The sequence below is a fragment of the Candidatus Glomeribacter gigasporarum BEG34 genome, assembly GCF_000227585.1.
In the GTDB taxonomy this organism is placed as follows: Bacteria; Pseudomonadota; Gammaproteobacteria; order Burkholderiales; family Burkholderiaceae; genus Glomeribacter; species Glomeribacter gigasporarum_B.
On record NZ_CAFB01000037.1, the window covers coordinates 55,980 to 113,650 of the forward strand.

At 54.2% G+C, this 57,671-nt stretch carries 53 protein-coding genes and 2 pseudogenes (1 of these 55 only partly in view); 36 read left to right on the forward strand and 19 right to left on the reverse strand.

Features of this window, described 5'->3' with window-relative positions:
* Positions 1-245, reverse strand: the start of a protein-coding gene (locus tag CAGGBEG34_RS02470; protein ID WP_238984937.1) for an SLC13 family permease. The gene continues 1,111 nt to the left of window position 1, outside the view; only the first 245 of its 1,356 coding nucleotides appear in the window; its start codon is at positions 243-245; its stop codon lies beyond the left edge, outside the window.
* A gap of 44 nt (positions 246-289) precedes the next feature.
* The gene (locus CAGGBEG34_RS02475; protein WP_006682301.1) at positions 290-1,513 is read right to left on the reverse strand and encodes an aromatic ring-hydroxylating dioxygenase subunit alpha; all 1,224 of its coding nucleotides are present in this window, start codon (positions 1,511-1,513) and stop codon (positions 290-292) included.
* Between CAGGBEG34_RS02475 and CAGGBEG34_RS11295 the strand changes: the two genes are divergently transcribed.
* A complete protein-coding gene (locus tag CAGGBEG34_RS11295; RefSeq protein WP_203224831.1) occupies positions 1,414-1,689 on the forward strand; it encodes a hypothetical protein in 276 nt (91 codons plus the stop codon). The genes CAGGBEG34_RS02475 and CAGGBEG34_RS11295 overlap by 100 nt on opposite strands.
* Positions 1,690-2,093: 404 nt before the next feature.
* On the opposite strand, the gene CAGGBEG34_RS10010 is transcribed toward CAGGBEG34_RS11295, so the two are convergent.
* From CAGGBEG34_RS10010 to CAGGBEG34_RS02515, 9 genes are all read right to left on the reverse strand, one after another.
* The gene (locus tag CAGGBEG34_RS10010; RefSeq protein WP_203224825.1) at positions 2,094-2,234 is read right to left on the reverse strand and encodes a transposase; all 141 of its coding nucleotides are present in this window, start codon (positions 2,232-2,234) and stop codon (positions 2,094-2,096) included.
* Positions 2,235-2,284: 50 nt separating this feature from the next.
* Entirely contained in the window at positions 2,285-3,436 is a 1,152-nt protein-coding gene (locus CAGGBEG34_RS02485; protein ID WP_006682302.1) for an MFS transporter, read from the reverse strand.
* Between the two features lie 7 nt (positions 3,437-3,443).
* Positions 3,444-4,637, reverse strand: coding sequence for a citrate/2-methylcitrate synthase (locus CAGGBEG34_RS02490; protein WP_203224826.1), 1,194 nt, complete (start codon positions 4,635-4,637; stop codon positions 3,444-3,446).
* Between the two features lie 11 nt (positions 4,638-4,648).
* Positions 4,649-5,095, reverse strand: a complete 447-nt coding sequence (locus CAGGBEG34_RS12300; protein WP_275226116.1) for an isocitrate lyase/phosphoenolpyruvate mutase family protein — start codon at positions 5,093-5,095, stop codon at positions 4,649-4,651.
* Between the two features lie 26 nt (positions 5,096-5,121).
* Positions 5,122-5,586 (reverse strand): isocitrate lyase/phosphoenolpyruvate mutase family protein, encoded by a 465-nt coding sequence (locus tag CAGGBEG34_RS12305; RefSeq protein ID WP_275226117.1) that lies wholly within the window; start codon positions 5,584-5,586, stop codon positions 5,122-5,124.
* Between the two features lie 163 nt (positions 5,587-5,749).
* Positions 5,750-5,989, reverse strand: coding sequence for a transposase (locus CAGGBEG34_RS11300; RefSeq protein WP_203224827.1), 240 nt, complete (start codon positions 5,987-5,989; stop codon positions 5,750-5,752).
* Positions 5,990-6,546: 557 nt separating this feature from the next.
* Positions 6,547-7,926 (reverse strand): alpha,alpha-trehalose-phosphate synthase (UDP-forming), encoded by a 1,380-nt coding sequence (otsA, locus tag CAGGBEG34_RS02505; RefSeq protein WP_006682304.1) that lies wholly within the window; start codon positions 7,924-7,926, stop codon positions 6,547-6,549.
* 136 nt (positions 7,927-8,062) lie between these two features.
* Positions 8,063-9,352: an ABC transporter ATP-binding protein gene (locus CAGGBEG34_RS02510; protein ID WP_006682305.1), complete on the reverse strand. Its 1,290-nt coding sequence runs from the start codon at positions 9,350-9,352 to the stop codon at positions 8,063-8,065.
* Between the two features lie 218 nt (positions 9,353-9,570).
* Positions 9,571-11,343, reverse strand: coding sequence for an ABC transporter permease (locus CAGGBEG34_RS02515; RefSeq protein WP_006682306.1), 1,773 nt, complete (start codon positions 11,341-11,343; stop codon positions 9,571-9,573).
* A gap of 294 nt (positions 11,344-11,637) precedes the next feature.
* On the opposite strand from CAGGBEG34_RS02515, the gene CAGGBEG34_RS02520 reads away from it, so the two are divergent.
* From CAGGBEG34_RS02520 to CAGGBEG34_RS10970, 7 genes and pseudogenes are all read left to right on the forward strand, one after another.
* On the forward strand, positions 11,638-14,487 hold the full coding sequence (locus tag CAGGBEG34_RS02520) for a 2-oxoglutarate dehydrogenase E1 component (protein ID WP_006682307.1): 2,850 nt from the start codon (positions 11,638-11,640) through the stop codon (positions 14,485-14,487).
* A 120-nt stretch (positions 14,488-14,607) separates the two neighbouring features.
* Positions 14,608-16,026 carry a 2-oxoglutarate dehydrogenase complex dihydrolipoyllysine-residue succinyltransferase gene (odhB, locus tag CAGGBEG34_RS02525; protein WP_006682308.1) on the forward strand — a complete coding sequence of 473 codons (1,419 nt, stop codon included), beginning with the start codon at positions 14,608-14,610 and terminating at the stop codon, positions 16,024-16,026.
* A gap of 53 nt (positions 16,027-16,079) precedes the next feature.
* On the forward strand, positions 16,080-17,003 hold the full coding sequence (locus CAGGBEG34_RS02530; protein ID WP_006682309.1) for a DNA-methyltransferase: 924 nt from the start codon (positions 16,080-16,082) through the stop codon (positions 17,001-17,003).
* Positions 17,004-17,097: 94 nt separating this feature from the next.
* A pseudogene (locus CAGGBEG34_RS12100) lies at positions 17,098-17,184 on the forward strand (SfiI family type II restriction endonuclease); the annotation flags it as partial.
* A 144-nt stretch (positions 17,185-17,328) separates the two neighbouring features.
* Positions 17,329-18,759 (forward strand): dihydrolipoyl dehydrogenase, encoded by a 1,431-nt coding sequence (gene lpdA, locus CAGGBEG34_RS02535; RefSeq protein ID WP_006682310.1) that lies wholly within the window; start codon positions 17,329-17,331, stop codon positions 18,757-18,759.
* A 78-nt stretch (positions 18,760-18,837) separates the two neighbouring features.
* The gene (gene zapE / locus CAGGBEG34_RS02540) at positions 18,838-19,923 is read left to right on the forward strand and encodes a cell division protein ZapE (RefSeq protein ID WP_006682311.1); all 1,086 of its coding nucleotides are present in this window, start codon (positions 18,838-18,840) and stop codon (positions 19,921-19,923) included.
* A 19-nt stretch (positions 19,924-19,942) separates the two neighbouring features.
* Positions 19,943-20,059: pseudogene (locus CAGGBEG34_RS10970) on the forward strand (glycine cleavage system aminomethyltransferase GcvT); the annotation flags it as partial.
* Between the two features lie 49 nt (positions 20,060-20,108).
* On the opposite strand, the gene CAGGBEG34_RS09575 reads toward CAGGBEG34_RS10970, so the two are convergent.
* Positions 20,109-21,092, reverse strand: coding sequence for a restriction endonuclease subunit S (locus tag CAGGBEG34_RS09575; protein WP_006682312.1), 984 nt, complete (start codon positions 21,090-21,092; stop codon positions 20,109-20,111).
* Positions 21,079-23,001, reverse strand: a complete 1,923-nt coding sequence (locus CAGGBEG34_RS02555; protein ID WP_158641780.1) for an HsdM family class I SAM-dependent methyltransferase — start codon at positions 22,999-23,001, stop codon at positions 21,079-21,081. The genes CAGGBEG34_RS09575 and CAGGBEG34_RS02555 overlap by 14 nt, the downstream gene beginning before the upstream one ends.
* Before the next feature lie 631 nt (positions 23,002-23,632).
* Here CAGGBEG34_RS02555 and CAGGBEG34_RS02560 point away from each other — a divergent pair.
* The 15 genes from CAGGBEG34_RS02560 (at position 23,633) to CAGGBEG34_RS02630 (ending at position 40,350) form a co-directional block, all read left to right on the forward strand.
* Complete coding sequence (locus CAGGBEG34_RS02560; protein ID WP_006682314.1) at positions 23,633-24,094, forward strand: hypothetical protein; 462 nt, start codon at positions 23,633-23,635, stop codon at positions 24,092-24,094.
* Between the two features lie 49 nt (positions 24,095-24,143).
* Entirely contained in the window at positions 24,144-25,730 is a 1,587-nt protein-coding gene (locus tag CAGGBEG34_RS02565; protein ID WP_006682315.1) for an APC family permease, read from the forward strand.
* 1,343 nt (positions 25,731-27,073) lie between these two features.
* Positions 27,074-27,871 (forward strand): YadA C-terminal domain-containing protein, encoded by a 798-nt coding sequence (locus CAGGBEG34_RS12310; protein ID WP_478210141.1) that lies wholly within the window; start codon positions 27,074-27,076, stop codon positions 27,869-27,871.
* Positions 27,872-28,243: 372 nt separating this feature from the next.
* Positions 28,244-29,662: a metallophosphoesterase family protein gene (locus CAGGBEG34_RS02575; RefSeq protein ID WP_006682317.1), complete on the forward strand. Its 1,419-nt coding sequence runs from the start codon at positions 28,244-28,246 to the stop codon at positions 29,660-29,662.
* A gap of 11 nt (positions 29,663-29,673) precedes the next feature.
* Positions 29,674-30,264: an oligoribonuclease gene (gene orn, locus CAGGBEG34_RS02580; protein ID WP_102033266.1), complete on the forward strand. Its 591-nt coding sequence runs from the start codon at positions 29,674-29,676 to the stop codon at positions 30,262-30,264.
* Positions 30,261-31,616 (forward strand): metalloprotease PmbA, encoded by a 1,356-nt coding sequence (gene pmbA, locus CAGGBEG34_RS02585; protein WP_006682319.1) that lies wholly within the window; start codon positions 30,261-30,263, stop codon positions 31,614-31,616. The genes orn and pmbA overlap by 4 nt, the downstream gene beginning before the upstream one ends.
* Before the next feature lie 87 nt (positions 31,617-31,703).
* A complete protein-coding gene (locus tag CAGGBEG34_RS02590; RefSeq protein WP_006682320.1) occupies positions 31,704-31,964 on the forward strand; it encodes a type II toxin-antitoxin system Phd/YefM family antitoxin in 261 nt (86 codons plus the stop codon).
* Positions 31,961-32,257: a hypothetical protein gene (locus CAGGBEG34_RS02595; RefSeq protein ID WP_006682321.1), complete on the forward strand. Its 297-nt coding sequence runs from the start codon at positions 31,961-31,963 to the stop codon at positions 32,255-32,257. The genes CAGGBEG34_RS02590 and CAGGBEG34_RS02595 overlap by 4 nt, the downstream gene beginning before the upstream one ends.
* An 8-nt stretch (positions 32,258-32,265) precedes the next feature.
* Positions 32,266-35,742, forward strand: coding sequence for a DNA polymerase III subunit alpha (gene dnaE, locus CAGGBEG34_RS02600; RefSeq protein WP_006682322.1), 3,477 nt, complete (start codon positions 32,266-32,268; stop codon positions 35,740-35,742).
* Between the two features lie 98 nt (positions 35,743-35,840).
* On the forward strand, positions 35,841-36,017 hold the full coding sequence (locus CAGGBEG34_RS02605; RefSeq protein WP_006682323.1) for a rubredoxin: 177 nt from the start codon (positions 35,841-35,843) through the stop codon (positions 36,015-36,017).
* A gap of 38 nt (positions 36,018-36,055) precedes the next feature.
* Positions 36,056-36,631, forward strand: coding sequence for a YqgE/AlgH family protein (locus tag CAGGBEG34_RS02610; RefSeq protein ID WP_006682324.1), 576 nt, complete (start codon positions 36,056-36,058; stop codon positions 36,629-36,631).
* Between the two features lie 32 nt (positions 36,632-36,663).
* Complete coding sequence (gene ruvX / locus CAGGBEG34_RS02615) at positions 36,664-37,098, forward strand: Holliday junction resolvase RuvX (protein ID WP_006682325.1); 435 nt, start codon at positions 36,664-36,666, stop codon at positions 37,096-37,098.
* Positions 36,983-38,023, forward strand: a complete 1,041-nt coding sequence (locus CAGGBEG34_RS02620; protein ID WP_006682326.1) for an aspartate carbamoyltransferase catalytic subunit — start codon at positions 36,983-36,985, stop codon at positions 38,021-38,023. Before ruvX ends, CAGGBEG34_RS02620 begins: the two co-directional genes overlap by 116 nt.
* A gap of 12 nt (positions 38,024-38,035) precedes the next feature.
* Positions 38,036-39,064, forward strand: a complete 1,029-nt coding sequence (locus CAGGBEG34_RS02625) for a polysaccharide deacetylase family protein (protein ID WP_081463721.1) — start codon at positions 38,036-38,038, stop codon at positions 39,062-39,064.
* Positions 39,061-40,350, forward strand: a complete 1,290-nt coding sequence (locus CAGGBEG34_RS02630; RefSeq protein ID WP_006682328.1) for a dihydroorotase — start codon at positions 39,061-39,063, stop codon at positions 40,348-40,350. Before CAGGBEG34_RS02625 ends, CAGGBEG34_RS02630 begins: the two co-directional genes overlap by 4 nt.
* Here the strand turns inward: CAGGBEG34_RS02630 and CAGGBEG34_RS02635 are convergent.
* Positions 40,281-41,168 (reverse strand): symmetrical bis(5'-nucleosyl)-tetraphosphatase, encoded by an 888-nt coding sequence (locus CAGGBEG34_RS02635; protein WP_006682329.1) that lies wholly within the window; start codon positions 41,166-41,168, stop codon positions 40,281-40,283. The genes CAGGBEG34_RS02630 and CAGGBEG34_RS02635 overlap by 70 nt on opposite strands.
* A gap of 64 nt (positions 41,169-41,232) precedes the next feature.
* On the opposite strand from CAGGBEG34_RS02635, the gene rfbB reads away from it, so the two are divergent.
* The 5 genes from rfbB to CAGGBEG34_RS02660 are packed head-to-tail and all read left to right on the forward strand — an operon-like array spanning position 41,233 to position 45,587.
* Positions 41,233-42,360 (forward strand): dTDP-glucose 4,6-dehydratase, encoded by a 1,128-nt coding sequence (gene rfbB / locus CAGGBEG34_RS02640; protein WP_006682330.1) that lies wholly within the window; start codon positions 41,233-41,235, stop codon positions 42,358-42,360.
* A gap of 22 nt (positions 42,361-42,382) precedes the next feature.
* Positions 42,383-43,264 (forward strand): glucose-1-phosphate thymidylyltransferase RfbA, encoded by an 882-nt coding sequence (rfbA, locus tag CAGGBEG34_RS02645; protein ID WP_006682331.1) that lies wholly within the window; start codon positions 42,383-42,385, stop codon positions 43,262-43,264.
* Positions 43,261-43,812 (forward strand): dTDP-4-dehydrorhamnose 3,5-epimerase, encoded by a 552-nt coding sequence (gene rfbC, locus CAGGBEG34_RS02650; protein ID WP_006682332.1) that lies wholly within the window; start codon positions 43,261-43,263, stop codon positions 43,810-43,812. Before rfbA ends, rfbC begins: the two co-directional genes overlap by 4 nt.
* Positions 43,809-44,702, forward strand: coding sequence for a dTDP-4-dehydrorhamnose reductase (gene rfbD, locus CAGGBEG34_RS02655; RefSeq protein ID WP_006682333.1), 894 nt, complete (start codon positions 43,809-43,811; stop codon positions 44,700-44,702). The genes rfbC and rfbD overlap by 4 nt, the downstream gene beginning before the upstream one ends.
* Before the next feature lie 24 nt (positions 44,703-44,726).
* The gene (locus tag CAGGBEG34_RS02660) at positions 44,727-45,587 is read left to right on the forward strand and encodes a glycosyltransferase family 2 protein (RefSeq protein WP_006682334.1); all 861 of its coding nucleotides are present in this window, start codon (positions 44,727-44,729) and stop codon (positions 45,585-45,587) included.
* 15 nt (positions 45,588-45,602) lie between these two features.
* On the opposite strand, the gene CAGGBEG34_RS10565 is transcribed toward CAGGBEG34_RS02660, so the two are convergent.
* On the reverse strand, positions 45,603-46,193 hold the full coding sequence (locus tag CAGGBEG34_RS10565; protein WP_102033259.1) for a copper chaperone PCu(A)C: 591 nt from the start codon (positions 46,191-46,193) through the stop codon (positions 45,603-45,605).
* 8 nt (positions 46,194-46,201) lie between these two features.
* A complete protein-coding gene (locus tag CAGGBEG34_RS02670) occupies positions 46,202-46,771 on the reverse strand; it encodes an SCO family protein (RefSeq protein WP_006682336.1) in 570 nt (189 codons plus the stop codon).
* A gap of 110 nt (positions 46,772-46,881) precedes the next feature.
* Here CAGGBEG34_RS02670 and otsB point away from each other — a divergent pair, with 110 nt between their 5' ends.
* Positions 46,882-47,667, forward strand: a complete 786-nt coding sequence (gene otsB / locus CAGGBEG34_RS02675; RefSeq protein ID WP_006682337.1) for a trehalose-phosphatase — start codon at positions 46,882-46,884, stop codon at positions 47,665-47,667.
* On the opposite strand, the gene ychF is transcribed toward otsB, so the two are convergent.
* Positions 47,653-48,747 (reverse strand): redox-regulated ATPase YchF, encoded by a 1,095-nt coding sequence (gene ychF / locus CAGGBEG34_RS02680; protein ID WP_006682338.1) that lies wholly within the window; start codon positions 48,745-48,747, stop codon positions 47,653-47,655. The genes otsB and ychF overlap by 15 nt on opposite strands.
* Positions 48,748-48,826: 79 nt before the next feature.
* Here ychF and CAGGBEG34_RS02685 point away from each other — a divergent pair, with 79 nt between their 5' ends.
* From CAGGBEG34_RS02685 to CAGGBEG34_RS02705, 5 genes are all read left to right on the forward strand, one after another.
* Positions 48,827-50,011 carry a UbiH/UbiF family hydroxylase gene (locus CAGGBEG34_RS02685; protein WP_006682339.1) on the forward strand — a complete coding sequence of 395 codons (1,185 nt, stop codon included), beginning with the start codon at positions 48,827-48,829 and terminating at the stop codon, positions 50,009-50,011.
* A 3-nt stretch (positions 50,012-50,014) separates the two neighbouring features.
* On the forward strand, positions 50,015-50,725 hold the full coding sequence (locus CAGGBEG34_RS02690) for a DsbC family protein (protein ID WP_006682340.1): 711 nt from the start codon (positions 50,015-50,017) through the stop codon (positions 50,723-50,725).
* Positions 50,726-50,880: 155 nt separating this feature from the next.
* On the forward strand, positions 50,881-51,666 hold the full coding sequence (locus tag CAGGBEG34_RS02695; RefSeq protein WP_042687791.1) for a LuxR C-terminal-related transcriptional regulator: 786 nt from the start codon (positions 50,881-50,883) through the stop codon (positions 51,664-51,666).
* 31 nt (positions 51,667-51,697) lie between these two features.
* The gene (locus tag CAGGBEG34_RS02700; protein WP_238984938.1) at positions 51,698-53,266 is read left to right on the forward strand and encodes an ABC transporter substrate-binding protein; all 1,569 of its coding nucleotides are present in this window, start codon (positions 51,698-51,700) and stop codon (positions 53,264-53,266) included.
* 313 nt (positions 53,267-53,579) lie between these two features.
* Positions 53,580-54,143 (forward strand): Smr/MutS family protein, encoded by a 564-nt coding sequence (locus tag CAGGBEG34_RS02705; RefSeq protein WP_238984939.1) that lies wholly within the window; start codon positions 53,580-53,582, stop codon positions 54,141-54,143.
* On the opposite strand, the gene CAGGBEG34_RS02710 is transcribed toward CAGGBEG34_RS02705, so the two are convergent.
* On the reverse strand, positions 54,106-55,800 hold the full coding sequence (locus CAGGBEG34_RS02710; RefSeq protein WP_006682344.1) for an NAD+ synthase: 1,695 nt from the start codon (positions 55,798-55,800) through the stop codon (positions 54,106-54,108). The genes CAGGBEG34_RS02705 and CAGGBEG34_RS02710 overlap by 38 nt on opposite strands.
* On the reverse strand, positions 55,800-56,150 hold the full coding sequence (secG, locus tag CAGGBEG34_RS02715; protein ID WP_006682345.1) for a preprotein translocase subunit SecG: 351 nt from the start codon (positions 56,148-56,150) through the stop codon (positions 55,800-55,802). Before secG ends, CAGGBEG34_RS02710 begins: the two co-directional genes overlap by 1 nt.
* Positions 56,151-56,244: 94 nt before the next feature.
* Here secG and CAGGBEG34_RS02720 point away from each other — a divergent pair, with 94 nt between their 5' ends.
* Together CAGGBEG34_RS02720 and CAGGBEG34_RS02725 are read left to right on the forward strand one after the other, a co-directional pair.
* Positions 56,245-56,943, forward strand: coding sequence for a hypothetical protein (locus CAGGBEG34_RS02720; RefSeq protein ID WP_006682346.1), 699 nt, complete (start codon positions 56,245-56,247; stop codon positions 56,941-56,943).
* A 349-nt stretch (positions 56,944-57,292) separates the two neighbouring features.
* On the forward strand, positions 57,293-57,613 hold the full coding sequence (locus CAGGBEG34_RS02725) for a hypothetical protein (RefSeq protein WP_203224830.1): 321 nt from the start codon (positions 57,293-57,295) through the stop codon (positions 57,611-57,613).
* Positions 57,614-57,671: the final 58 nt, after the last annotated feature.

Below are 57,671 nucleotides of genomic sequence, written 5' to 3' on the forward strand. Positions count from 1 at the left end.
CTCGATGCGAAGCCGGAGAATATTTGCGCAGTCGGTACGGGCGTTAGAAGCGTCGACAGAAAAAAAAACAGCAACGATACAAGGAGTCCAGGTATGACTGCCGTTGCCCACAACAGGATGCATGAAAATACAATCGCAATAATCCGTGCGTTTGCTGCCGACATCTTGCCACCCATCACCAGAAGCAGGATCGCAGACAAACCTGCCACGAGTAATATCAGCGTGGCGAGATTTTTTTTCTCCAACCTCGTTTCTCTCTGTCTGATAACAGGCCACTCTGTGCCAGTCATCAGCGCATTACGGACGAGCTTGCGGGAATTTCATACTCCTTATGTGTATCGTCAAAGATGTCCTTGAACTCGCGCGTCTGGTGAAAAGTCGGATCTGGCTGGCAACTCATCGGAAGATAGCCCCCCATCCATTGCCTCAGATCGGTCATTTCCGGTTCCGCGCCATATACGTTCGCGATAGGCCGCCCACCCGCCTGAACGACTTTGATCTGTTCCAGAAGCATCTGGCGGAGCATGACAACGCCTCGATCCGATACGCCAAGATTTTCTTTGGAGCGGTCTAGAATTAGCCCCTGCGTTTCGACAGCCATCGCGTCCTGGCTCATGAACGTATCCATCAGATAGCGGTCAGTTTCGTCTTTGCGCTTCGGCTGTTGCACGATCTTTGGCTCTTCGTTTGCCAGCATAGGTTTGCCATCGGTCGATGGCGTGAAGGATACCCACACGATACGTGTTGTCGTATCGTCGATTGGCACCCGCCAATGCATTTCTGTCATGATGCGCAGCATGTTCGGGAAGACCATCAGGTTACCCCAGCCACGCCCCATTTCCTCGTATTCCCAACTCTTGACAATCCCCCAATCAAACCGCTGAAATCCGAAGCGCTTAAACGGCTTACCAAAACCTGATCCGTCATTCAAGCCAAGCTGCTCGAAATACTTCGAGTGCAGGTAGTACGTATGGGTGACGTCCACCGCGTTTTCTTGCATCTGTAACCAGTTGCACGCTAGGTCGTCCTGCACTTCGAAGTGCCGCACGCCATCCTGACGGATCAAGATGTCCCAATTCGGAAATGCTGGCTGATCCACGGCAGGACCAAGATAAGCAAAAATGAGGCCGCCGCATTCGTGCGTCGGGTAACTCTCGATCATTTTCTTACAGATGCGATTCGCCTTTTCAGATTCGAAGGGCCGCTCGATACATTCACCCGCCTGGTTATAAAGCCAGCCGTGGTAAGCACACCGTATGTTCGTTCCTTCGACAAATCCGTAAAGAAGCGATGCACCTCGATGGGGACAACGTTCCTGCACTAGCAACAGAGCTCCGCTTCCGATACGAGCTAGCACAAGATCTTCCCCAAGAATACGAACCCGCTTTGTTCGACCCAGCCCCGTCAATTCCGATGAATAGCCCACTGGATGCCAGTAACGGCGCAACAGGTTTCCGCACGGAGTATTGGGACCAACATGCGTTAGCAGGTCGTTCGTGGTTTGGTCAAGCATTTCATTTTCTTCCTCAGGTTCCCCTCTTGGGTTCAACGGATAGCGATTTTTTTCAATCCGGTCATTCGAAAGCGTTGCGGCTGGCTGAGGCGGACGTGCGTCCGATCAAAATGTCACCCTGTCTATTTTTCAGATTAAAAGCCATCCGTAAAAAAATCAACCTTTTTTCACCTTGACATTTTCACTCTGATGGGATAGGCACGGTTGTGCCAGCCACGATCTATAATCAAAGGATGGTGTAACGGCTCTCTTGCGCCGTGTTCCAGTTGCTGAAGTTGAGTGGACGGCGAGAGGTAGAGCGCAAGAGAGCCTGCTCCGCCGCGCGCTTTAACAGCGGACAAGAACAGAGGAAAGTATTCTTTGGATTGCCCCAAAAATGCGCCGACTCCGCATAGAACTTGAGTGTGAGTGAAATGGAAATGCCCTAATTTAACGTCAATTCGGGATAAGCGCGCTTGTTAAAAAGCCAGACGAGCAGCATTCAAATGCAAAGTGGGGTTTTTGAGGCTTCAGGGTATAAGCGGTCAATGCGCCTAAGATATTGGCCACAACATTCCAGACACTTCGATGCCGCGTATGCTCAATCTAGCTGATGTTTTTTTAGTTGATCATTGACCGATTCTATGAAGCCACATTTATATAACAACAGCTTGTCGACAAGCGGCATGCGCTTATTTTTCATGTTCTTTTTGATGCGTGTGATAAGTTGCAGCCCTTGCAAGGGCTGCTCGTTTGGCTTTCTGATGGGAGCTTATCCCGAACTGACGCTTCTTATTTCTTCAACTCGAAATAACAGGCAATGACACTGACGGCAATCATGGCCGCTGCACCAGTGTAGAGGATCAAATTGGAGCCGATTGGTAACAGTGCACCAGCGAGCATAGGCCCGATACCGGCGCCGAGGTCCCTCCATACGGTGCAGGCCGCTAAGGCCTCCACACGAGCGGGACCAGGATTTTGCATGGCAACGATAGGCGATACCATAGGAATCACGAGTGAGCGCAAAATCACAACGGCAACAGCGCTGATCCAAAGCCACTCCAACCCTATCCCCAACATGGCAATGGCGGCTGCAAACGACAGCCCCAGCAACTGATTTTCAGCCCCCCAACGACCCGCCATATACCCGCCCAGCGGGCTCAGTACAATGTCTGCCAAATATCGCAAGGCCATAACAGCGCCTGCCGCCAAGGCTGCATTCTCAGGCAGCGCCTGCGCGCTCAGTACTGAAAGGCTTGTGGTAAAAAATCCGTCTAAGGCCAAACCTTGCACAAAAGACCAGAGATGCAAGGGCTTAGGCCATCTGAATTTCTTGGGTGACTTTGGATAAGGGCCGACAGCTCCCGCAGGCAGTTGCAGCGCGAATAAAAGACCGAGTAGAGCAACCGCTGTTAATAGAAAAAACACAGCACGCGGCCCAAGCCATTGCGACAAAAAAGCGCCGCCCAATAAGCCTAGCAAGGGCCCAACTGCAACGATGGACTGGGAGCGTCCACTGCGGCGGCTGGCCCCCGCGGGCTCAGCTGTAATCAGCGCTTGACGGGAGATATTCAGGGCTGCGAACGATACTCCCCATAGCAGGCGCGCCATCAGCAAGCCCCAAAAACCCGCGAGCGTGGCATACCCCAGCGTGCAGAGGCTGGCAGCCGTTACAGCAAGCCCACAGGTTAGACGGCTGCCTTTTCGCATATACAACTTGGCTATCCAGCCATAACCTAAGAGCCTGATGAGCCGATTGGCGGCAAGTAAAAGGCCCGCTTGTGCCAGTGTGGCGCCGAAAACTGCGTGATGCATTGGCAACAGGAGATAAAGCACAGTATCTCCAGGCAATGCCATCGCTACTGCGATGGCTATGTTGCGCGAATGGAAGTCGGTGGATGAGTGTCGATGTGCGCCATAGCTGCGGTTCGCGCTAGCTGCCATACATCCCTTACCTATTTGTTTCGGCGCTTGGCACGGGGCGGTAGGGCAATCCCACATATTTCGCCTTGGGACGCAGCAGCCGGTTGTCCCGCCATTGCTCCAGGATGTGCGCGCTCCAGCCAATTACCCGGCTGCATGCAAACAAGGGGGTAAACAGGTCCTTCGGTATACCGAGATTGTATAGAATCGACGCGGAATAAAAGTCCACATTGGGCCAGATGTCCCGGCGCTTGCGCATCGCGGTATCTAATGCAAACAGGATATCCAGGATACGGCGATCGTTTTTGCGCGTAGCGAGTTCTTCGGCAATTCCACGCAGGATCACCGCCCGTGGATCTTCCGCTTTGCAGCCACGCTGCCCAAAGCCGTGTATTTTGCTTTTACGAGCCAGCACCTCCGCAACAAAATCGTCCGCCCGGCTAGGTTCTCCCACCTTTTCAGCATTCTCCAGAACACGCTCGTTTGCTCCCCCATGCAAAGCTCCGGAGAGCGTTCCTATGGCGGAGGTTATCGCGGCATAGGGATCAGAAAGCGTAGAGGCCGTAACGCGCGCTGAAAAGCAGGAAGCGTTAAGCTCGTGCTCCGCGTGGATAACAAGGAGTTTGTCCATGATGACAACGTCTTGCGCCTCAGGTTCAGGATTGCCGGTCAATTGAGAAAGCACCCTGTGCGCGTGAGGGGTGTCACGGCAAGGAAGCGGTGCTGGCTGACTTTTCCGATGCGCCTCAAACGCGCCTAGGATGAGGGGAAACTGTGCAACCAAACCTAAAGCGGCCTGGCGGCACTCATCTTCTGTAGGTAGCGTTTGACTTGTTTCGCAACCTAATACCGAGACGGCGGTTCGCAACACCGCCATGGGTTCCGCTGACTGGGGTAAAAGTTCGATGATCTGGCGGAGCTGCTGCGGTAGCGTTGTGTAAAGTGCAAGCTGGTCTGCTGTAAGTACACGTTCCATTGCATTGGGAAGCTCCCCATAAAGCAGTAGGTGCACAACCTCCTCGAAACTCTTTAGCTGCACCAGTTCGGCGATGTCGTAGCCGCGATAGCGCAGTTTATGGGTGTCATTATCGATTTCGCAGATCGTTGTGTGGTCAATATAGACACCTGCTAGGCCGCGGTGGACTTGAACGTCATCCGTTATTTCACTTGCCGTTGTGGACATGCGATCATGCATCTTAAACTCCTCATCTAAAAAACGCACCGCTTATCGTGTCACTTATCAACCGCCGCAGGCCGACGCTCAGGGAGATATTTCCTTTCTGCGGCAGCCAGCTCGTTATAGCGTAACAGCCCAAACACCTCTTCAAGGCTTGCTACCTCGTGCTCGATACCGGCAATACTTTCTTCATGGAGAATCCGGTTGCACACTTTACGCATAGAGGCAACGGCTGCACGCAGGTTGTGATTTGCCCAAATCACTGTGGAAATTTGGGCTCGCCGATAGGCCTCGACCGGCGTTCGGTAATACTTAGTTGGCACAACAAGTACAGGGAGCTGCTGGCCCCAGGCCTCCGCAAAGCTCAGGACTTCGTCCGCATGGGACTGTCTTGAATGAATCAGGATGGCGTCTGCACCCGCGGCAGCATATGCGTGCGCGCGTTCCGAGGCTTCTGCTTGACCGTGACCTGCAATCAAGGCTTCGATACGGGCTACCAGCATGAAATTCGGATCGGGGACTGCATCCTTTATGCCTTTAGGCGGCCACAAAATTCGCAGGTATCCGCCAAGGGGTGCCTGTCACCGATGAACGAGTTCATCTTGGGAAAGCCCTTGTCTTCCAAACAGATTCCCGATGCGCCGCGCTGCCACAATTTATAAGCAAGGAGACGTGCATTATTGAAGTTTCCGAAGCCTGAATCGCCATCGACGAGAATCGGTGCACCGGTCAGGTCAGCTATTCTGTCGACGACGTCGACCACCTGGGTCCAGGACGCTTCATTGGCATCGCGAAAACCAAGGCTGGTGGATATTGAAAGTCCCGATGCCCACAAGCCTTTAAATCCAGCCTGAATCGCAATGGCTGCTGAGAGAGGATCGTGGCATTCCATTAAAAAGTACAGCTTCTCCGAGTAGATGATGTCTCGTAGATCTGGTAAAGATTCCCGGATGGCAGGGTGCGTAACTTGCATCTGAATATCGGTAGAAGTCATGATTACCCCCAAGCAAATGCTTATTCATGTTGCTGGCTCTATAACAAACCGAAAATTTCTCTGTTGAATGGCAGTAGACTTCTTTTAAGATAATGTCAGTGTGGGATAAGCTCCCCATCAGAAAGCCGATTTTTGGGTTGCAGAATATAAGCCGCCAATGCCCCTAGGATATTGGCTGCAAAATTCCAGAGCTTCGATGCCGTGTATGTTCGGTCTGGCTGATGTTTTTCAGCTGATCATCGACCGACTCGATGATGCCACGTTTGTATAACAGCAGCTTGTCGACAAGTGGCATGCGCTTATTTTTCATGTTCTTTTTGAGGCGTGTGAGAAGGTGCAACCCCCGCTCAAGCAGTGAATCAAAAAGCGGCTGTGATACGTACCCCTTATCTATGAAATACACACCTATCTCCTGTCGTGTAGAGCGTTGCATAAAGCAAAAAAGCGGGACGAGAACGGACTTCAGGAGTGCTACAAGCCGGTTGTAGCTGATGCGCCTTAGAAAATAAGGCAGCAAAAAATGCTGCACGAACTGGCAGTAGTAAGTCTTGAAATCCCGAACACTGCATCTGACGAAAGAGGATAAAAATCGTCATGATTTCGCTGGCCGTCATACAGCCTGGGCGCTTTCGCTTCTTGAGGCCCGTGCTTAACAGGTGCTGCTCCCATTGCGGCATGCATAGCTGGCACAAATCATCGACAAGACAGAAAAGTTCTTCTAAATTCTCGATCTCATAAGAATCTCCTCAAGTCCAAGGAACTTAAAAATTAAAGCGAGACTCACCTGACTGAACCAGTCGCGGTCATTATTAAACAAGGTGAGATAGATATCAACTATTCTGTTGAATGCACCAACGGACAAAAAAAGAAGAACGTCTGCCGCGCCATCCGAACGAGAAAAATCTGAGTTTTCAGAAAGATTGAAATACGGATGTAGGTATCTCGGTCCAAATCCCTTACTTAATGTGCGGCGGTGCGCTGCAAGTCCCGCAAAAATGCATTCAGCCAGACGGAGAGGTTTTTTGAATGGAGCGCCCGCATCATTGCGCAGTGACGCGCCTGTCGCTGTTCAAGCGGCATCGAGAGCGCCGCTTGAAGCGCTTCGGCCATTTGTGCGGAATCAAAGGGATTGACGAGCAGCGCGTCTGTCAATTCGTCGGCGGCCCCTGAAAATTGCGAGAGCACTAAAACGCCTGGGTCATGCGGGGCCTGCGCGGCGACGTATTCCTTGGCCACCAGATTCATGCCATCGCGCAACGGTGTGACGTAGCCAACGTGCGCCGCCCGGAAGAGCGCCATCAGGACATTGCGCTCGTATTTGCGGTTCAGATAGCGGATCGGTGTCCAGTCGAGCTGCGCAAAGCGGCCATTGATGCGCCCCGCCTCGCCTTCGAGCGCGCCACGGATGCGCTGATATGCCTGCACATCGGTGCGCGTCGGCGGCGCGATCTGCACAAAAGTGACTTTGCCGTGCAGTTCCGGCGCATTCTGCAGCAGCCGCTCGAACGCGAGAAAACGCTCAATCAATCCTTTTGAATAATCGAGCCGGTCCACGCTGATGATCAGTTTTCGATGCTGAAGGTAGACGCGCAAACTGGTCACCGGACGGCGGTGTGAGTAGCGTTGCGCGGCGTTTGCAATCGCATCGGGATATATGCCAATCGGATAAACGGCCGCTTTCAGCGCATGGCCATGTAAACGGACGACGCCGTTACGGTCGACTGTGCCTGGCGCGTACCGCGTAATGTAATCGGTGAACGCTTGTAGATCGGTGCGCGTCTGAAAACCGACCACATCGTACTGGCAGAGCGCTTCGATCAGCGCGGCGTGCGGCGGAATCGTGCGCAGAATCTCCGGCATCGGAAAAGGGATATGCAGAAAGAAACCGACTGGATGGCGACTGCCGGCGTTGCGCAACGCGGCGGCGAATGGGATGAGGTGGTAGTCGTGGACCCAGATCAGGTCATCGGGCTGAAGAAGGGGAATCAGCTGCCGCGCGAGCCAGTCGTTGACGCGCAGATAGCCCGCGTATTCCTGCCGGTCGTAGCGCGCGAGATCGTTTCGATAGTGAAAGGTCGGCCATAAGATAGCGTTTGAAAAGCCCCGATAATATTGGTCGTAATCTTTTCTGGATAAAGTGACCGTTGCATAAGTGATGTTGCCGCGCGCCTCCAGCTTCGCCGCTTTGGCTTCGGGGGCAGTGTCGCCGTTCCAACCGAACCAGAGGCCGCCTGTTTCCCTGAGCGCATCGAAGACGCCCACCGCAAGTCCGCCGGCTGCTGAACGCCCTTCTTGGGGCGGCGCAACGCGATTTGATACTACAATTAATCTACTATTCAATCTTTCTAATCTCCTAGGCGTTTCGCACCGCCGCGCTGGTCGGCGCAGCGCCCCTTGCCGTACTCATTGTACTGGCAGCAAAGGCGCGCCTTGCCAGCGCGGCGGTGCGAAACGCCTGTTCTAAAGAGCGAAACGCCTAATCTCCTTCGACGTCTTCCAGACTGAAGGTCTCCGTCTGGTCGTTATAGGAAAAAATCTCCGCATAACGGCCCCAGTTAATCACGGCATCGAGCGTTTGTTGCGCGGCGCTATCAGATAAAAAATCTTCCAGCTCCTGCGCAAAGCGCACGCGCGGCGCGCGATGGCCGGGCCGTTCGTTCAGCACGCGCCGGATGCTCGCCGCGAGCGGTACGTGCGCGAGCAAATGTTCAGCGAACAGTTGTTTGCGTTCCTGTGTGCCGTATTCGGCGAACTGTCTGGCGGAAGGCGTGAGCAGAATATCGCCCTCGCGCATGTGAGCAAAATTCAGGTGTTGCATCATTTCAGCCACCGGAAATAGATCATCGACCTCAAGATGCAGCGTGCGCGCAATTTCAGGCAGATCGGCTTTTCCATTGTAGGGCGGCGCTGCGAGCGTCTCAATCAGACCCGCCATTAGATTGGTCGACACGTCGGGCAGCCAGCTGCCGAGTGCAAGTGTTTTGCGCGTTGCGTCAATGCTTTCTCTTGTAATCATTTTGGCGTAAATATCGTCAACAAGACGTTTGAACGTCGGATCGAGCCGGTCGCGCGGATGCGCAAACGGCACGCGGATTTCAGCCATCACCCGTCCCGGATTCGAGGAGAGCACCAGAATACGGTGACACATAAAGACCGCTTCTTCAATATTGTGCGTGACGATGAGGATCGATTTGATCGGCAGCCGTCTTTCGTTCCACAGATCGAGCAGATCGGTGCGTAGTGTCTCGGCTGTCAGCACATCGAGCGCAGAAAATGGCTCGTCCATCAATAGCAAAGTTGGATTGACCACGAGCGCGCGCGCAAAGCCGACGCGCTGGCGCATCCCGCCGGACAGTTCGCGCGGGTAGGCGTTTTCAAAACCGTCCAGACCAATCAGATCGATGGCGGCCAGCGCGCGCCGGCGGCGTTCGCGCGCGCCAACGCCAAGCGCTTCAAGTCCGGCTTCAACGTTTTGCAACACAGTGAGCCACGGAAACAGCGCGAAGGTTTGAAACACCATCGCCACGCCCTGCGCCGGCCCCGATAAGGGTTTTCCAAGATATTCGACGGCGCCGCCGCTCGGCTCGATCAGGCCGGCGATGATGCGCAATAAGGTCGATTTTCCTGAACCAGAGCGCCCCAGCAGGCCGACAATTTCGCCTTCAGCAAGCCTCAGGTTGACATCGTCGAGGACGCGCAACTCGCCATACGTTCTCTTGAATCCGCGCTGTACACGCGTAACGCGCAGAATTTCTGACAAGCTCACGGTATTTCAGCCAGACGGCAAAAATCCCCAATGTCTGGGTCCGAATCAGTATCAAGGTCTGGCGCTTGTTGCGCTTTTTTGTCGAGGAGCGCTGTGTTTATAACGGATTCCGCCATCAGATATAAATCAAAATTTGTTAAAAAAGTATATAGCTTATCCTGGAATATTTTCCATTGAATTTGCTATCAGGCCTTATGTGGGGCGGGCTGAAAAAGGCTCTAATCCAGCCGCAGCCTGTTTTCCGCATAAAGATACAGCGGACGCCATAATAGGCGGTTAAACGCCGTCACAAATACAGACATCACGGCAATGCCGAGCATCATATGCGGCATATCGCCCGCGTCGGTCATTTCCGCGATATACGCGCCTAGGCCATGCGCGCTCAGTTTTGTATCGCCCCAGGAGACGGCTTCGGACACAATACTCGCGTTCCATGCGCCGCCGGACGCGGTCATCGCGCCGGTCACGTAATAGGGAAAAATACCCGGCAGCATGACTTTCTTCCACCATTGCCAGCCGCGAATATGCAGGCTCGCAGCCGCTTCCCGGTAATCATTCGGATAGGCGCTGGCGCCAGCAATCACATTAAATAGAATGTACCACTGCGTGCCGAGCACAATCAGCGGCGAGAGCCAAAGATCGGGATTAAGCTGGAATCGCACAATCGCGACGACAAAGAGTGGAAAAAGCAGATTCGCCGGAAATGCGGCCAGAAATTGCGCGAGCGGCTGTACTCTTTGCGCAAGCGCGGGCCTTAAACCGATCCACATGCCCACCGGCACCCAAATCACCGAGGCGAGAAGTATCAGCAGCAGCACGCGCGCGAGCGTGATCGCGCCCAGCGTCAACACGTACGCCGCCTCATTCCAGTCGATGTGAGCGCGAGCATAGACAAAGGCATGCCAGCCGAGAGCGGCGGTGACGGAAATCATCGCCAATATCCAGAGCGCATCGCCCGTTCTGGATATCCAGCGCTGCATCTGGATAGAACCGGCTGCTGGGAATCTGGACCATGCGGGCCTTTTTATGCCCCGGCCAATGGGACGGATGCGCATCCGCGCAATCCGCGCGAACAGGCGGCTGGCCGGAACGAGCGCGCGCCGAATCAGCCGCGTGCGCTGAATCAGATCAAGTAGCCAGGAGGAGGGCGCACTGCCTGTGTCCGTGTTTTCAAGCCGGAACTTGTCCGCCCACGCGACGAGCGGGCGGAATAAGCATTGATCATAGATCAGAATGACCGCGATCATCGTCACAATGACCCAGCCGACCGCCGCCAGATTGCGCGCCTCAATCGCCTGCGCCAGATAGGCGCCAATGCCCGGCAGCCGGAAGGTGTGATGTCCAACCGTCATCGCTTCGGAGGCGACAATAAAGAACCAGCCGCCCGACATCGACATCATCATGTTCCAGATGAGGCCCGGCATTGAGAACGGGACTTCCAGTTTCCAGAAACGCTGCCAGACGCTGAGCTGGAAGTTGCGCGAGACTTCAAGCAAATCGCGCGGCACCGTGCGCAGCGACTGGTAGAAGCTGAAGCTCATATTCCACGCCTGACTGGTGAAAATGGCGAAAATCGCCGCGCATTCGACGCCAAGGATGCGGCCGGGAAACAGGGCGATAAAAAAAGTCACCGTAAACGACAGATAACCCAGCACCGGTACGGACTGGGCAATATCGAGCAACGGCACGAGCACTTTTTCGGCGCGGCGGTTTTTGGCGGCCAGCGCGCTGTAGATGAACGTAAATAGAAGAGAGAGCGCCATCGCAGCAAGCATGCGTAGCGTTGTGCGCAGCGCATACTCGGGAAGACAGGCGGGGTTCAGCGAGACCGCTTGCGCTTCAAGCTCAGAGAGCGGCGCCATCGCCTGCTGAAAGCCGCTCGCCGTCAGCGCGGCAGCGCCCAGTATCAGCGGAAACGCGGCAAAGTCCCAGCGATTCGGCAAAATCCGCCGTACAAAAGCATGAGATCTGGGAAGGAATGCATCAAACATGAATTCAATCACTCTTTCATCGAACGCTAGGGTTTGTTCATGATCTTACTGCGCGCCCGTGAGTTTGCGTCGGGCGGCGCCTGGAATGCTCACATGTCATATTTTCCGCCGCGGATTTTCCTCCATCTTGCCAGGCCCGCCTGACGCAAGTTCAGGAAAAAGAAAATGTGAGCAGCATCACGCGATCATGCTATGCTGCATTTCTTGATCCGCATCCGCGCAATGGTCAGGCCATCGCGCGGAGGGTGATGAATCCGCTGCTTTTCGGAACACTCGTGGAATAGTAAGCGCAGGATGTTGAAACACTTTCAGTCAAACTCGTATTTATTCGGCGGTAATGCGGCGTATATTGAAGAACTGTACGAAACCTACCTCGACAATCCCGCCTCGGTGGCCGAGTATTGGCGCGATTATTTTGACGCTCTGCAAAATATCTATGCAGCGAATGGCGCTCGCGTCAACGATATCGCGCATGCGCCGATCATCGAATCCTTCGCGCAGCGCGCGAAACATCCTGCGCAGCCGGTGCGCGCCGGCGGGTTGGCAACCGCGCACAAACAGGTTCATGTTCAAACGCTGATTGGCGCCTACCGTATTCTGGGCGCGCGCTGGGCGAATCTCGATCCGCTCAGACTTCAGGAACGTCCGGCGATTCCCGATCTGGACCCCGCGTTTTACGGTTTAACCGAAGCGGATATGGAACAGAGCTTTCATGCAGCCAATCTGTATTTTGGCGTTGAGCAGGCCACGCTGCGTGAAATCATTCAGGCGCTGCGCGATACGTACTGCGGAACAATCGGCGCCGAATTTATGCACTTGACCGCGCCGGAACAAAGGCGCTGGTGGCAGGAAGGCCTTGAATCGATTCGCGCAACGCCGGATTTCTCAAGCGAGCGGCAGAAACGCATCCTTGAACAATTAACGGCTGCTGAAGGACTGGAACGCTATTTACATACCAAATTTGTCGGACAAAAGCGTTTTTCTCTGGAAGGCAGCGAGAGTTTTATCGTTGCGATGGATGCGCTCGTGCAACGCGCAGGCGCGATGGGGGTGCGGGAAATCGTGATTGGCATGGCGCACCGCGGCCGTTTGAATGTGCTGGTCAATACGCTCGGCAAAATGCCGGCCGATTTATTCGCCGAATTTGAAGGCAAGCCGGGCGGCGATTTGCCGTCTGGAGACGTGAAATACCACAAAGGTTTTTCCAGCGATGTCTCGATCGAAGGCGGGCCGGTGCATCTATCGCTGACATTCAATCCTTCACATCTTGAGATTGTTGATCCGGTGGTCGAAGGTTCGGTAAAAGCGCGGATGGTGCGCCGCGGTGATACCGATGGGCGGCAGGTGCTGCCGGTGCAGGTCCACGGCGACGCGGCGTTTGCCGCTCAGGGCGTGGTGATGGAGACGCTGAATCTTGCGCAGACGCGCGGCTACGGCACGCACGGCACGGTGCATCTGATCATCAATAATCAGATCGGCTTTACCACTTCCGATCCGCGCGATGCGCGCTCGACGCTCTACTGCTCGGATGTCGTCAAAATGATCGAAGCGCCGGTGCTGCACGTCAATGGCGATGATCCTGAAGCGGTGGTGTTCGCCGTGCAGTTGGCGGTGGATTTTCGCGCCGCTTTCCACAAGGATGTGGTGGTGGATATCATCTGTTTCCGCAGGCTCGGCCATAATGAACAGGATACGCCCGCGGTCACTCAACCCTTGATGTACAAAAAGATCGCGCAGCATCCTGGCGCGCGCGCGTTGTATGCGGAAAAACTGCGCGCGCAGAGCGTTATTCGCGCGGACGATGCAAATGAATACATGAAACGGTACCGCCAAGCGCTTGAGGAGGGGCGGCACACTAAAGATCTTGTATTGTCGAATTACAAAGGCCAGTATGCGATTGACTGGATGCCGTTCGTAAACCGCAAATGGATAGATGCCGCGGATACAGCAGTGCCGCTGGCTGAATTGAAACGTCTGGCTGAGCGCATTACAGCCATTCCCGAAAATTTCAAATTGCATCCGCTGGTTGCGCGGGTGATTCATGACCGTCAAGCGATGGGCCGCTTTGAGGCGCCGCTCGATTGGGGAATGGGCGAGCATTTGGCATTTGCATCGCTGGTCGCGTCGGGCTATGCGGTGCGGCTGACGGGCCAGGATACCGCGCGCGGCACCTTCACGCACCGGCATGCGGTTCTGCATGATCAGGATCGGGAGAGCTGGAACGGCGGCGCTTATATTCCATTGCAGAATGTCGCCGATCATCAGGCGCGTTTCGAGGTGATTGATTCGGTGCTCTCCGAAGAAGCGGTGCTCGCTTTCGAGTACGGCTATTCAACCGCCGATCCGAAGACGCTGGTCGTGTGGGAAGCGCAGTTCGGCGATTTTGCGAATGGCGCGCAGGTGGTCATCGATCAATTCATTTCATCCGGCGAAGTCAAGTGGGGCCGCGTGTCGGGCTTAACGATGCTGCTGCCGCACGGTTATGAAGGCCAGGGACCAGAGCATTCATCGGCGCGCATCGAGCGTTTCCTGCAACTGTGCGCCGATCACAATATGCAGGCGGTGCAACCGACTACGCCGGCGCAGATGTTCCATCTGCTGCGCCGGCAAATGATCCGCCTGCTTCGGAAACCTCTGGTTGTCTTCACGCCGAAGTCTCTGTTGCGCCATAAGGAAGCGGTAAGCCAATTGAGCGAACTGGCCGAAGCCGCATTCCAGACCGTGATTGGCGAGACGGATACCGCCGTCCATCCAAAAAAAGTCAAACGCATCCTGGTGTGCTCAGGCCGCGTGTACTATGACCTGATTGCGCATCGCCGCACCATCAAACGTCACGACATCGCCATTCTCCGGATCGAACAACTGTATCCGTTTCCGCATAAAGCCTTTGGCGCTGAACTAAAAAAATACGAGAACGCGACTGAAATTGTCTGGGTGCAGGATGAACCGCAAAATCAGGGCGCGTGGTTCTATATCGAACATCATTTATACGAGGGGATGAAGCCTGGCCAGAAACGGGCTTATAGCGGACGTCCAGCTTCCGCATCGCCCGCGGCCGGCTATTACGCGAAGCATCACGAGCAACAAAAAGCGCTCGTCGAAGGCGCGTTTGGACGTTTGAAAGGGTCCGTGCTTGTCAAGTAAAGCATTTTTTCAGTAAAAGTCTAATGAGCGCATTTTCAAATTGCGCTGCAACTGAGCCGCTTGCGCTCGCGCCAGTTGCCACACAATCTGAACGTGCTCTGGATATAAAGGCAGAAGTCAATGGCAATGGTAGATGTGAAGGTTCCGCAACTTTCTGAATCCGTTTCTGAAGCCACTTTGCTGCAGTGGAAGAAGAAGGCGGGCGATGCGGTTGCGGCGGACGAAATCGTCATCGAGATCGAAACGGATAAAGTGGTGCTCGAAGTCCCCGCGCCTGTGGCGGGCGTGATCAAAGATATTGTCCGGCAATCCGGCGATACAGTGACTGCGGACGAAGTGATGGCAACGATTGATACCGAAGCGCAGCCCGCCGCGCCGGCGGCGGAAGAAAAACCCGCCGAGATTGAACCGGCCAGCGCGAAATTGAGCGCCGCGCCGGAGAAACGCAGCACCCACACTCCGGCTGTGATGCCCGCAGCCGCAAAACTGATCGATGAAAAGGGCGTTGATACGTCCCAATTACAAGGCAGCGGACGCGGCGGACGGATGACCAAAGGGGATGTGCTAGAGCATTTTTCAGTCAATTTACCCAAGGAGCGAACGCGAAGACAGTATGGGGATCGATGCGGGCAGAGCAGGTCTCCATCGCGCAGCGATGGAGGCGACCCCGCAGCGATCCCGAATACACAGAACGGCGAAGCGACACAGGGAAAATCACTGAAAAATGCTCTAGCGGCTACGGAAGAAAGGACGAAAGCAGACATCGCTGCGCCCGCTGCCCCGCCATCTGCATTACCCGCTGTCAAAGCTCCGCTGGAGACAGATCAATGGAACACGGACCGCCCTGAGCAGCGCGTGCCGATGTCGCGTTTGCGCGCGCGCATTGCCGAGCGTTTGCTTGAATCGCAGCGCACGAATGCGATTCTGACCACCTTTAACGAAGTCAATATGCAGCCGGTCATCGATCTGCGCGCAAAATACAAAGAGAAATTTGAGAAGGCGCACGGCGTGCGCCTGGGGTTTATGTCTTTTTTCGTGAAGGCGGCGGTGTATGCGCTGAAAAAATACCCGATTGTCAATGCTTCTCTGGATGGCAGCGACATCATTTATCATGGCTATTTTGATATCGGCATTGCGGTCGGTTCGCCGCGCGGGCTGGTCGTGCCCATTCTGCGAGATGCCGATCAATTGAGCATTGCCGGGATTGAAAAGAAAATCGCCGAATTTGGCCAGAAAGCCAAGGATGGAAAACTGAGGCTGGAAGAATTAAGCGGGGGCACTTTTTCGATTTCAAACGGCGGCGTCTTCGGCTCAATGCTCTCGACACCGATTATCAATCCGCCGCAGTCCGCGATTTTGGGCGTGCACGCGACCAAAGAACGCGCCGTTGTCGAAAACGGCCACATTGTGATTCGTCCAATGAACTATCTGGCCCTTTCGTACGACCATCGTTTGATTGATGGCCGGGAAGCTGTACTTACCCTGGTTTCAATTAAAGAAGCGCTGGAGGAGCCGGCGCGCTTGTTGCTGAATGTGTGACCGCGCTTTGAGAGGGTTGTCTCACATTATCGCACCGTAGAGAAAAATGCAGAATGGAGAATGTTGATTGGTTAAATAGAGTGCATGTTGGCGACGCACGAGAAGTCATGGCGACATTTCCCAACAACTCGATAGACCTTAGTTTCTGGTCGCCGCCTTACTTTGTAGGCAAAAACTATGAATCACATTTGAACTTTCAGGACTGGAAAGACCTTCTTCGCGGGGTGATCTCTGAACATGCCAGAATCATGAAGGAGGGCGCGTTCATGGTCATCAACATAAACGATATTCTATGCTTTGCCGATCAGAATATGCCGCGCTTCATGGCAAATAATGTCAGTAATAAAAAAGTCAAAATTAGTCGTGAAGATATTCTAAAGGTAAAGCACGATTATCCTGATGCTGATAGGCGCACATTGGCCTCTATCGTTGGATGTAGTGAACAGACCATTCAGCGGCGTCTTGAACATAACAATGTGCGCGGCGGGAAATCATCTGCGGGCACAAAAGTATTGACGGTGGGAGGTTTGTTGCAGGAGTGGGCGGAAGCCGTTGGGTTGTATCTTTATGATCGCAGAATATGGCATAAAGATCCTTGTTGGGCGAATAGTCGTTGGCACAGCAATTCTTACAGGGCAGCCGATGAATTTGAGTATTTATATGTTTTTTGGAGAACGGGGATTGTCAAGGTTGATCGCGCGCGGTTGAAAAAAAACGAATGGGCCGAAAGGGGTTCACGGGCGGTGTGGAATATCCGATCAATTCAGCGTAATGGGCGGCATGAATGTGAATTTCCTGAAATGCTTGCTGAACGTGTCATTCGTCTGTTCACGGATAAAGACAATGTTATCCTAGACCCTTTTGTCGGTTCAGGAACAACGACCACTATTGCAAAGCGGTTAAATCGCAAATACGTTGGTATTGATCGCCTGAAGAAATATGCGCAACTTGCGGAAGAGCGAACAAATGCAGAATGAGATTGAAGAAGTCGAACAATCTTGTTTGCGCTTGGTGGTTAGAGCTATCCGCGATTATCACAGTAAGGCCGTTGAGATATAAGCCGGACGCAACGCTCCAACGAGAGGCGAGGAGTTTAGAGTTAGATTGTCCTTTTCAGAATTGGAGAAGAAGGCAGGATGGAGGGTTGTTACAATTTAGGGCGTAAAGCATATAAATCTCATTGATGGCACCTTCATATCTAAGTGTCGATATTCAATTTGCCTATATCCCCTCATCCCGCTGATATCAGCGCAGTCACGGCGTAAATGCACTGTAAAGTTTGATAGAAAAAAGTCAATCATCATGTCTAAATCATTCGACGTCATTGTGATTGGCGCGGGTCCAGGCGGCTATATCGCCGCGATCCGCGCCGCGCAACTGGGATATTCGGTTGCGTGTATCGAACAATGGCAAGACCCGCGCGGTGAGTTCAGATTGGGCGGGACGTGCCTGAATGTCGGCTGCATTCCATCCAAAGCGCTGCTCGCCTCCTCCGAATTATTTGAAAACACGGCGCATCATGTATCTGGACATGGCATTGCGGTTCAGAGCGTTGCGATGGACGTTGCCCGCATGATGGCGCGTAAAGACGGTATTGTGAACAAGATGACCAAAGGCATCGAGTTCCTGTTCCGTAAAAACAAAATCCATTGGCTCAAAGGGCATGGCAGATTTGTATCCGCCAGCGCTGAAGGCATTCAGATTGAAGTGAGCGGCGCGGGCGAAGCGCAAACGGTGACGGGGCGAAACGTGATTATTGCGACAGGCTCTAAAGCGCGGCATTTGCCGAACGTACAGGTCGATCAACGTCTCGTGGTCGATAACGAAGGCGCGTTGGCGTTTGAGTCCGTGCCGCGCCAGCTTGCGGTGATTGGCGCGGGCGTCATCGGTCTTGAGCTTGGCTCTGTCTGGCGGCGTCTCGGCGCGCAGGTCAAAGTACTGGAAGCATCGCCCGCTTTTCTGCCGGCTGCAGACGATAGCGTTTCTAAAGAAGCGTTTAAGTTATTCAGCAAACAGGGCTTGTCGATTGAATTGGGCGTTAAGATCGAAGCCGTCAACACTCGTGACCAGAGCGTTGCCGTTTCCTATGCCGATGCCTCTGGACAGTCATACACCTTTGAGGCCAACCGGCTCATCGTCGCCGTCGGTCGAGTGCCGAATACCGACGGCCTGGGCCTTGAAAACATCGGGCTAAACGTAAACGAACGCGGTTTTATCGATGTGGACGATCATTGCCGCACGCGCGCGCCCAATATCTATGCAATTGGCGATGTGGTGCGCGGCCCGATGCTCGCGCACAAAGCGGAAGACGAGGGCGTGATGGTCGCCGAGATCATCGACGGGCAAAAACCGCATCTCGATCTTAACTGTATTCCCTGGGTCATTTATACCGCGCCCGAAATTGCCTGGGTCGGCAATACCGAGCAGCAACTCAAACGGGAAGGGCGCGCCTACAAGACCGGGCAATTTCCATTCGCGGCCAATGGCCGCGCGCTGGGCATCGGACATGCGGACGGTTTTGTCAAAATGCTCGCCGATGCGCGCAGCGATGAAATTCTTGGCGTGCATATCGTCTCAAGCAACGCATCCGACTTAATCGCCGAAGCGGTGAGCGCGATGGAATTCAAGGCAGCGTCTGAAGATATTGCGCGCATCTGCCATCCGCATCCATCGCTTTCAGAAGCGATGCGCGAAGCGGCGCTGGCGGTTGAAGGGCGCGCGCTGAATATATAAAAGTATGACTGCAACTCTATCTGATCTGGAGAATACATATCTGCAGTCGCTTCTCTGGTTCTTAAGACATTTTTCTAATTGAACGTTGTTGATTATTGCGTCCGCGCATTGAGTCTGCACGGTTATTCACCAGATCAGGCGCAAATAGCGGCGTTGAATCGTTTGCAGCGCTGCGCGGATGAATGGCAACGCTTCGAAACGCGCCGTTTCAACGTTCTGGTCAAATGTCTGCCCGCATGGTTTTTGCAGTTAACGCCGAAAGGCGTGTATCTGTGGGGCGGCGTTGGACGCGGCAAAAGTTTTTTGATGGACGGTTTCTATGCCTGCGTTCCAGTCAAGTCCAAAACGCGCGTGCATTTCCATGCCTTTATGCGCGAGGCGCACCGGCAATTGCAAACGCTTAAGGGCATTGCCGATCCGCTCCACACCCTGGCCCGACGCATTGCACAGCGGCACCGTTTGATCTGCTTTGACGAATTCCATGTGTCGGATATCGCTGATGCAATGCTGCTATACCGGTTATTTGGCAGTCTGTTCAGGCAAGGCGTGCAATTCATCATGACGTCCAATGACGCGCCTGATGCTCTCTATCCGGATGGACTGCATCGCAGCCGCTTCTTGCCTGCAATTGCATTATTCAATGAAAAGCTCGACGTGCTGAATGTCGATGCCGGCATCGACTACCGGCAACGCGCGCTCGACTGGATGCCCGCGTATTACATTCCAATCGATGCATCGACCGATGCCGCATTGCACGACGCTTTTGAAACGCTGGCAACCGCGCCGGACAACCCTCCGGTATTGACCATCGAAGCGCGTGAAATTCGCGCGCGGCGGTGTGCAGGCGATGTCATCTGGTTTGATTTTGATGTGTTATGCGGCGACGGGCGCTCGCAAAATGACTATCTCGAAATTGCCAACTGTTTTCACGTCCTGATTTTATCGAATGTGCCGCGCTTGACGCCGCGCCTGGCGGACGCCGCGCGGCGCTTTACCTGGCTGATCGATATCCTGTACGATCATCACGTCAGGTTCTTGATGTCGGCGGCGGCGCCTATGACTGAGCTGTATCGGGAAGGCCCCTACGCGCATGAATTTGCGCGCACCGTTTCCAGGCTGACCGAGATGCAGTCGAAAGCGTATCGGGAGGCCGCACATCGTTAGCGCATTGCCATGACAATGCTTGAAAACGCCGCTATATGCAGTGTATTGCGCTTTAGGCGCGCGGATGGTCGATTTTGGCGGCTGGACGATACCACTGCATTACGGCTCGCAACTGGACGAGCGTCGGGCCGCGCGCATGGTGAAATTGCCTTTTGTGCGGCATGGAAAAATAGTGGCGTAGGTGATCACTCCGCTATCTGTAATAGATGTGTGAAATCAGTTGCTGCGCGCTTGATTGCACCATATACCCATTGAGGAATGGACTCATAGGCAGGAATAGGCAATTCTCTCAAAGTTTTATTGGCCTGTCTGCCATAGCTATATTTGTATTGATTGGCTTTTATACAAGTGGCGTAATACAACATTTCATCGATAGTCATGGGGCATTTTGGTTTCAAAACAAACAAATCATGTCCTGAATAAAAAGGGTCAATTTGTAAAAAAGTTTCCAGAACTGAACCGCCGCCAGCAACCGTTAAAACCATTCCCTCGGTTGGCTCTACATCATAGAGCCGCTGTACTCTGGCCGCTACTCCATTATTTTGAGAGGTTCTCGCAACAAAATTAATCCCTTGAGGATTTTTTATTAAATATATTAACCCAAGATCTGTCCCGTATTGAACTTCAAACAAATCAATTAGTGGAACTGTTTTTAAGTCTATGGGTTTGTTTAATTTCGTTTTTTTCCTAGCAAAACTGGTTGACACTGAGAATGAAAATGGTTTTATGTGATGGACTGTATGAGCAACCCAAGCAGGCGGATGGTCGGGTAATTTTATGGATTTAAGACGCTCCCCCTTGGGTTTTCTGCCATAAGAAAATTTTGAGCGGTTCAAAGAAATGGCTTTTGCGTAAAAAATCTTTTCTGCTAATGTCATTTTCTGCTTGGGTAACAGAATCGAAACATCGCTATTAGCCACAAACTCAAAATCGGAAACATAAGCGTAGGTGTGGCTCCCCTCACCATTCGTTGACACAAAGATCGTATGCTTTGGATGGCAATGTCTGGCTGGAACCGTATTTTTCTCAACCCAACCGGCAATGGTTCTTTGCTGATTTTTTGCGGGTCTGACGTAAGGTATCGTTCCCGCTTTGGGTTTCCCGAGCACCACAACATGGCTGCTTGCGATGCCATTTTTAACATCAAATAGCTGATCAAGCCTCACCATTACTTGCCTCGTCAGTACTGTTTCCCTGTATTTCCAGTATAAGCCTATAAAGCACAAATCGCTTTACATCCCGCTCAAAATCTTCTTTAGTAATGGTACTGTAATCCGTCTCCAGGTATGCTTCACAAAGCCACTCATCTTTCGCTCCGACAGATTGAAGTAAGCTAAAACCTGTTTCACAGGTTCTATTATGGAAACTGTCAATCCATTTTTCGCGGATAGCAGACCACTGATCTGCGCTGTCTTCCCGCTTGCGTTTGGATTTTATAAAGCCATCATCGCGCCAATAGCCAAACCAGGTTTTTCTTTTTGGATCATGCGGCAAATAGGCACGGAATGCCAATGCGCAAGTATTGACTCCTTTATCGTTAAAAAGCTGAGTTGGGAGAGACATAGAGGCTTCCAGAGAATGCTTTTCCAATAACCTGCGCTTGAGTTCTAGCCCTGCACCCCTCTCATACATGGCGCAACTCATCGGTACAATTGCAATGGCAATGCCATTAGGCTCTAAACAGCTTAGGGCTTGCTCAACAAATTCCAGTTCGTCAATACCGCTACCGTCATTGAATGGCGGATTTAATAGGGCTATCGTGGGTTTAAATGATTTAACAAGCTCGGTAGATTTGAAACAATCTTCGTGAAAAATATTCGATTTTCCATCGCCATGAATAATCATATTGGAAACAGCCAAGTTAAAAATATGGGGCTGGTATTCAACACCGACTAACTGGGACTTCTGAATATGCTCGATTTTCTTTCTATCGCCTTGGGCAGCGCTTATCATTTTTCCCATCGCCGCCACTAAAAACCCTCCAGTGCCACAACAATTGTCCAGCACAACGCTATCCTTGCTCACCCGTGCAAGCTCACAAAATAGTTCAGTGATATGCGATGGGGTCAGAACAATGCCTAAACTTCCATCATCATTGGCATATTTCAGAAACTCAATATAACAGCGACTAATAATATCGTGATATTCGTTATATTTTATGAATGAATGAACGCGCTCTTCAATTTCCTGAACCAACTCCTTGAAATAACCATCGCGAATAAGCGCTGGACTATGTTGAATGGTAGCAAATTCATCTTTTAGGCTCGCAAATTTATGCTTGTAGTTTGAATTTGCATCGTTGAGTTTTTTGGAAACGCGAGTAATCAGCGTATCCATTAAGTCAGCAGAATTGGCATGACCCTTATGCGTTTCTCTAAACGTGTCATCTTCCAGGCCAAGCAGAATGCCACTAAATAAAATAGCTCGTTGCTTCTCTGGAATACGCTTGCCATGCAATTGTTTATTCAAGCCTCCTATATATTCCAGCAAAGTAGAATAATCAACTCTAAAACGCTGATTTTTTAATTGCTCTACATAAGTAGGAAAATCTTGAAGTCCGCAGCCGCGTAATATCTCTTTATGTTCTTTTTTTCCGTGAAGTTTGATGTAGTGCGATATTCTGAGTCCTTTTTCAGTTTGCCCGCTTACCCCAATGTAGAGCACATCCAATTCTTTTGATAGATAATCCGCATACAGACGCGCGCCATCTACAGCATAGTCCTGGAAGTGATCAAGATTTTCGCTGATATGTTTTGTAATGTCAGCCTTACATTCAATGACAACCACTATATTTTCTTGCCGGGTATCTCGAATAATATAGTCAGGGAACCCTGCGCCTATGCCACCAAGCTTTTTTGTGGCATTAGAAAGTAGTTTTTGGATTTGCGGTTTTTCGGACTTTTTGGGTTCAACAATAAGCGTCTCATTTTTAAAATAACCCAAATCGTGCAGGGTATGATTCACCCATTGCTCTGTTAAACCCTCGTTTCTTTGGGTCTGCTTTCTTTTGTTCTTTCTTAAAGGTTGTGCCGCGTTGGACACAACGCTGTCAAAATCATCTTCAATGGGTTCAATCACCCTGTCCGGCCTAGGCATGAGTCAGCTCCTGGGGTCAGTGGGCGGGTAGCCATGCGTATTGCGGGTGCGCCCTCAAAGTACAGCCGCGCGGCAGCTTTATCAGGAAAGATGCTAAGAAGTTGTATAGACGTATTACTTCTGGTTCTGGCTGTTTTTGCTTTTCCAGGATCGCACTGTTTGACGAGTTAGGCACAGTGAACTATACAGTAAAGGCGGCCGGTTTAGGAGTCATTTCATAAATAGGCGAGGGGCCGTCAGGCAGGGGAGGGCCCGCCGGAACGCTGCCCGAGGGACCCGCGGAGCGGGATCGGGCCGCGAAATTTGAAATATACCGAATCGCACGAATGGGTGCGCGTTGAAACGCGCCTGGCTGTTCAAGCTCAAGCTATCTGAGCAGGCGGCGCTTAGGCCGAATACGCTTAAAGACGCCGCTGCCTATTGCCAGTTGATCGGCGCTTAATGCAAATTCCAGGTTCCAGCCACTAAAAACCCTCTCTATTCTGATGTTCATCGCGCGCGCAAAATCCTGCGCAGCGTTTCATGAATCTGGCGCCTGACGCGCCAGAGGGCGTTTTTGCGCCCCTTGAAATGCTGAACTTATTCAATAAAAATTATTTTAAGGAAATATATTATGTTGGCTGTTAATACTCCTCCTTCAATCGATTTGGCGAGGCAACAGGCGGGTACTCAGATCAAAAATACACAAACAATTTTAAATGAACTGAATCAGTGGACAGATACAAAAAGCGCAGGCTTGCTGAAAGAGCTGTTGGAACTTGAAAATGATCAGGCAGGTCAGGAGATTGTAGGCCGCATTGAATCCCGTCTGTCAGACATTACTGAAAATGATGCGGATAGCAGCAGCAAGCTTTACAATATTTGCATGAAGTTGATCGAAATCAGTGAAAATTTTTTGGAAAACGGGCTGAAGGAAAATACACAGGTGGAAATGTATAAGGTGACAAACGATTTTATGGGAACAATAGAATGGGAGCTGCATGACGCAGTCAGCGCTAGACACGGTCAGCTTGCAGAAAACATCGGCCAAAAGTCGCCCGCTCTTTTTGACAGGATTATTGAACAATTGTCATAGCTTTGAGTAAGGGATGCAAAATACTCCATTTTTAAATCAATAAAATCCCATGCCGCCCGACCAGAAACTGAAAAGAGAAATCTCCACCGCCAATGTGTTGATTGCCGCGGCTGGCGGGATGATTGGGTCGGGCTGGCTGTTCAGCCCTTTTGTCAGCGCGCAGATCGCCGGCAGCAATGCGTTAATCAGTTGGGTCATAGCAGCGGTTTTTATGGTTTTAATTGCACTGCCGCTATGCGAACTGGGCGCAATGCTGCCGCTATCGGGCGGCATGTCGAATTACCCGACCTATACCCACGGGCATGAGGTCGGGTTTTTATTTGCGTGGGTCTCATGGCTGTCGTATGTCGTGATGACGCCGATTGAAATTCAGGCGATTCTGCAATATGGCAGCACTTTCTTTCCCGCGCTGATCGTCAAAAATGCGGAGGGAATGGTGACCCTGTCTGTTTTAGGGTATGCGCTTGCGATCGCGATCATGCTGTTCGTTGCAGTACTGAACACCTATGGCGTCAAACTCCTCGCCGAATGCAATAAATACGCGAGCCTGATCAAATTTGGCGTGCCTTCGCTGGCCGTCGCCAGCCTGCTGTATACCTCCCCTTCTTTTGACAATATTCAGATTCATTTATCCACTCAAACCGATTGGCAACAGATTTTTTCGGCGCTCTCGGTCGGCGGGGTTGCATTTGCATTTACCGGTTTCCAGAATGGCCTGATGCTCGCGGGTGAAGTGAAAAATCCGCAGCGCAATATTCCGATTGCGATTCTGGGCGCGGTCGCGATCGGTTTTGTGTTGTATTTCATGCTGCAACTGGCGTTTATTGCGGCAGTGCCCCGTTCCAGTCTGGCGCAGGGTTGGCAACACTTGAGTTTCGCGGGCGATAGCGGCCCGCTGGTGGGGCTGACTTTGCTGCTGGGTTTGACAACCGTCGGCGCGTTATTGTTATTTGATGCGTGTTTTTCGCCTTTGGGCACAACACTCGTATATACGGCAGCGACCTCGCGCATTCTGTACGGCATGGCGTTGAACCAACATTTGCCCGGCGTTCTGCTCAAGCTGAACCGCCATAAAATCCCTTATGTGACCTTGTACGCAAATCTTCTGGTCGGAATGTTCGCGTTCCTGCCTTTTCCGGGCTGGCAGAAAATGGTCGCTTTTTTATCGTCCACCAGCATTCTGTCCTATGGAATCGGGCCAATTTGTCTGCTCGCGTTGCGCACATTGGAACCTCATCTCAAACGTCCGTTTCAGCTTGCCAAAAGTCGCGCCTTCTGTCATCTCGCTTTTTACGTGTGCAATCTGATGCTGTACTGGTGCGGATTGATCATTCTGTGGAAGTTATTCGCCGCCGTGTGCATTGGGCTGGCGGTCTATCTGATCTGTCAGCGCAAAAGCCTGTTTGCGTGCGGACGGGGCGTATCCTGGTTCTTTGCTTATCTCGCTTCTTTATTACTCTTCTCTTATGCGGGCGCATACGGCGGCGGAATGCAATGGATTGGATCCCCATTGGATATGATCTTGATCTTGCCTTTGAGTATGGGGATGCTTGCGCTCTCGCAGCGTTGCCTGCCCGCCGCCGCTCAAAATGAGCCATTATCTGCATTGGCTCAGAGGCTTCGCGTAGAAGTCTAACGTTTCCTAGAGCATTTTTTCAGCGGCTTGCCCTGTGTCGCTTCGCGCCCGCGCCGTCCGATTTACATTTCCATACATTTCCTCACATCTCTCTCAATCAGAAATAGGCAACATCCTAATCGCACTGAGTAAGCATTCTGAATTGAATTTTTGCGCTTACTTCTTTTTCCAAGTTACGGGAAAAAGTCAAAAATTGAGACGAGAGGGCAAATACTATGGAATTTATTCAGATGAAAGGTCTGACCTTGCCTATTGCCTGCGCGGCCATTCTAGGCGGGCTGCTGATGCCCAGTAGAACACAGGCAAGGGCACATGAAGAGGTGACTGTTGAAGACTTGGATTTACTCCATCAAAATATACGACAGGCTACACAGCGCATACTGCAATTGGGCCAAAGCATAAATGACGTAGGAGCGTACGCCGATCAAGTAGGTCGCCAGACGCGCCGGGATGCAAAAGCTGACGCCGATGCAGTGAGTGACCGGGCGCGCCAGGATGCGCAAGCATACGCGAATCGAAAAAGTAATCAGACGCTCCAGGCTGCAGACGCGCATGCTGATCGAGTGAGTCAGCACGCGCGCCAGGACGCAATCGCGCATGCTCATGCAGTAGGGCGCGATGCAAAGAAGAATGCTCTTGAAGGTGACGCGCACACATTACAGAACGCAAACGCATATACCAATCAAAAGAGTGATCGGGTGCAGCAAGCTGCAACTGCGTATGCCAATCAAGTCGGTTTTGACGCAAAAATATATGCTCTTGAAGGTGACATGGAGACGTTAGAGACCGCAAACGCGCATACCGATCAAGTGGGTCAGCACGTATTCAATGAGGCAACCAGATATACTCAACGAGTAGAGCAGAACTTATCCGGATATACCGATCAAAAGTTTAACGAGGTACGCCAGGATGCAATTGGGCATGCCAATGCAGTGAGTAACCAGGCGCGTCAGGAAGCAATCGAGCATGCCAATCACGTGAATCGGTACGCATTCAATGCGGCAACTGCGCATACCAATCAAGTGGGGCAGCAAACGTTAGCGGCTGCAGTCGCACTTGATGCGCACACGTTGGCGACCGCAAACGCGCTTGCCAATCGAGGCGACGCGCGAACGTTAGCGTTNGCAAACAGGCATGCTGATNTGGGCGCCGCGCAAACGCTGGTGANTGCAAACGAATATGCCACAGCGAATGGCGTGGCGGTATTAGCGGATGCAACTGAGCATGCCGATCAAGTGAACCAGCAATCATTACAGGTTGCAAATGCATATACCTATGCAGTGGGTACGCAGGCGCTGCAAGAGGCGAAAGCGCATGCCAATGAAGGTGATATATACACGTTAATGACTGCAAAGGCGCATGCGGATGAAGGCGACGCGCGGACACTAGCGGGTGCAAAAGCGCATGCTAATCAAGTGGGGCAGAACGTATTCGATGCGGCAACCGGGTATGCCGATAAAGGCGACGCGCGAACTTTGGCGGATGCAAATGCGTATACCAATCAAGTGGGTCAGAATACCCTGGGACAGGCTCATCGATATACGGATGAAGCGGCTGATCGTGCAGTGAATACAGCGGTCGCGCAATCGAGCGGATACACTGACCAAAGAGTGGATGACAGCTTAAAATTGTCTAAAGATTATGCTGATGCAGGCGACGCGCGAACTTTGGCGGATGCAAATGCGTATACCAATCAAGTGGGTCAGAATACCCTGGGACAGGCTTATCGATATACGGATGAAGCGGCTGATCGTGCAGTGAATACAGCGGTTGCGCAATCGAATGAATATACTGACCAAAGAGTGGATGACAGCTTAAAATTGTCTAAGGATTATGCTGATCAAGTGGGCCGCGGCACATTGGCGCAAGCCCAGCAATACGCGGACCAGAAATTTGAAGCCTCCGAGCGGAATGCGGATAGCAGCGCCGCAGCCGCAATCGCTGTTTCCAATCTGCCGCAGCCTACGGAAGCCGGCAAAAGCATGATGGCGGCGGCCAGTGGCGTCTATCAAGGACACAGCGCAGTCGCGATTGGCGCATCGACGGTAACCAAAGACAACCGATGGGTCCTCAAAGCTTCTTTAACCACCAATAATCGCGGAAAATGGGGCGGGGGAGTAGGGGTTGGATTCCAATGGTAGTCCCATTCGCTGTACCATGTGCGCCTTAGAACCTGTTCATGATTCTTTCTGCGCGCCCGTGAGCCTGCGTCGGGAGGTAGCAGGACTCCTCACATATTACGTATATGCTCCGGTTCCTGCGCTGCGCCGCGCAGGGCGGAGCAGGTCTGCCTCGCTTTGCGATGGGGGCGACCCCGGAGCGGCGCACTGCCCGCCGGGTTGCCGCGCGGCTTGTGGCCCGCTACAACAAACCGATCCCGCTTCGCGGGCCTCTCGGGCAGCGTTCCGGCGGGCCCTCCAAGGCTTCCAGGCGCTCGTCACAGATCGTGAACAGGTTCTTAGGCGTATGGTCCAGTCTGAAGGGGTGCTCCCACTACTGCAGCCTCAAGTCTGATGATCAAGATCAACCGTTGTGTATGGTCGTTTGCCGCGTTCAGCGTGATTTATATTTCGCTGAGCGCGTGCAGCCGCTCAAGTCTGACGCCGCCATCCGCTCAGCGGCCGTTCACGGCCTTCGTCGTGCTTGGGGAAGAAGGAGCGCAAACCGCGCGCGCGCTCACGGAAGAGCTTCAGTGCCCATTCATTGAGCTAGACGGCGTTTCTGAGCGTATGGAAGTGCGCGCGCCGGCGGGCGTCATGCCAGCGCGGCCGCGGCTGTCAGCCTCCGTTTCAGCAAAGCCCGCTGCCTTTCCAGTGTTGACTTGTGAAAAGCAGTTGCCGCCCAAAATACGCCATGCCTCGATTGATGGCCGTCCTTTGCCGTTAAAAAAAGAAGCGCCTGGACGCATTGTGGTCATTGGAGATACCGGCTGCCGCTTACAAAAGGGCGGGGCGGGATTTCAAGCATGTAATGATTCTGAGCAATTTACTTTTGTCAAAGTGGCGCAGTTAGCCGCGCGCTGGAAACCCGATTTGGTCATTCACGTAGGCGACTACCATTATCGCGAGACGCCCTGCCCGGATGGAAACACGGGCTGCGTCAACAGCCCGTGGGGATACGGTTACGATACATGGCGCGAAGACTTTTTCAGGCCGACGGCTCCGTTGCTGCGCGCGGCCCCTTGGGTGATGGCGCGCGGTAATCATGAAAGCTGTTCCCGCGCCGGACAAGGCTGGTGGCGATTTCTCGATCCGCGGCCGCTATTGCCGGGCCGGGATTGTAATGATCCGGCCAATGATCAAAAGGGCGACTACAGTCATCCGTATGCGATTCCCATCGGCGATGATACTCAGCTGATTGTCCTGGATACCTCAAATGCGCCAAATAAAGAGATCAAGCCCGGCGATATCCGCTTGAGTCAATACCGCACGCTCTATACACAATTGGAGACGCTGGCGCAGCGCGCACGGCGCAATATCGTGGTGTTGCATCATCCGCTGCTGGGTTTTGTGGGGAATTATCCAAATCCGGACGACTTGGCGCATCCGCTTCCTGAGAATCCCGGTCTTCAGTCGGTATTCAGAACGCTGAATCCGAACTTCTTGCCGTCCAATGTGGATCTGGTCCTGTCCGGACACATTCATTTATTTGAACAACTCAGTTTCTCTACCGCGCATCCAAGTCAGTTTGTAGTAGGCATATCCGGTACTCAACTGGAAACCGTGCCAGTGCCCGCAACGCTTGCGCCTGATATCACGCCAATGGCGGGGGCGCGCATTCAAAACTTTGATGTGTGGAATGGATTCGGTTATATGACCATGAAGCGGATCCGCCCATCCGAATGGGATGTCCGGGTATGGAACAGCGCAGGCCAGCCGGTCAGAAAATGCCATATTGCAGGCCGGGCCTCTCATTGCGAAGCGGTGAGATGATGCCCGATTGCATGCCTGTCGCGCCTGTTGAGGCCGATCTTGCGCTGAACGAATGCAATCTTGTCTGGCTGGACATGGAAATGAGCGGTCTGCGGCCTGAAGCGGATCGCATTCTTGAAATTGCCGTTGTTGTGACGGATTCCAGTCTTGACATCGCGATTGAAGGGCCGGCGCTGGCGCTCCATCAAAGCGATGAAGTGCTTGAAGGCATGGATTCGTGGAATCAGAAAATGCATGGCCGTTCGGGATTGATCGAACGGGTGCGCGCTTCCGCGCTGAATGAACAGGACGCCGCCGAACAACTGCTCGCCTTTCTGAATCGCTATGTACCGCCCGGAAAGTCGCCGCTCTGTGGCAACTCAGTTTGCCAGGACCGCCGCTTCATGGCGCGCTGGATGCCGGATTTTGAAGCCTTCTTCCATTACCGCAATCTAGATGTCAGCACTCTAAAGGAACTGTGCCGCCGCTGGCGGCCCGCGCTTTACCGGGGGTTTCACAAACACGGCCTGCATACGGCGCAGGCGGATATTCAGGAATCGATTGCTGAGCTGAAGTATTATCGAGAGCACTTTATCCGTCTGGATTCCGCTTTTGAAACATGACTTCAGCCGCGCCTCTTTTCCCGCATACACAAGACCAACTCAAAGAAATCGCCGCCGGCATTCTTCGCTGCGCTGCACAAGGGGGGGCTTCTTCCGCCGCCGTTGAAATCTCCGAAGGCAGCGGATTTTCAGTGACGGTGCGGCGCGGCGCGCTGGAAACGATAGAGCGCCATCGTGACCAGGCGGCTGGCGTCACGATATGGATAGGCACGCGGCGCGGCGATGCGAGTACCAATGATTTATCGCCGGACTCGATCCAGAGCACCGTTGCCGCCGCCATCGATTTCGCGCGGCATGCGGCTGAAGATGCCTGCGCCGGACTGGCGGACGCGCATTGTCTGGAAGGCGCGCCGCCCGCGCTCGACCTGTTTCATCCCTGGCGTATCGATACAGAAGCGGCGGCTGAATTGGCGCGCCGCGCCGAACAGGCCGCGTTCGATGCAGGCGCGCGGATTCGCAATTCGGAAGGCGCAACCGTCTGCGCACAGCACGGCCAGTTTGTACTCGCGACCAGTCACGGTTTTCTGGCCGGTTATCCATATTCGCGCCATAGCATTTCATGCGCTCCGATTGCGCAGCACGGCCAGCATATGCAGCGCGATGGCTGGTCATCGTCGAAACGCAACGCGACCGAGCTCGCCATGCCCGAAGCGGTTGGCCGCTACGCCGCCGAGCGCGCACTGGCGCGCCTGCAGCCACGCGCATTGAGCGCGCGCGCCTGTCCGGTTCTGTTTGAAGCGCCGCTTGCCGCCGGCCTGCTCGGCGCATTTGTGCGCGCCGTCAGCGGCGTCGCGCTCTACCGTCGCGCTTCGTTCTTGGTCGATCGTCTGGGAGAGCGCATTTTTGCGCCGCATATTCAAATCCACGAAGCGCCGCACCAGCCGCGTGCAATGGGCGCCGCGCCCTTCGACCAGGAGGGTGTGCGCACGCGCGCGCGTGATGTGGTGCGGGACGGCATCGTGCAGGGTTACTTTTTATCCACCTATTCCGCGCGCAAACTCGGTATGCAAACAACGGGTAATGCGGGCGGCGCGCATCAGTTGGCGCTGCGCAGCGCGCATACGCGGGACAAAGACGATCTGCGCGCGATGCTGAAAAAGCTGGATACCGGCCTGTTGCTGACCGAAGTGATGGGGCAAGGCGTGAATTATGTGACTGGCGACTATTCGCGCGGCGCGGTCGGCTTCTGGGTTGAGCGCGGCGAAATTCAGTATCCGGTTGAAGGCATCACCGTTGCCGGCAATCTGAAACAGATGTTTAAAGACATCGTTGCTGTTGGCGCGGATGTGTATGCGAACAGCGCCAAAGAAACGGGTTCGGTGCTGATTGAGAAAATGACGGTTGCGGGTTAGCCTTTTAGAGCATTTGCACTCTCACTGAAAAATGCTCAAAGTGCAAAAATAAACTAAACTAATGCGGTTTAGTTTATTGGAGGAATCATGCGTGCCGTTAACATCCACGAAGCAAAAACCAAATTATCGCGGCTGGTCAATCAAGCCGCTCAGGGTGAGCCATTTATCATTGCCAAAGCGGGCAAACCACTGGTGAAGGTCGTCCCTTTGGATGCTCCTCAAGCCATTCAAAGGCTGGGCTTTATGGAAGGTGAAATCCTTGTGCCGGAAGATTTCGGCCAGATGGGTAGCGCTGAGATCGAACAGCTATTTCAAATACGACCCTATTCAACGCTTATCAATTCATGACGACGCTGGAGCAATCTGGCCGGTTTTCCGTAGAGCAGGTCAAAGACCTGACGCGCGCATTGGAATCCTCTCAGACGACACAATGGGTTACAAACGAGCAATTGCGTGCCAGTCTGGCCGAAATTCGGGCTGAAATTGCTGACTTTAAGGCCGAAGTTAAGACGGAAATCGCTCAAGTTAGAACTGAGATCGCAGTAGCGGTTAACAAAATCGTTTTGTGGGTCGTCGGCATCGATCTCGCTTTTTTCACCGGCAAGTTTGGCTTATTCGCTAAAGCGCTGCACTGGTATTAACGGGAACGATGCCCGAACCCCGCTTCATTCATCTGCGCCTGCATTCCGAATATTCAATCACCGACGGCATTGTGCGTCTGGAAGACGCGGTGCGCGCGGCGGCGCGCGACGGGCAGGGCGCGCTGGCGCTGACCGATCTGGGCAATGTCTTCGGCTGGGTCAAGTTCTATCAGTACGCGCTCCGGCAGGGCGTGAAGCCCATCGCCGGATGCGATGTCTGGATTACGAATCCGGGCGAGCGCGATCAACCCTCGCGTCTGTTGCTCCTCGTGCGCAATGCGCGCGGCTATCTGAATTTATGCGAACTGCTGAGCCGCGCCTGGCTGACAAATGTCTATCAAGGCCGCGCCGAAATTGCATTTGAATGGCTGGAAAGCGGCCTTGCTGAAGGGCTGATTGCGTTATCGGGCGCGCAGCAGGGCGATATCGGACTCGCCATTGCCGCGGGCAATATGGAGGCGGCGCGGCAATGCGCGCAGCGCTGGGCGCGCCTGTTCCCGGACTGTTTCTATATCGAGGTGCAGCGCGCCGACCAGCCCGAAGAAGCGATCTATATCCAGCACGCCGTCCATTTGGCCGTGCAGCTTCAGATTCCGCTCGTCGCCGCGCAGCCGGTGCAGTTTATGACGCCGGACGACGCGGCCGCGCACGAAGCGCGCGTCTGCATTGCGCACGGCGAACGCCTTGCGTACGCGCAGCGCCGCCCGCGCTTTTCGCGCGCGCAATACTTCCGCACGCAGGCGGAAATGTGCGCGCTCTTCGCCGATCTGCCTTCAGCGCTTGCCAATAGCGTCGAGATTGCCAAGCGCTGCACGCTCACGCTCGAACTTGGCAAAGCCAAGCTGCCGCTGTTTCCAACGCCAGAGGCTTTGTCTCTGGATGCGTATTTGCGTCAGTTGGCCGGGCAGGGCTTGGAAGCGCGGCTTGAACAGTTATTTGCTGACGCGGACGAACGCGGGCGTCAGCGGCCCGTCTACGCGCAGCGCCTTGCATTCGAGTGCGACACGATTATCGAGATGGGTTTTGCCGGCTACTTCTTAATTGTGGCCGACTTCATCAACTGGGCGAAAAACAGCGATATTCCCGTCGGGCCTGGGCGCGGTTCGGGCGCGGGTTCGCTCGTTGCATTCGCGCTTGGCATCACCGATCTGGACCCACTGCGCTACAACCTGCTGTTCGAGCGCTTTTTGAATCCCGAACGGGTTTCGATGCCCGATTTCGACATCGACTTCTGCCCGCACGGACGCGACCGCGTGATTCAGTACGTGCGCGGCAAATACGGTCACGACGCCGTCTCGCAAATCGTCGCCTTCGGCACGATGGCCGCCAGGGCGGCGGTGCGCGATATTGGCCGCGTGCTTGATCTCGGCTATACATTTACCGACGGCATCGCCAAACTGATTCCGTTCAGACCCGGCCGCGCCATCACCATTGCTGATGCGCTGAAGGAAGAACCGCAGCTCGCCGAACGCTGTAAGAATGAAGAGGAAGTGCAGCAGTTACTCACGCTTGCGCAGCGCGTTGAAGGGTTGACGCGCAACGTCGGCATGCACGCGGGCGGAGTGCTCATTGCGCCGGGCAAACTAACCGATTTTTGTCCGCTTTACGCGCAGAGCGGCCAGAAAAATGCGAATGGCGAGATCGGCACCGTCAGCCAGTACGACAAGGACGATGTCGAAGCGATTGGCCTGGTGAAGTTCGACTTGCTCGGTTTGACAACGCTCACGATTTTAGATTGGGTCGAGCGCGATATTCGCCGCAGCATCCCGGAACGGGCCCGCTGGTCTTTAAAAGAAACGCCGCTTGACGATGCCTCGGCATTTGAAGTGCTGCAACAAGCCAATACCATTGCGGTGTTCCAGTTTGAAGGCCGCGGCATGCAGGCGCTCTTGAAAGACGCGCGGCCCGACCACTTTGAAGACATTATCGCGCTGGTTTCCCTCTATCGTCCGGGGCCGATGGAGCTGATTCCGAGCTTTTGCGCGCGCAAGCATGGGGACGAAAAAATCGATTATCCTGATCCGCGCGTCGAAAGTATCCTGTCCGAAACTTACGGCATCATGGTGTATCAGGAGCAGGTGATGCAGATGGCGCAGATCATCGGCGGTTATACGCTGGGCGGCGCTGATCTTCTGCGCCGCGCGATGGGCAAGAAAAAGCCCGAAGAAATGGCACAGCACCGCGCGCTGTTTCGTGACGGCGCCGCGGAGAATGGCCTTTCTCGCGCCAAGGCGGATGAAATTTTCAATTTGATGGAGAAATTCGCCGGCTACGGTTTCAACAAATCGCACGCCGCCGCCTATGCGCTGCTCGCGTATTACACCGCCTGGCTCAAGGCGCATTATCCGGTTGAATTTATGGCCGCCAACTTGAGCTTGTCGATGGACAATACCGACCGGGTCAAGATTCTGGTTGAGGATTGCGCGGCGAACAGGATAATGGTGTTGCCGCCGGATATCAATCAATCTCGGACGCGCTTTTTACCGCTTAAAGAAAAGATCCTCTACGGGCTTGGCGCGATCAAAGGCTCTGGACAGAGCGCGAGCGATGAAATCGTACGTGCGCGCGCGGATCAGCCATTTCAGGATATATTCGATTTCTGCCGGCGCGTGGATCGGCGCATCGTCAACCGGCGCGCGCTTGAGGCATTGATTCGCGCAGGCAGCTTTGATGCGCTGCACGCCAACCGCGCGCAATTGCTGGCGTCCGCGCCGCGCGCGCTGGAGACAGCGGAACAGACAAGCGCGCATGCGTCGCAGGGCGGACTATTTGACGATGCAGGACACGGCGGCATTGAGCATGCGTGCACGCTGGCGGATGTGTCCGCCTGGCCGGAAAAACAAAGGCTACAGGAAGAAAAAGCGGCGCTTGGCTTTTATCTGTCGGGGCATCCGTTTGATCTCTACAAGAATGAAGCGCGCCGCTTTGTGCCGAACGCGCTGAATCAGTTGACAGAAGGGGCGGGTACGCGTGCCGCTGGCATCATCCGCAGCCTGCGCGCGGCGACAACCCAGCGCGGCAAAATGTGGATTGTAATGCTCGACGATGGCGCGGGTCAGTGTGAAATCACATTGTTTGATGAACTCGCCGCAGCGCACCGCAATCTGCTGACCGAAGACGCACTCTTGATTGTGGCCGGCAGCGCGCGTCATGATGCGTTTAGCGGTGGCATTCGCATCATCGCAGAGTCCGTGATGGACCTCAAAACCGCGCGCAGCCGCTTTGCGCGCGCGCTGAGAATCACGTTCGACCAACCCGCGCCCGCGGATACCGTTCAACTGCGCGAATGGCTGAGTCCATACCGGACGGAGGAAGCGCCTGGCGCCGAACGCCCAACGGGTTTGCCGGTGCAAGTGCATCTTCGCGGCAAAACCGCGCGCGCAACCTTCCTGCTTGGCGCGTCCTGGCGCGTGATTCCATGTGATGAACTGCTGCGGATATTAAAGTCTGCCCGGTCTGTTCAGGAGGCCGAGATATTGTATTAGCGCATTGTTCAATGTGGTTCCTTTATAAGATGGTCAAATAAGCAAGAAAATTCAGCAATGAGCAAAAAATGAAGGCGATACGATCAGGTGTAAGCAGAATGGAGTATCCGTACAAAACTTGGATATGCTTGATTTGCGGCTGGTGTTACGATGAGGAAAAAGGATGTACTGAAGAAGGCATCGCGCCGGGCACCCGTTGGGAAGACTTGCCTGATGATTGGGTATGTCCGGAATGCGGTGCGAGTAAGGAAGATTTTGAGATGGTGCAAATCTAGAGATTCTTCAGTTATTTCTGACCACTATGTGAGTTCCGATGGCTAAGCACATTGATTCGATCAATCTGACCAATCAGTTTCTGATCGCCATGCCGGGCATGGACGATGCGGCTTTTTCCGGCACGGTGGTTTATCTGTGCGACCATAGCGAGCGCGGCGCGCTTGGCCTGGTGATTAACCGGCCAACAGATATTAATCTGGGCTCGCTCTTTAGGCGTATTGATCTAAAACTGGAAATCCAGCCGCTGCAGAAAATGCCCGTCTACTTTGGCGGGCCGGTGCAAACAGAGCGCGGATTCGTATTACATGAATCCACCAATGCTCAATATACGTATTTAATGTCTGTTCCGGGCGGTTTGTCGATGACCACGTCCAAAGATGTGCTGGAAGCGGTTGCGCGCGGCAAGGGTCCGGAGAAGTTTCTGCTTACGCTAGGTCATGCCGCCTGGGAAGCGGGCCAGCTTGAAGAAGAAATATCGCATAACGGCTGGCTCAACGTTGAGGCGGATCCGAAAATTATTTTCGATGTGCCGCCGGAGCAGCGTTTCACGGCAGCTTTGTCGCTGCTTGGCATCACGCCGCTGATGCTGTCCAGAGAAGCCGGACATGCCTGAGAGCCTGTTCACAATCTTACTGCGCGGGCATCATGCTGCGTCGGGCGGTGGAATCAACGCTTCTGGCGTTCGATTACGGTGAAAAGCGGATCGGCGTCGCAGTTGGTAATCTGTTGACCCGGCATGCTCAGGCGCTGGCTGTGATTGAGAACCGCAATCGGGCATGCCGTTTCGCAGCGCTTGGCGCGCTGCTCACAGAATGGCAGCCGCAGGCATTGGTCGTCGGCTTGCCGACGCATCCCGACGGCGCGCCGCACGTGATGACTCAACAAGCGCTGCGTTTCGGGCGTCAATTAAAAGGCCGTTTCGGCCTGCCCGTGTTATGGGTGGACGAACGGTATTCATCCGTATCTGCCGCAGCGCAGCGCGATGCTGCGCCGCTCGACGCCATTGCGGCCCGCATTATCCTGCAACAATTCTTCGACGAATATGCCCGTGAACCCTCTGCAATTGAACGCGCACGGTGAACTGAAGCATTTGCTGACCCTTGAAGGGCTGCCGCGTGAGTCCATCACGCATATTCTGGATACCGCGCGGCAGTTGATCGACGCTCGCGGCGGCGGGATCAAAAAAAGTCCGTTACTGCGCGGCAAATCCGTCTTCAATCTCTTCTTTGAGCACTCAACGCGCACCCGCTCGACGTTTGAAATGGCCGCCAAATATTTATCTGCCGATGTGCTGAATCTGGATATTCCGGCGTCTTCAACGCAGAAAGGCGAATCGCTGCTCGATACGATTCATACCCTGAGCGCGATGCGGGCGGATGTGTGCGTCGTCCGGCATCCGAGAAGCGGCGCGCCTTTCCTGATTGCGCAACATTGCGCGCCGCATCTGCATATCATCAATGCGGGCGACGGCTGGCATGCACATCCGACGCAAGGGCTGCTCGATATGTATACGATCCGCTATTACAAGCGCGATTTCACGCGGCTCACCGTTGCGCTGGTCGGCGATCTTCTGCATTCACGCGTGGCGCGTTCAGACATTCACGCGCTGACCACGCTGGGCGTTCCCGAAGTGCGCGCGGTATGCCCGCGCACCCTGCGCCCCGCCGGACTCGAACGGTTCGGCGTGCGCGTCTTCGATTCCATCGATGAAGGCGTGCAGGGCGCGGACGTGATTATCATGTTGCGTATCCAGCGCGAGCGGATGAACGGCCCATTCCTGCCCGATGCGCGGGAATATTTCAGGAACTGGGGACTCACGCCGGAGCGTCTGGCGCGCGCTGCCCCGGATGCCATCGTGATGCATCCGGGGCCGGTCAATCGCGGCGTCGAAATTGAATCGAGCGTCGCCGACGGCGCGCAATCCGTGATTCTGTCGCAAGTGCGCTTTGGTATTGCAGTGCGAATGGCGGTGATGAGTCTGGTAGCAGCCAGTCACGATGATTAAACAAGGAAAAGCATGGCAAAGTCAGTCTGTACGCAAGCTCCACTGTTCACGAAACATCCTTGTCATGCGCGTTGCACATTTTCATGGTGTATTGCATGGATTGCCTTCCTGATTGCCAGTGCAATGCCAATCCCTGCGCTCGCACAGAAGCCTGTGCCGGTGCGCCAGATTGCCATCACCTTTGATGATTTGCCTTTTGTCAATGAAGGGCTATCGATCACGGATATCCAGAAAAAAACGCGGGCTTTATTAAAAACTTTGCAAAAGCATCGGGTCAAGGCGATCGGTTTTGTAAACGAAGACAAGTTGTACATTAAGCAGAGTGAAGTCAATGCGCGCATCGGCATACTTGAGGCGTGGCTGGATGCCGGCATGGAATTAGGCAATCATAACCTCGGCCATTTGGGCTTACAGAATACCCCGCTCGCTGCTTATGAAGCCGCGGTGCTCAAAGGAGAAGCGGTGACGCGCAGATTATTGCGAGCAAGAGGACAAGCGCCGCGTTATTACCGTCATCCCTATACGCAAACCGGATCGTCCAAGGAAGTCAAGGCGGCGTTTGAGACTTTTCTAAAGCGACACGGTTATACCGTTGCACCCGTCACCGTTGAACAGGACGACTTTGTCTTCGCGGCCGTGTACCAAGACGCTCAACGTCGTGGAGACGACGCGATGGCTAAACGTGTGCAAGCCGCGTATGCAGCTCATCTGGATCGTGCATTGAATACATTTGAAACCATGAGTCAAGAATTGTTTAAGCGGCAGATTGCTCAAATTGCGTTATTTCACGCGAATCGCCTGAATGCGGAGCGCATGGATGCGCTGCTGACCCGTATGGCGCAGCGGGGTTATCGATTCGTCTCGCTCGATGAAGCCTTGCGCGATGCCGCCTATGCGTCGCCGGATGGTTATATCGGGAAGTTTGGACCTTCATGGTTACGCCGCTGGGCGGACGGCTTAGGCAAAAAACTTTCAGTCAGAGGGCAGCCGGATCCGGAGCTGTGGATCATGCGGCGTTATCAGGCATTGCAACATCGATGAATCTCCATCTCTTCGGCGGTTGTTTGATCGATCCGGCGACCGGCACGGATACCCAGGCGGATCTTTTTATTTCAGAAGGCCAAATTGCCGGAATCGGCGCGCCGCCGCCGGACTTTCACGCGCATTCCAAACTTCAGACGCTGGATGCGCGCGGCCTTGTCGTGATACCGGGACTGGTGGATCTGTGCGCGCGGTTTGGCGCGGCGGGACGGGCGCGTTTTTCCAGTGTTGAATCCGAACTCGCCGCCGCGCTGGCCGGCGGCGTCACGCATCTTGTCTGCCCGCCGGATACCGATCCGCCGCTCGACGATCCCGCGCGGGTTGAAATGCTGAGGACGCGCGCGGGCGCTTTTTGGCGGATGCACATCTATCTGCTGGGCGCGCTGACCTCTCAGTTAAACGGCCACACGCTCGCCAATCTATCCGAACTGGCGGATGCGGGCTGCGTCGGTTTTTCAAATGCCGATGCGCCGCTGGCGGATACGCAAGTGTTATGGCGCGCGCTGCAATATGCGTCGACCTTCGACCTCGCCATCTGGCTGCGTCCGCAGGACGCGGCGCTCTCGCGTCATGGCGTGGCCGCGAGCGGTGAATACGCATCCAGACTGGGTCTGCCCGATGTGCCGGAGATCGCCGAGACGATAGCGCTGGATACGATTTTCGAGTTGATGCGTGCAACAGGCGCGCGCGTGCATCTATCGCATTTGTCTTCGGCGGCGGGGCTTGAACGGGTGCGGTCGGCTAAACGGGAAGGACTGCCGCTCAGTTGCGATGTCACGCTGAATCATCTGCATTTCGTCGATACCGACATCGGCGCCTTTAATCCGCTTCTCCGCCTCGATCCGCCGCTGCGCGGCGCGCGCGACCGCGCCTCGATCCGCGCGGCGCTGGCCGACGGAACGATTGACGCGATTTGCTCGGCGCATACGCCTGTTCATGATGACGCGAAAAAGCAGCCGTTCGGCGAAGCGGCGCCAGGCGCGGTCGGACTTGAACTGTTGTTATCAATGACAGTGAAATGGGCGGAAGAAGAACATATTCCGCTGGTTCAAGCGCTCGCAAAAGTCACTTGCGCGCCCGCGGATGTACTGGGATTGAAGATTGGCCGGATTGAAATCGGGCAGGCGGCGGATTTGACGCTGTTCGACCCGCACGCGCGCTGGAGGGTGACGCCAGAAGCGCTCAAAGGCCAGAGCCGGAATACGCCGTTCTTGGGCTATGAGGCGTCCGCGCGCGTGCGCAGCGTGATTATTTCGGGCCGTATCGTGTTCAAATCAGAGGGATGAGCGTCGACTTGTGTCACCGTGCGCTGATGTGGATCAGCGGTGAGCAGCGCGGCGCTCAGTTGACGCCCCCAAACGCAGCCGCTGTCCAGTGCGCATAAGTGATTGCGCATCATCAAGCCAAGCGCGGCCCAGTGGCCGAAGACAACCGTCACGTCAGACGTGCGTCGACCGGGAATGTCAAACCACGGCAATGTGCCGGGCAGCGCCGTATCCGGCGGGCCTTTGGCGCTGAAGTCCATCTTTCCATCGGCATTGCAAAAGCGGATTCGCGTGAGTGCGTTTGCAATCACGCGCAGCCGTTCTTCACCTTTAAGCGTCTCATCCCAGTATGCGGGTTCTGATCCGCGCAATTGCGCAATGCGCGTTTTCCAGTTCGGCGCGCGCAGCGCATCTTCCAGTTCATGCGCACACGCCAGTGTTTTCTGCACATCCCATTGCGGCAACACGCCGGCGTGCACCATCAGAAGGCCGTTTTCATAATGCGCGAGCGGACGATGCCGCAGCCAGTCGATCAAAGCGGCGGCGTCCGCTGCATGGAGAATGTCATCGAGCGTATCGCCGCTGCGCGGATGCTCGGCCCCCGCTGCAATCGCAAGCAAGTGCAGTTCATGATTACCCAGCACTGTAACGGCGCGCGGCCCCAATGCAATCACATCACGCAGTGCGCCCAGAGAATCCGGCCCGCGGTTGATTAAATCGCCCGTGAACCAGAGCGGTGTATTGAGCGATGGCGCTGCTTTCGCAAGTAAACGGTGAAAAGCGTCACGGCAGCCTTGTATGTCGCCGAATGCAAGAGGGGGAAAGGATAATTGTCTCAAATTAAATGCGCTTGGCTATAGATCGCTATAATTTTTTCTTTTTTTGAGTATTCAAGTCGCCATTATGCTGCTGATTACCGGCGGCGCGGGCTTTATCGGCGCCAATTTTGTACTCGACTGGCTCGCGGGCTGTTCTGAGCCGGTATTGAATGTCGACAAGCTAAGCTATGCGGGCAATCTCGACACGCTGCGTTCATTGCACAATGATCCACGGCATGTGTTTGTGCACGCCGATATCAATGATCGTGAAACGCTGAACCGCTTATTCGCCCAGCATCGCCCGCGCGCCGTGCTTCACTTCGCAGCGGAAACGCATGTGGATCGCTCAATTCACAGGCCGGCGGATTTTGTTCAGACCAATGTCGTCGGCACTTTTACGCTGCTCGAAGTCGCGCGCGCGTATTGGAATCAATTAACGGGCGAGAACAAAGCCCAATTCCGCTTTGTGCATATTTCGACCGATGAAGTGTACGGCGCGCTGGCGCCGGATGCGCCGCCGTTTACGGAAAACACGGCCTACGCGCCGAACAGTCCTTATTCGGCGTCCAAGGCGGCGTCCGACCATTGTGTGCGCGCCTATCGCCATACCTATGGATTGCCCGCACTTACAATCCATTGCTCAAACAACTACGGCTCGTATCAATTTCCAGAAAAAATGATCCCGCTGATGCTGACCCGCGCGCTGGCTGGAAAACCGCTGCCCGTCTACGGCGATGGCCTGCACATCCGTGACTGGCTCTATGTCGGCGACCATTGCGCCGCTCTGCGCGCCGTGCTCGCGCGCGGTCGTCCGGGCGAAACGTACAACATCGGCGGATGCAATGAGAAAACCAATCTCGATGTCGTGCAGACACTCTGCACGGCTCTGAATCGGATCAAACCCAAGCCGCGCGGACATTATGCAGATCAAATCACTTTTGTCGCAGACCGCCCAGGGCATGATCGCCGCTATGCGATCAATGCGTCAAAAATTGAACACGAACTCGGCTGGCGTCCGGCGGAAACATTTGAGACGGGATTGGAAAAAACCGTGCGCTGGTATCTGGACCATCCAGATTGGGTGAACCGCATCATTTCGGGCGATTACCGCAACTGGGTGGAATTCAATTACACACAGCGCCTAGCGTCTGGAGCATTTTTCAGTGAGATTGCCACTGGCGCGAGCGCGAAGCGACACAGGGCAAGCCGCTAAAAATGCTCTAAAGGAGAATGAAATGGCGCGCAAAGGCATCATTCTGGCGGGCGGTTTGGGCACGCGCCTGTACCCGATTACACAGGCGATATCGAAACAGTTGCTGCCCGTCTACGATAAACCGATGATCTACTACCCATTGTCCACCTTGATGACTGCGGGGATTCAGGATATTTTGATCATTTCCACGCCCATCGATACGCCGCGCTATCAGGCGCTCTTGGACGACGGCAGCCAATGGGGGCTGAATCTGCAATACGCTGTGCAGCCCCATCCGGACGGCTTGGCTCAGGCGTTTGTGATTGGCCGGTCATTTATCGGCCATGATCTGAGCGCACTGATTCTGGGCGACAATATTTTTTATGGCCATGATTTGGTCAAGCAATTAAAAAGCGTTGCGGCCCGTGAAACGGGCGCAACAGTGTTTGCGTATCACGTGCATGACCCTGAACGTTACGGCGTGGTCGAGTTCGATGCACAGTGCCGCGCGCTCTCGATTGAGGAAAAACCCGCAGCGCCGCGTTCGCACTATGCGGTCACCGGCCTGTATTTTTATGACCAGCAAGTCTGTGATATTGCAGCGCAGATCAAGCCATCCGCGCGCGGCGAACTCGAAATCAGCGATATCAATGCGCATTATCTGCGCAGCGGCGCGCTGAGCGTTGAGAGGATGGGGCGCGGTTATGCGTGGCTGGATACGGGCACGCATGAATCGCTGATCGAGGCGTCGGCGTTTATCGAAACGCTGCAAAAGCGGCAGGGGTTGATGGTCGCGTGCCCTGAGGAAATCGCCTACCGCAATGGCTGGATCGACGCTGAACAGCTTCAGACGCTCGCCGCGCCGATTGCTAAAAACGGTTATGGAAAATATCTACGCAGAATTCTGGCAGAACCGACTGCATGACATTCAAACTCACTCTAACCCGTCTTCCCGAAGTCAAAATCATCGAACCCGAAATGTTTGGCGATGCGCGCGGATTCTTTTTTGAGAGCTTCAATGCACGGGCATTTGCTGCGCAAGTGTGCGCCGGCGTTGATTTTGTCCAGGACAATCACTCGCGTTCCCTGAAACACGTGTTGCGCGGCCTGCATTATCAAATTCGGCATCCGCAGGGCAAACTGGTGCGCGTGATTCAGGGCGAAGTCTTTGATGTCGCGGTCGATCTGCGCCGCGCATCAAGACGTTTTGGTCAATGGGCGGGCGTGACTTTATCCGCTGAAAATCGCCGTCAATTGTGGATTCCGCCGGGGTTTGCGCACGGCTTCGTGGTGATTTCGGATTGCGCTGAATTTCTATACAAAACGACCGATTATTGGTTTCCCGAATACGAGCGCAGTATTCTGTGGAATGACCCGGAAATCGGCATTGAATGGCCGCTCATTGGCGCGCCGTTGCTCGCCGACAAGGATGCAGCCGGGAAACGGCTGGCCGACGCGGAGGCCTGTCCATGACTTCTGCACAAACGATCTTGTTGACAGGCCCCAACGGTCAAGTCGGCTTTGAACTGATGCGCACATTGCAGGGTTTAGGGCGCGTTATTGCGCTTGACCGGAATGCATTGGATTTATCTGATGTAAGCCAAATTCGCCGCGTAGCGCGCGAATTGAAACCGGCGGTCATCGTCAATCCGGCTGCGTATACCGCCGTTGATCAAGCGGAAGAAGAAGTTGCGCAGGCGATGCAGATCAACGCGGAAGCGCCCGCCGCGCTCGCTGAAGAAGCGAAGCGGCTGAATGCCGTCCTGATTCATTATTCGACCGATTATGTGTTCGACGGCGCGAAAGAGGGCGCTTATATGGAAGACGATGCGCCAAACCCGCGAAGCGTCTACGGGCGGAGTAAATGGATGGGAGAGCGCGCGATTGCCGAAGCCTGCGGCGCGCATTTGATTCTGCGCACCAGTTGGGTGTACGGACGGCGCGGAAAGAATTTTCTGTTGACGATGCGCCGTCTGGCCGCTGAACGCTCCGAACTGCACATTGTCGATGATCAAATTGGCGCGCCGACCTGGGCCGTGACCATTGCTGCATTGACCGCGCAGATTGTTGCGCAGGGCGTTGCAGCGAGCCGCAGCGATGAAGGCTGGTGGATGCGCCGTTCGGGGATTTATCATTTGAGCGCCGCAGGCGCAACATCGTGGTACGGCTTTGCGCGCGCCATTTTTGAATGCGCGCCGCCCGCTCGAACGCCCCGATTGGTCCCGATTAACACAGAACAGTATCCGCGACCCGCGAAACGTCCCGCCCATTCCCGCCTGTGCACCGATAAACTGGCGCACACATTCGGTTTGCATCCGCCCGGTTGGCGTGCAGCGCTTCAGTTATGTCTTGCGGCGGATTAAAGCATCGCCGCATGTGAGAGGCGCATGCGCCCTGAATCCAACCGCATTGCCTTATCGATCTCCATCGTTCTGTTTAAGCCGGACGTTGCGTTGCTGATGCGCACGCTGGACAGTGTGCGCGCCGCGATAGGCCGCCTGCGTGTGCGGTACGGCGCGCTGCCCGTATGCGTGTGGCTCGTCAATAATGAAAATATGCCTTTGTCAGAACACTGGAGTGACGCATGCAAAGGGACGGAGATTCAGTGTGAGGTTATTCAAGGCCACGGCAATATCGGCTATGGTCGCGCGCATAATTTGGCGATTGAGCGCGCGCGTAGTCAATATCACCTGATTTTAAATCCAGATGTTGAACTGGCGGCGGACGCGCTGGTTCAGGCGCTGCGTTTTTTTGACGCGCATCCTGATATTGCGCTGATTGCGCCGCATGCCTCCAATCAGGGCGGCGCAACACAATATCTGTGCCGACGTTATCCAACGCTTTTCGATTTATGGCTGCGCGGCTTTGCGCTTGCCTGGATGCGCGCACGCTTTGCGCGCCGGCTCGCGCGTTATGAACTGCGCGATTTGACCGACGCCCATCGGACGCTACCGCAGTCTGGAGCGTCGGCATCCTGGTTTTCGCCGCCGATAGTCAGCGGCTGTTTCATGATGTTCCGAACCGATGCGCTCAAAAAACTGAGCGGTTTTGATCCGCGCTATTTCCTGTATTTTGAAGATTATGATTTAAGCCTGCGCACCCGCGCGATTGCGGGCATTGCTTATGTGCCTGCGGTGCGCATTTGCCATTTCGGCGGCGGCGCGGCCAGAAAAGGCAGACGTCATATCGGATATTTCATCGCGTCCGCCTTTCGCTTTTTTAATCGCTTTGGCTGGAAATGGGCGTAAAGTGTGAAAAATGCTCTAATTTGAAGCGGGCGGGCGAACCGGTAACTCAGTCTCCAAGGTTGTGCTGTCTGAAAAATGCAGTTCAATTTTGATTGTATTGCCGGGTGCAATCTTGCGCCTGGCCTGTTCAAGCATCAGATGATAGCCGCCGGGCATCAGTCCGACTTCTCCGTGCGCTGGAACAGTCAGACGCCTGACCCTCACCATTTTGCTTTTCCCGTCCTGCACCACCGATTGATGCACGCTCACATGCGCATAATCCGGACTGCTGGCAGAGATCAGATCGACCGATTGCGCGCCGCGGTTTTCCAGAATCATATAAGCAGCGGCGGGCCGTTCGCTGGGTAACCAGCGCGCCCAGCCTCGCTCAACCGCTAGCGTACTTTTCAACGGCTTGCCCTGTGTCGCTTCGCGCTCGCCGTATTGCTCATACTGTCTTCGCGCTCGCTCCTTGGGCAATCTCGCTGAAAAATGCGCTGGAGCATTTTTTAGAGGCTTGCCCTGCGCAGCGATGCGCTCGCTGTCTGGGTCCGGAGCGGCATCAGGCGCGGCAAATGCAAACACGCTTAAAGCGCATGCAGTCAGGAATATGGCAAAAAATTTCATCGTTTCCCTCAATCGCTGTTGTGGATCAGCGCACGGATATCGTGCGCGATTTGACCAGCGGAGTCCGCGGGTTTTGCAATCAATCGCGCGCGCTGATTCTGGTCGAAGATATACACCGTTGGACTGTGCATCACCTCATAACTTTGATCGGAATATCCAGGAGCGCGCTGGTAGCTCACGCGGTAACGTCGGGCAAGCGCTTCAATCTGACGTGGAGAACCCGTCAGGCCAATGATATGACGCACATCGAATGCCTGTACGTAAGCGCGCATCGCTTTGGGCGTATCGCGCGCCGGGTCCACTGAAATAAACAGAATGCGCACATCGCGCGCGTCATTGCCAAGCTTTTGCAGCGCGCTCATCAGGCGGGCCAGCGTTCCTGGACAGACGTCCGGGCAGTGGGTATAACCAAAATAGACGAGCGCTACCTTGTGTTGAAATGCCTGCTCAGTAACGGGATGGCCCTGATCGCTGGTCAGTGAAAATTTCAGATCGGGCAAATGGCCGCGCACATTGGTGAGTTGCCAGGGTTCGTTGCGTTGGCAGCCTAAAAAAAGCGCCAGCAGCGCTGCGGCCAACAGTGCTGATTTTTTTGGACAGTTTCTACACAAGTCTAGAGATGACGTCTGCTATAAAATTTCTAAGTAAAAAAATGTAATACTAGCATGTACTAGTATGTGGATTTTGAATGCCCTTAAGTCTGCCTGACTCTTTATCTGCGCGGGAAAGCGCGTTTTTTTTGGACTTTGACGGCACCTTGGCCGAGTTGGCTGAAACGCCTAACGATGTGCGGCTGAGCGCGCGCGCGCGCGCCGTATTGGACGGACTCGTACAAGCGTCAAACGGCGCGGTGGCGGTGATTTCAGGGCGCAGCATAGAGGGTCTCGATGCGCTGCTCGCGCCCTTAAAACTGCCGCTCGCCGGTGTGCATGGCGCTGAGCGGCGCGCGGCGCGCGGCGCTGTGTTTCGCGCCGCGGCGGATCGGGCGCCGCTTGGCTGGATGCACCAGGCGCTGGAAGAAACGGTGCGCGCGCATCCGGGCATGTTGCTCGAACATAAAGGCGCTGCGCTGGCATTGCATTTCCGCGCCGCGCAGGGCGATGCCCAGAAAGCGGAGCAGGCGGCTTTGCGCGCCGTCGAGCGGCTGGTTGCGCAGGCGGCGGATCAATATACAGTCCAGCGCGGCAAAAGGGTGTTTGAGATCAAGCCAAAACAGGCCGACAAGGGCAGGGTGATTGCGGCTTTCCTGGGCGAGCCGCCGTTTGCCGGGCGAATCCCCTTCTTTGCGGGCGACGATCTGACTGATGAAGCGGGTTTTGAGGCAGTGAACGCGCGCGGCGGCTGGTCGGTCAAGATTGGCGCGGGCGAAACAGCAGCCCGCGCGCGGCTGGCTTCAGTCAACGCTTTGCTCGACTGGCTTGAATGCATCGTGAGTGCATCGTTTCACGCAGGAAATCGTTCAAACATTAAATAAAAAATGAATCACATCTCCATCCTGCACCACGTACTCTTTGCCTTCTGAACGCATCTTGCCGGCTTCTTTTGCGCCCTGTTCACCCTGATGCGCCAGAAAATCGTCATATGCAACCGTTTGCGCGCGGATAAAGCCGCGCTCAAAATCACTGTGAATCGCGCCGGCCGCCTGTGGCGCGGTCGCGCCGCGCGGAATCGTCCAGGCGCGCACCTCCTTGACGCCGGCGGTGAAATAGGTGTGCAGTCCAAGGCATTCAAAGCCCGCCCGTATCACGCGGTTCAGGCCCGGCTCGCTTAAGCCCATTTCCGCCAGAAAAGCGGCCTGGTCGTCTTGGGATAAATCGGCCAGCTCGGCTTCAAGCGCCGCGCACACGGGAACCAGCGGCGCGCGCTCAGCGTCTGCAATGCGCTGGGCCGCGTTGAGCAAGGGATGCTCTGAAAGCCCATCTTCATCCACATTCGCCACATAGAGCGCGGGTTTGACGGTCAGCAGGCATAAAGGCGCAAGCAATGCGCGCTCCTCCGCCGTCAGGCCGAGTGTGCGCGCCGGCTGCGCCGCGTTTAAGTGCGCAAGCATTTTTTGCAGCAGCGCAAGCATTTGAGCGGCTTCCTTGGAATGGCCGGATTTGGCTGCCTTGGCGGAGCGCGCCAGCGCTTTGTCAACGGTTGCCAGGTCGACCAGCGCAAGCTCGGTATGAATCACCTCGATATCCGCGCGCGGATCGACCTGTCCTGAAACATGCACCACGTCCGGCTCCTGAAAGCAGCGCACCACGTGCACAATCGCATCCGTTTCACGGATATTCGCCAGAAACTGATTACCCAGTCCTTCGCCCTGCGCAGCGCCTGAGACGAGGCCGGCGATATCGACAAATTCGACCGCCGCCGGCACGACGCGCTCCGGCTGAACGAGCGCCGCAAGCGCGGATAAGCGCGGGTCGGGCACTTCGACCACGCCCAGGTTGGGCTCAATCGTGCAAAATGGATAATTTTCGGCGGCGATGCCCGCGCGGGTCAGGGCGTTAAAGAGCGTGGACTTGCCGACATTCGGCAAACCGACAATTCCGCATTTGAGGCGCATGAGATGGAAAATGAAAAAAATGACATTGTATGTCGTGCGCTTGCAGTATGATGGATGTAATTAGAGGTGAATCATCTCAATGAGCGATTTCAACAGTATATTCGATGCGTCGGTGGTGGGCGGCGGCATTGTCGGCAAAACGGCGGCGTTGGCGCTTGCGCGCACTGGATTGCGCGTTGCCTTGCTGGCGCGCGCGCCAGCCCCCCTCCCTGCGAATGCCGCGGCATGCGATGGCCGCGTGTATGCCGTGAGCGGCGGTACGCAAAGGCTGCTTGAACGATTGCGCGTCTGGCAGGCGCTCGACCGTGCGCGGCTAAGTCCAGTGTATGATATGCGCGTCTACGGTGATGCACATGCCGAGCTGCATTTTTCCGCTTTTCAGGCCGCGGTCCCGGAACTGGCGTGGATTGTGGAGTCTTCATTGCTTGAAGGCGCGCTGGATACGGCGCTCGGTTTCCACCCATCAGTGGAAATTTTGAACGCCAGCGCGCAGAAACTAAGAGTATCGAGCGATATGGCGGCGCTTGAACTGGAGGATGGCGCTCCGCTGAAGGCGCGGCTGGTGGTGGGCGCGGACGGCGCGCATTCGTGGGTGCGCGCTCAAAGCGGCATCCCGTGCACGCAGCGCGAATATGGACAAACCGCGCTGACTGCGCAGTTCCAGGCGGAACAGCCCCATCGAGAAGCCGCGTATCAATGGTTTCGCAATGGCGAGATCATCGCGTTATTGCCGCTGCCTGAAAACAAGGTTTCATTGGTCTGGTCGGCGCACACGCCGCATGCGCGGGCATTGCGCGCGCTCGATGTGCCCTCGTTCGCGGCGGCGGTAGAACAGGGTTCTGAACGGCGTCTGGGCGCACTCCAATGCCTCTCGCCGGTGCGCGGGTTTGCGCTGGCATTATGCAAGGCGAGCCGTTTAATCGCGCCGCGCGTTGCGCTCGTTGGAGACGCGGCGCATGTGATTCATCCATTGGCCGGTCAGGGTTTGAATCTCGGTGTGCGCGATGTTGCGGCGCTTGCCAGAACGGTTGCGGCGCGCGAACCGTTCCGCGATCCCGGCGATCCGGTGTTGTTGCGCCGCTACGAACGTTCGCGGCGCGCCGATATTCAGTTGCTGATGGCCGCTACGGACGGTTTATATCGTCTTTTCTCATGGTCGGGCGCAGTGCCGCGCGGCGTGCGCAATGCGGGCTTTAAACTGGTCAATGCAATGCCGCGCATCAAGCGCTGGCTGGCTTCTTATTCTGTTCATGCTCCGGTCTGATTGATGAAACTCCTTTTTTTGACGGCTTTGGCGTATCTGGGAACCGCGTATGCGCACGCCGCGCCCGCGCTGGATGCGCTGAAAGCCAAACTGCAGAAATCCTTGGGGCCGGAGATGAAAATCCAGAGCGTTGCGCCAACGCCGGTTCCCGGACTCTATGAGCTCAACCTGGGTAAAGCGATTCTATATAGCGATGCGCAAGGCGCTTATTTGCTGATCGGCAAAATGGTGAATGCAAAGACGATGGAAAATATCACGGACAGGCGCTTGACTGAACTGAACCGGATTGATTTTAAAAGTTTGCCGTTTGCCAATGCGATCAAAGTGGTGAAGGGCAATGGAGCGCGCCAGATTGCGGTGTTTAGCGATCCGAACTGCAAGCATTGCAGGGAACTCGAACACACGCTCAGCAAGGCCGACAACCTGACCATCTATACTTTTCCGTTCCCCATTCTTAAACCGGATTCGCTTGACAAGGCCAAAGCGATTTGGTGCGCGCCAAATCGCAGCGCTGCATGGCACGCTTGGATGGCGAACCGTCAAGCGCCAGGTGGCAAGGTGAGCTGCGATACCGATGCGCTCGCGCAGAATATTGCGTTTGGCCGTCGTTTAAATGTATTCAGTACGCCGACGATCTTCTTCGCGAACGGATACCGGCTTGCCGGTGCGTTAACGTCGGAGCAGTTGGAGCGCGCGTTCTCCGCAGTTCAATAAATGACTGCAGAACGGGTTCTGACGCTGCCGGTTTGAGGAATGCTCAATATTTCTTAACCAAGAAGGATAATTATAAACTGTATTAGATCACTTTTTTTAAAAGAATGGGATTAGTCTTAATTGATGAAAGAATTTCCATCCGTAAGGCTAACCCTATGAATACTGCCCGGATTCCGCTGGATCTAACAAAGCTCAGTTGTGGCGGCGAATTCTTATCAAATTTCATTGAGAGCTATTTTGAGCCAGCCCATTTAAGAGATGCATGCACTAGAAAACATCTGATTGCCAATTTTCTGAGTGCGAAAAGGGGCGGTTTTGAATCCATGCATGATTTAATTGGCATGACCCCAAAGGAACTTTGGGGGCCGGATGCCTTCCAAAGAAGGGATCAGCTCAATATGGATCCGATTGTTGCTTCTGATGAAATAAAAAATGTAAACAGGATGGCAAATTTTGAAGCGCAAGCCCTATTCTGCAGGCGCCCTGTCAGCATCCATCGATCTATTCTTGATTTTAATGGAATTGCTCATTTTCAAAGAGTTCTAAAAATTCCAATTTTGAGTTCATACAGCAACAAAGTGGTTGCTCTTTTGACGGTCTTGCAAGATTTAACCCATCACTTACATTGTTCAAAAATATTTCATCTTTATCAAAAATTCTATCCCATAAAGAAAGCCATTCAAAAAACTTTGGAGCATTTTAAATTAGAAAAATATTTCTGCGGCCAACCGACCTATCACGAAATGCGGGTTTTATTGTCGATGCGGGAAGATTCCAGGCACAAAGTGGTGGCCAAAAAACTGGAATGCGCGGACGCAACGGTGAGCAGTCATATCGCAAATCTGCAGAGCAAGTTAAAGTCAGGCGCTGTGCATGATGTGCTCTCCCAATTGCCCTCAATACCTGAAAATGAGCAGGACGCATATATCTGGATTGACTAAAAGCCTGCTTCTAGTGGAGATGATTTTTAGCATGAGCGCCATAAATATGTCAAAAGGCATCGCCGCAATACCGGATAAAACGCTCGTCTATTGTTTTGACGTTAGTCCAGCAGGGTTCGACGCAAACCAGGCCAGATCCATTCCAGAGCTCACAACAAGCGCAGCCCCCCTCTACAACCGATTGATCGAATTTGAGCGCGGCGGGATGAAACTTGAACCGGGCCTCGCTGAAAGTTGGGACATCTCCAAAGACGGGAAAGTCTATACATTCCATCTGCGGCGCGGCGTGAAATTTCACAGTACGCCTTGGTTCAAGCCAACGCGCGAATTCAACGCGGAAGATGTGCTTTTCACTTTTGAGCGGATGCGTAACCCAAATATGCCGTTCCGTAAAGCCTATCCGGTTGAATTTACTGTATTTCACCATTTTGGCTTAGACAAAGTCATTTCCAGGATTGAGGCGCTGGATGAAGGTTACGCCGTACGATTTACGCTGAATACCGTTCAGGCGCCTTTTATATTGTTTTTAGCAGCACATGCTACATCCATTCTCTCTGCCGAATACGCGGCGCAATTGCTGAAAGCAGGGAAGCCCTCTGATATCAGTTGGAAACCGGTGGGTACCGGGCCCTTTATTTTTGAAAACTACGATAAAGACGCAACGATCCGCTTCAAAGGCAATCCTGAGTACTGGAAACCCGATGAGGTGTGGTTGTCCAGGCTGATCTTTGACATCACGCCAGACGCCGCCGTGCGCGCGCAGAAGCTCAAAGCGGATGAATGTCAAGTGGCGACTCACTTACGTTCGACGGATATCCCCACGTTTGAATACGATCTCCACTTCCAGGTGCTGAAGTCGCCAGGCTTCAATATGAGCTATCTGGCCTATAACGCCACCCACAAAGCTTTGAGCGATGTGCGGGTGCGCCGCGCGCTGGATATGGCCATCGACAAACAAGCCATCATTGATCAGGTCTATGAAGGACACGCGCAAATTGCGGTGGCGCCAATGTCGCCGTTGCAATGGTCGTATGACAACACGCTGCAAGACGCGCCGCGCAATCTTGAAAAAGCAAAAGCCTTATTGAAGGAGGCAGGCTATCCAAACGGCTTTACACTTTCTTTATGGAGTCCGCACTCGATTGGTACAAATCCAAACCCGCAGTTAACAGCCGCAATGATTCAGTCAGACTGGGGAAAAATAGGCGTCAAAGCAAGGATCGCGAGCTACGAGGTGGCCGAGTACCTTAGGCGAGCCTTTAAGGGTGAGCACGATGCCTTGCTAGCTGGCAAGGTGAGTAATGTACCCGATCCTGATAATTGGCTTCAGAGTCTGAGTTCTGACGCGGCGCGCAACGGCTTCAATTTCTCAAGATGGCGCAATCAGACCTTTGACGCTTTGCTTCAGACAGCAGTTCAAAACCTCAATATCGACGAACGTACCCAGCTTTATCTCAAAGCGCAAAAAATCTTCAAACAAGAACAGCCGTTTACCCCCATCGCCTATGTAACCGACTACCAAGTCATTAATAAGCATGTAACGGGCTTCAAAATCAATCCGCTTGGCCCAACGATTTTTTCTGGGGTTGGCCTGAAATAATTTCTAGCGTTCTTATCTGTGAAGTTTCCAAAAAATCCTGTTTGAACCGTTCGCGTATCCGGTTCCCAAATATTGCATCCTCTTCATTCCAGTATTGATGAATGAGGGATGCAAGTCCATATCTCCACCCAGATTCAATGTCAAAATAGAACGCCTAGGCAACGATCATCAGATGGATCTGGCTAAAAATACATAAACGAAGATGTGGATGGACGGTTCTGGAAAAAGAAATATGCAAGAATGGTGATATGAGCACGGAATTCAGTCTAAATGATGGAGGTTTAATTGAGATGTTCCTCTAGAGGGGATGAGGGTGCGCCGCGCAGTAGATTTGTGCCCAGACTCTGATGCTGCACTGTTCAAACGCGCGGTCAAGGGTGTCATAAAATTATCCGTAGAGCCGCGCGCAGATGTTCATCGCCCGCGTGCAACGCCACTGCGGCGCGCGCGGCGGGAGGAAGCGCCTTTGCCCGTCGCCGCGCCCGCCCTTTCTGATGATTTCGAGCCTGCAGTTTTGACGGATGAGGAGGGATCGGTTTTTCCTCATCCGCATATCCGGCGTGATATCGTGCGCAAACTCCGGCGCGGCGTCTGGCGCATTGAGGCGCAACTGGATTTGCACCATATGCGCCGCTTTGAAGCGCGCGCGGCGCTCTGCGATTTTTTGCATCAAGCCGTGCAGCGCGGGCTGCGCTGTGTGCGCGTGATTCATGGCAAGGGATGGGGTTCGCCGGACGGCCAGCCAGTACTTAAAGCAAAAGTGCGTCTTTGGCTTGCGCAAATCGAGGACGTGATCGCTTTTTGTCCGGCGCGCCTGCAACACGGCGGGGAAGGGGTGGTTATTGTGTTGTTGCGTTCTCCACGAAACGCGAGGTAATCGGATATCGCCAGTCGCGTCCAAACGCGCGCGCTGTAATGCGAACGCCAGGCGGCGCCTGGCGCCGTTTATGTTCATTGGCTTTAATCAGTCGCGCGACCCGCATCACATCCTCTGTGGCGAATCCCTGCGCGATAATCTCCGGACATGGCCGGTTTTCTTCCACATAAAGATGAATGATGGCATCCAGAATCTCATACGGTGGCAAATGGTCTTGATCCCTTTGATTTGCGCGCAGTTCAGCCGATGGCGCGCGCCTCAGAATCCGTTCGGGGATGAAGTTGCGCAGCGCAAATGTATCCGCCGAATTGCGGTAATGTGCCAGCCGGTACACCCAGGTCTTTGACACATCCTTAAGCGCTGCAAAGCCGCCGGCCAGATCGCCGTATAGCGTGCAGTAACCCACCGCCATTTCGCTTTTATTGCCTGTGGTTAAAACGATCGCGCCGCTTCGATTCGATAATGCCATCAGCAGCGCGCCGCGAATCCGCGCCTGGAGATTTTCTTCCACCGTATCAATGGAAGAAGTCATGGCGTTGCGCAGCGCTGGCTTGAGCGCGCTGCGCAATGCTTCAAACACGGGCGTTATTGGAATTTCATCGTAAGTAACGCCAAGCCGGCGGATCATCTCCAGCGCGTCGATGCGCGATATTGCGGCCGTATACGGCGAGGGCATCAGAACGGCGCGCACGCGCGATACGCCGAGCGCATCGCACGCAATCGCGAGCGTCAGCGCTGAATCAATGCCGCCGGATAATCCAATTAAAACGCCTGGGAACGCATTCTTGTCCACATAATCGCGTACCCCAAGCATCAGCGCTGCATACACCTCGGCTTCGATCGGAATTGCAGGCGCAATCGGGCCGCGGATTGAAAAATCAGGCGCTGCGCCGTCTATATCCACAAGCGCCACGCCCGCGCCGAATTTCGGCATGCGGGCAACGCATTCGCCCTGCGCATTGAGAACGCAAGAGGCGCCGTCAAACACCAGCTCATCCTGTCCTCCCGCGCTATTGACATAGACAATCGGCAATCCCGTTTTCTGGGTGCGCGCGCGCAGCATCGCCATGCGTTGTGCCTCTTTGCCGATGTGATAGGGCGAGCTATTCAGGGCGAGTAATATCTGCGCGCCCGCATCGGCGGCGCGCTGCGCAACGTGCAGGCGCCAGATATCTTCGCAGATCAGAACCGCATAACCAATGCCAGCCGCGTTGAAAATAAAAGGCTGGGCGCCGCGCGCAAAATAACGTTGTTCATCAAAAACGCTGGTATTGGGCAAGAAATGCTTCAGATAGGTGCCAATGACCTGCCCGCGATGCAATACTGAAGCAGCGTTGTAGCAGGCTGGGTGCGTTGGCGGACTGGACGCCCGCGCGATACCGGAGCCAGGCCAATAAGGATGGCCGATGACGGCATAGAATCCGTCGAATGCGCTCAAACGCGCTGCCAGTTGGGTCAGCGTTCTTTCCGCTGCAATGCGAAAGGCGGGGCGCAGCAATAAATCTTCGGGCGGATAGCCGGATACAGCCAGTTCCGGAGTGATCAGAAGACGCGCCCCCTGGCGGTATGCATCCTGCGCAGCCTCCACAATGAGATCGAGATTAGCGCTGAAATCCCCTACGGTTGGGTTGAGTTGCGCAAGCGCAATGCGAACCATTATTCCGGTACGTCTGAACCGGCGGACGGCGCACGCTCCTGTTCCGCTGCGGGTGTTGCCGCGCCAGGCGAGGGTTTCATGGCGCCAAGCGCGCCCGCTGCATTCTGCGCATGATGCGCGCCGAGAAAGCTAAGCGCGAGCGTGCATATAAAAAAAACGGTGGCCAGCGCCGCAGTGGCGCGCGACAGAAAATTTGCTGATCCCGTAACCCCGAACAGACTGCCCGCCGAACCGCTGCCAAAGGCAGCGCCCATTTCCGCGCCTTTGCCCTGCTGCAGTAAAACAAGGCCGATGACGCCAAGCGCGGAAAGAAACTGGATACAGAGAATGAATATTTTGGCGATGGACATGGCGTTGTAAAAATAAGTCATTGAACGGATTTAAAAAGAATTTTTAACTGATTAGTATAAAAACCGAATGTAAAAGATAAGCTATGGAGGTTTTATGCTAACGACACATGTTACAAACGATAGCACGACACTGCTACCAAGCGCTGTGTCTGAAGTCAATCCAGATCAGCGTATCGCTGAGTTAACGCAAGATTCGGATGATACCGGCATTGATCAGCGAATTGGAATCGAAAGCGAGTCGAGCGCTTTTATTTTTCCGTCGGACTATTATGTGATCAGCGCGCAACCGATCGATGCAGTCCAGGATCAAGGCAAGTGGATGACAGTGGTGTTTAATGATGGAGAAATTCAGCACGAAAAATACAGCATGGCTCAGTTAATGGGCGATATCCCCAGTTTTACCAAGGTCGGAGCATTGCCTGGGATTGATCTGGAAAATATTAAGCATTTTAATCAGAAATCAATTGAATGGGCATTTGAGTTAGGCGCGATGAAGACAATGGATTCATCCGATCCAGTCTACCGAAAACTGCTCAAATTAGGCTCCGCAAGCGCTGCGGCTTATTTCTTTCCGGGCGTAAAACTGGAGGAAAGCCCCTTGCCAAACTATCTTATGGTTTTTTACGTACTATTCGATGATGTGGTCGATAACCCTCAATTTCAGCAGTCGACAGACTATAAAAAGAGTTCGCAAAAACGCTCAATGCATTTAAAACGGTTTTATCCACTGGAGAACTCCAGCCCGAACAGATTGATTTCCCGCTTTTTGAGCCGTTCTGCAAGCTTCTGTTAAAGCTGCGTCAACATGCCGCCTCTCTAGGCTCAATTGAACCTTTTGTGAAAGCGCTGAACAAACATATGGAGGGTTCAGCTTCGCCTCTAAATCAACGGATGAGCCTTGTCTCGCCTTCTGATGCAACCTATACATTCCTACGTGATAAAGACTTCGGGTCCAGGGCCGTATCGAAACGGGGCGACTGCTCAGGAATATCCAATTAAATGAGGACGTGACTAAAAATTTTCATTTTAGACTGTTCAATCAGCAGGCCAGTATGCATCTGGCCGCAGTGCATGAAATGCTTTCTCTCAGAAATGATATTAGAAATAATAGTTTCAATGATCTTCTGAGCAAAAGTAACGATGTGTGGACATTTCAACAGCAGAATACACAGCAGCCGGAAGGAAAGATTCCGCCTTTGCAGTGGGCGATTGATTTCACCTGTTCGCAATGCCGGAAACTGCTTGATGACATTCAGCACACAAAAAGGCATTTAACCGAAGAACTTTTTCCAGCGGATGATCAACTAAAACAATATTGTGACTCTGTCCTCTACACTTTGGACGGTCATGTTCGCTTGTATAACACTCAGGAACAGGGTATCAAAAGATACGGCACAACGCTGAACCTGGAATACCGGACCATCAACCCGGCACCCGCAATTCAGGTGATGGAAATGGTCTAAGCGCTCCTCGCGGCGGCGCAAATTTTCAGAGAATCATCCGTTTTCAACGATGCGCCGC

Coding starts and splice junctions, on each gene's coding strand:
- CAGGBEG34_RS11295 (WP_203224831.1), top strand. CDS start 1,414: ATGAATAGCCCACTGGATGCCAGTAACGGCGCAACAGGTTTCCGCACG.
- CAGGBEG34_RS02475 (WP_006682301.1), bottom strand. CDS start 1,513: ATGCTTGACCAAACCACGAACGACCTGCTAACGCATGTTGGTCCCAAT.
- CAGGBEG34_RS02485 (WP_006682302.1), bottom strand. CDS start 3,436: ATGGCAGCTAGCGCGAACCGCAGCTATGGCGCACATCGACACTCATCC.
- CAGGBEG34_RS12300 (WP_275226116.1), bottom strand. CDS start 5,095: ATGCTGGTAGCCCGTATCGAAGCCTTGATTGCAGGTCACGGTCAAGCA.
- CAGGBEG34_RS12305 (WP_275226117.1), bottom strand. CDS start 5,586: ATGACTTCTACCGATATTCAGATGCAAGTTACGCACCCTGCCATCCGG.
- CAGGBEG34_RS02515 (WP_006682306.1), bottom strand. CDS start 11,343: ATGTTTGATGCATTCCTTCCCAGATCTCATGCTTTTGTACGGCGGATT.
- CAGGBEG34_RS02520 (WP_006682307.1), top strand. CDS start 11,638: ATGTTGAAACACTTTCAGTCAAACTCGTATTTATTCGGCGGTAATGCG.
- odhB (WP_006682308.1), top strand. CDS start 14,608: ATGGCAATGGTAGATGTGAAGGTTCCGCAACTTTCTGAATCCGTTTCT.
- CAGGBEG34_RS02530 (WP_006682309.1), top strand. CDS start 16,080: ATGGAGAATGTTGATTGGTTAAATAGAGTGCATGTTGGCGACGCACGA.
- lpdA (WP_006682310.1), top strand. CDS start 17,329: ATGTCTAAATCATTCGACGTCATTGTGATTGGCGCGGGTCCAGGCGGC.
- CAGGBEG34_RS09575 (WP_006682312.1), bottom strand. CDS start 21,092: ATGGTGAGGCTTGATCAGCTATTTGATGTTAAAAATGGCATCGCAAGC.
- CAGGBEG34_RS02560 (WP_006682314.1), top strand. CDS start 23,633: ATGTTGGCTGTTAATACTCCTCCTTCAATCGATTTGGCGAGGCAACAG.
- CAGGBEG34_RS02565 (WP_006682315.1), top strand. CDS start 24,144: ATGCCGCCCGACCAGAAACTGAAAAGAGAAATCTCCACCGCCAATGTG.
- CAGGBEG34_RS12310 (WP_478210141.1), top strand. CDS start 27,074: ATGACTGCAAAGGCGCATGCGGATGAAGGCGACGCGCGGACACTAGCG.
- CAGGBEG34_RS02575 (WP_006682317.1), top strand. CDS start 28,244: ATGATCAAGATCAACCGTTGTGTATGGTCGTTTGCCGCGTTCAGCGTG.
- orn (WP_102033266.1), top strand. CDS start 29,674: ATGCCTGTCGCGCCTGTTGAGGCCGATCTTGCGCTGAACGAATGCAAT.
- pmbA (WP_006682319.1), top strand. CDS start 30,261: ATGACTTCAGCCGCGCCTCTTTTCCCGCATACACAAGACCAACTCAAA.
- CAGGBEG34_RS02590 (WP_006682320.1), top strand. CDS start 31,704: ATGCGTGCCGTTAACATCCACGAAGCAAAAACCAAATTATCGCGGCTG.
- CAGGBEG34_RS02595 (WP_006682321.1), top strand. CDS start 31,961: ATGACGACGCTGGAGCAATCTGGCCGGTTTTCCGTAGAGCAGGTCAAA.
- dnaE (WP_006682322.1), top strand. CDS start 32,266: ATGCCCGAACCCCGCTTCATTCATCTGCGCCTGCATTCCGAATATTCA.
- CAGGBEG34_RS02605 (WP_006682323.1), top strand. CDS start 35,841: ATGGAGTATCCGTACAAAACTTGGATATGCTTGATTTGCGGCTGGTGT.
- CAGGBEG34_RS02610 (WP_006682324.1), top strand. CDS start 36,056: ATGGCTAAGCACATTGATTCGATCAATCTGACCAATCAGTTTCTGATC.
- ruvX (WP_006682325.1), top strand. CDS start 36,664: ATGCTGCGTCGGGCGGTGGAATCAACGCTTCTGGCGTTCGATTACGGT.
- CAGGBEG34_RS02625 (WP_081463721.1), top strand. CDS start 38,036: ATGGCAAAGTCAGTCTGTACGCAAGCTCCACTGTTCACGAAACATCCT.
- CAGGBEG34_RS02630 (WP_006682328.1), top strand. CDS start 39,061: ATGAATCTCCATCTCTTCGGCGGTTGTTTGATCGATCCGGCGACCGGC.
- rfbB (WP_006682330.1), top strand. CDS start 41,233: ATGCTGCTGATTACCGGCGGCGCGGGCTTTATCGGCGCCAATTTTGTA.
- rfbA (WP_006682331.1), top strand. CDS start 42,383: ATGGCGCGCAAAGGCATCATTCTGGCGGGCGGTTTGGGCACGCGCCTG.
- rfbC (WP_006682332.1), top strand. CDS start 43,261: ATGACATTCAAACTCACTCTAACCCGTCTTCCCGAAGTCAAAATCATC.
- rfbD (WP_006682333.1), top strand. CDS start 43,809: ATGACTTCTGCACAAACGATCTTGTTGACAGGCCCCAACGGTCAAGTC.
- CAGGBEG34_RS02660 (WP_006682334.1), top strand. CDS start 44,727: ATGCGCCCTGAATCCAACCGCATTGCCTTATCGATCTCCATCGTTCTG.
- CAGGBEG34_RS10565 (WP_102033259.1), bottom strand. CDS start 46,193: ATGAAATTTTTTGCCATATTCCTGACTGCATGCGCTTTAAGCGTGTTT.
- otsB (WP_006682337.1), top strand. CDS start 46,882: ATGCCCTTAAGTCTGCCTGACTCTTTATCTGCGCGGGAAAGCGCGTTT.
- ychF (WP_006682338.1), bottom strand. CDS start 48,747: ATGCGCCTCAAATGCGGAATTGTCGGTTTGCCGAATGTCGGCAAGTCC.
- CAGGBEG34_RS02685 (WP_006682339.1), top strand. CDS start 48,827: ATGAGCGATTTCAACAGTATATTCGATGCGTCGGTGGTGGGCGGCGGC.
- CAGGBEG34_RS02690 (WP_006682340.1), top strand. CDS start 50,015: ATGAAACTCCTTTTTTTGACGGCTTTGGCGTATCTGGGAACCGCGTAT.
- CAGGBEG34_RS02695 (WP_042687791.1), top strand. CDS start 50,881: ATGAATACTGCCCGGATTCCGCTGGATCTAACAAAGCTCAGTTGTGGC.
- CAGGBEG34_RS02700 (WP_238984938.1), top strand. CDS start 51,698: ATGAGCGCCATAAATATGTCAAAAGGCATCGCCGCAATACCGGATAAA.
- CAGGBEG34_RS02710 (WP_006682344.1), bottom strand. CDS start 55,800: ATGGTTCGCATTGCGCTTGCGCAACTCAACCCAACCGTAGGGGATTTC.
- secG (WP_006682345.1), bottom strand. CDS start 56,150: ATGTCCATCGCCAAAATATTCATTCTCTGTATCCAGTTTCTTTCCGCG.
- CAGGBEG34_RS02720 (WP_006682346.1), top strand. CDS start 56,245: ATGCTAACGACACATGTTACAAACGATAGCACGACACTGCTACCAAGC.